Origin of the sequence: Aurantiacibacter zhengii (assembly GCF_003584125.1) — a bacterium.
Classification (GTDB): Bacteria; Pseudomonadota; Alphaproteobacteria; order Sphingomonadales; family Sphingomonadaceae; genus Alteraurantiacibacter; species Alteraurantiacibacter zhengii.
On the sequence record NZ_QXFL01000012.1, the window covers coordinates 1 to 40,648 of the forward strand.

Annotated in this window: 40 protein-coding genes and 2 pseudogenes; 19 read left to right on the forward strand and 23 right to left on the reverse strand. The window is 56.7% G+C overall.

Annotated elements, in window-relative coordinates:
- Positions 1–419 (reverse strand): annotated as a pseudogene (locus D2V07_RS17040) (UDP-glucose/GDP-mannose dehydrogenase family protein); the annotation flags it as partial.
- Between the two features lie 475 nt (positions 420–894).
- Between D2V07_RS17040 and D2V07_RS17045 the strand changes: the two are divergent.
- The 3 genes from D2V07_RS17045 (at position 895) to D2V07_RS19035 (ending at position 4,244) form a co-directional block, all read left to right on the forward strand.
- Positions 895–2,217: an exopolysaccharide biosynthesis polyprenyl glycosylphosphotransferase gene (locus D2V07_RS17045; protein WP_158586877.1), complete on the forward strand. Its 1,323-nt coding sequence runs from the start codon at positions 895–897 to the stop codon at positions 2,215–2,217.
- A 1,526-nt stretch (positions 2,218–3,743) separates the two neighbouring features.
- The gene (locus D2V07_RS18445; protein ID WP_147367055.1) at positions 3,744–4,046 is read left to right on the forward strand and encodes a hypothetical protein; all 303 of its coding nucleotides are present in this window, start codon (positions 3,744–3,746) and stop codon (positions 4,044–4,046) included.
- 72 nt (positions 4,047–4,118) lie between these two features.
- A complete protein-coding gene (locus D2V07_RS19035) occupies positions 4,119–4,244 on the forward strand; it encodes a hypothetical protein (protein ID WP_267899770.1) in 126 nt (41 codons plus the stop codon).
- Between the two features lie 84 nt (positions 4,245–4,328).
- Here the strand turns inward: D2V07_RS19035 and D2V07_RS17050 are convergent, their stop codons facing one another.
- From D2V07_RS17050 to D2V07_RS17060, 3 genes are all read right to left on the reverse strand, one after another.
- Positions 4,329–5,006 (reverse strand): outer membrane protein, encoded by a 678-nt coding sequence (locus D2V07_RS17050; protein WP_119588115.1) that lies wholly within the window; start codon positions 5,004–5,006, stop codon positions 4,329–4,331.
- Positions 5,007–5,130: 124 nt separating this feature from the next.
- The gene (locus D2V07_RS17055) at positions 5,131–5,487 is read right to left on the reverse strand and encodes a thermonuclease family protein (protein ID WP_233548495.1); all 357 of its coding nucleotides are present in this window, start codon (positions 5,485–5,487) and stop codon (positions 5,131–5,133) included.
- A gap of 127 nt (positions 5,488–5,614) precedes the next feature.
- Positions 5,615–6,277: a hypothetical protein gene (locus D2V07_RS17060; RefSeq protein WP_119588116.1), complete on the reverse strand. Its 663-nt coding sequence runs from the start codon at positions 6,275–6,277 to the stop codon at positions 5,615–5,617.
- 393 nt (positions 6,278–6,670) lie between these two features.
- Between D2V07_RS17060 and D2V07_RS17065 the strand changes: the two genes are divergently transcribed.
- Positions 6,671–7,177, forward strand: a complete 507-nt coding sequence (locus tag D2V07_RS17065) for a PilZ domain-containing protein (RefSeq protein WP_119588117.1) — start codon at positions 6,671–6,673, stop codon at positions 7,175–7,177.
- 440 nt (positions 7,178–7,617) lie between these two features.
- Positions 7,618–8,031 (forward strand): transposase, encoded by a 414-nt coding sequence (locus D2V07_RS19240; protein ID WP_422614123.1) that lies wholly within the window; start codon positions 7,618–7,620, stop codon positions 8,029–8,031.
- A 76-nt stretch (positions 8,032–8,107) separates the two neighbouring features.
- Here the strand turns inward: D2V07_RS19240 and D2V07_RS17075 are convergent.
- The 3 genes and pseudogenes from D2V07_RS17075 to gmd form a co-directional block, all read right to left on the reverse strand.
- Positions 8,108–8,577: pseudogene (locus tag D2V07_RS17075) on the reverse strand (nucleotidyltransferase domain-containing protein); the annotation flags it as partial.
- A 328-nt stretch (positions 8,578–8,905) separates the two neighbouring features.
- Positions 8,906–9,844 carry a GDP-L-fucose synthase gene (gene fcl, locus D2V07_RS17080; protein WP_119588118.1) on the reverse strand — a complete coding sequence of 313 codons (939 nt, stop codon included), beginning with the start codon at positions 9,842–9,844 and terminating at the stop codon, positions 8,906–8,908.
- Positions 9,844–10,917, reverse strand: a complete 1,074-nt coding sequence (gmd, locus tag D2V07_RS17085; RefSeq protein ID WP_119588119.1) for a GDP-mannose 4,6-dehydratase — start codon at positions 10,915–10,917, stop codon at positions 9,844–9,846. The genes fcl and gmd overlap by 1 nt, the downstream gene beginning before the upstream one ends.
- A 152-nt stretch (positions 10,918–11,069) precedes the next feature.
- Here gmd and D2V07_RS17090 point away from each other — a divergent pair, with 152 nt between their 5' ends.
- From D2V07_RS17090 to D2V07_RS17110, 5 genes are all read left to right on the forward strand, one after another.
- Positions 11,070–12,335: a nucleotide sugar dehydrogenase gene (locus tag D2V07_RS17090; protein ID WP_119588120.1), complete on the forward strand. Its 1,266-nt coding sequence runs from the start codon at positions 11,070–11,072 to the stop codon at positions 12,333–12,335.
- A complete protein-coding gene (locus tag D2V07_RS17095) occupies positions 12,332–13,585 on the forward strand; it encodes a glycosyltransferase family 4 protein (protein ID WP_233548496.1) in 1,254 nt (417 codons plus the stop codon). Before D2V07_RS17090 ends, D2V07_RS17095 begins: the two co-directional genes overlap by 4 nt.
- 720 nt (positions 13,586–14,305) lie before the next feature.
- Positions 14,306–15,028 carry a polysaccharide biosynthesis/export family protein gene (locus D2V07_RS17100; protein ID WP_158586878.1) on the forward strand — a complete coding sequence of 241 codons (723 nt, stop codon included), beginning with the start codon at positions 14,306–14,308 and terminating at the stop codon, positions 15,026–15,028.
- 11 nt (positions 15,029–15,039) lie between these two features.
- Entirely contained in the window at positions 15,040–17,232 is a 2,193-nt protein-coding gene (locus D2V07_RS17105) for a GumC family protein (RefSeq protein WP_119588122.1), read from the forward strand.
- Positions 17,233–17,297: 65 nt separating this feature from the next.
- Complete coding sequence (locus D2V07_RS17110) at positions 17,298–18,173, forward strand: glycosyltransferase (RefSeq protein WP_119588123.1); 876 nt, start codon at positions 17,298–17,300, stop codon at positions 18,171–18,173.
- A gap of 19 nt (positions 18,174–18,192) precedes the next feature.
- Here D2V07_RS17110 and D2V07_RS17115 read toward each other — a convergent pair whose 3' ends face one another.
- Positions 18,193–19,515, reverse strand: a complete 1,323-nt coding sequence (locus D2V07_RS17115) for an O-antigen ligase family protein (RefSeq protein WP_147367056.1) — start codon at positions 19,513–19,515, stop codon at positions 18,193–18,195.
- Positions 19,516–19,931: 416 nt separating this feature from the next.
- On the opposite strand from D2V07_RS17115, the gene D2V07_RS18450 reads away from it, so the two are divergent.
- The 3 genes from D2V07_RS18450 (at position 19,932) to D2V07_RS17130 (ending at position 21,381) form a co-directional block, all read left to right on the forward strand.
- Positions 19,932–20,219 carry a hypothetical protein gene (locus tag D2V07_RS18450; protein WP_147367057.1) on the forward strand — a complete coding sequence of 96 codons (288 nt, stop codon included), beginning with the start codon at positions 19,932–19,934 and terminating at the stop codon, positions 20,217–20,219.
- Positions 20,220–20,228: 9 nt separating this feature from the next.
- Entirely contained in the window at positions 20,229–20,468 is a 240-nt protein-coding gene (locus D2V07_RS17120) for a hypothetical protein (protein ID WP_119588125.1), read from the forward strand.
- A gap of 502 nt (positions 20,469–20,970) precedes the next feature.
- Positions 20,971–21,381: a hypothetical protein gene (locus tag D2V07_RS17130; protein ID WP_147367058.1), complete on the forward strand. Its 411-nt coding sequence runs from the start codon at positions 20,971–20,973 to the stop codon at positions 21,379–21,381.
- Positions 21,382–21,522: 141 nt separating this feature from the next.
- Here the strand turns inward: D2V07_RS17130 and D2V07_RS17135 are convergent, their stop codons facing one another.
- From D2V07_RS17135 to D2V07_RS18455, 3 genes are read right to left on the reverse strand one after another with little or no spacing between them, the layout of a single operon-like run.
- Positions 21,523–22,098 carry an acyltransferase gene (locus D2V07_RS17135; protein WP_119588128.1) on the reverse strand — a complete coding sequence of 192 codons (576 nt, stop codon included), beginning with the start codon at positions 22,096–22,098 and terminating at the stop codon, positions 21,523–21,525.
- Entirely contained in the window at positions 22,091–23,089 is a 999-nt protein-coding gene (locus D2V07_RS17140; protein WP_233548497.1) for a glycosyltransferase family 2 protein, read from the reverse strand. The genes D2V07_RS17135 and D2V07_RS17140 overlap by 8 nt, the downstream gene beginning before the upstream one ends.
- A 17-nt stretch (positions 23,090–23,106) precedes the next feature.
- Positions 23,107–23,745: a sulfotransferase family protein gene (locus D2V07_RS18455; protein ID WP_147367059.1), complete on the reverse strand. Its 639-nt coding sequence runs from the start codon at positions 23,743–23,745 to the stop codon at positions 23,107–23,109.
- Positions 23,746–23,962: 217 nt separating this feature from the next.
- On the opposite strand from D2V07_RS18455, the gene D2V07_RS17150 reads away from it, so the two are divergent.
- Complete coding sequence (locus D2V07_RS17150; RefSeq protein WP_147367060.1) at positions 23,963–24,943, forward strand: hypothetical protein; 981 nt, start codon at positions 23,963–23,965, stop codon at positions 24,941–24,943.
- A gap of 12 nt (positions 24,944–24,955) precedes the next feature.
- Here the strand turns inward: D2V07_RS17150 and D2V07_RS17155 are convergent, their stop codons facing one another.
- From D2V07_RS17155 to D2V07_RS17170, 4 genes are all read right to left on the reverse strand, one after another.
- Complete coding sequence (locus tag D2V07_RS17155; RefSeq protein WP_119588132.1) at positions 24,956–26,086, reverse strand: polysaccharide pyruvyl transferase family protein; 1,131 nt, start codon at positions 26,084–26,086, stop codon at positions 24,956–24,958.
- Positions 26,083–27,129 carry a nitroreductase family protein gene (locus D2V07_RS17160; RefSeq protein WP_119588133.1) on the reverse strand — a complete coding sequence of 349 codons (1,047 nt, stop codon included), beginning with the start codon at positions 27,127–27,129 and terminating at the stop codon, positions 26,083–26,085. The genes D2V07_RS17155 and D2V07_RS17160 overlap by 4 nt, the downstream gene beginning before the upstream one ends.
- Positions 27,130–27,154: 25 nt before the next feature.
- Positions 27,155–28,594 carry an oligosaccharide flippase family protein gene (locus tag D2V07_RS17165; RefSeq protein ID WP_158586879.1) on the reverse strand — a complete coding sequence of 480 codons (1,440 nt, stop codon included), beginning with the start codon at positions 28,592–28,594 and terminating at the stop codon, positions 27,155–27,157.
- Between the two features lie 198 nt (positions 28,595–28,792).
- Positions 28,793–30,637, reverse strand: coding sequence for an acyltransferase family protein (locus tag D2V07_RS17170; protein WP_119588135.1), 1,845 nt, complete (start codon positions 30,635–30,637; stop codon positions 28,793–28,795).
- Positions 30,638–30,807: 170 nt separating this feature from the next.
- Here D2V07_RS17170 and D2V07_RS17175 point away from each other — a divergent pair, with 170 nt between their 5' ends.
- Positions 30,808–31,686: a glycosyltransferase gene (locus D2V07_RS17175; protein WP_119588136.1), complete on the forward strand. Its 879-nt coding sequence runs from the start codon at positions 30,808–30,810 to the stop codon at positions 31,684–31,686.
- Here the strand turns inward: D2V07_RS17175 and rfbB are convergent.
- From rfbB to D2V07_RS17205, 6 genes are all read right to left on the reverse strand, one after another.
- Positions 31,681–32,736: a dTDP-glucose 4,6-dehydratase gene (gene rfbB, locus D2V07_RS17180; protein ID WP_119588137.1), complete on the reverse strand. Its 1,056-nt coding sequence runs from the start codon at positions 32,734–32,736 to the stop codon at positions 31,681–31,683. The two genes, D2V07_RS17175 and rfbB, sit on opposite strands and share 6 nt — an antisense overlap.
- On the reverse strand, positions 32,729–32,971 hold the full coding sequence (locus D2V07_RS17185) for a sugar nucleotide-binding protein (RefSeq protein ID WP_119588138.1): 243 nt from the start codon (positions 32,969–32,971) through the stop codon (positions 32,729–32,731). The genes rfbB and D2V07_RS17185 overlap by 8 nt, the downstream gene beginning before the upstream one ends.
- 6 nt (positions 32,972–32,977) lie before the next feature.
- Positions 32,978–33,532 (reverse strand): dTDP-4-dehydrorhamnose 3,5-epimerase, encoded by a 555-nt coding sequence (gene rfbC / locus D2V07_RS17190; protein ID WP_199698826.1) that lies wholly within the window; start codon positions 33,530–33,532, stop codon positions 32,978–32,980.
- A complete protein-coding gene (gene rfbA / locus D2V07_RS17195) occupies positions 33,532–34,422 on the reverse strand; it encodes a glucose-1-phosphate thymidylyltransferase RfbA (protein WP_119588140.1) in 891 nt (296 codons plus the stop codon). The genes rfbC and rfbA overlap by 1 nt, the downstream gene beginning before the upstream one ends.
- Before the next feature lie 94 nt (positions 34,423–34,516).
- Complete coding sequence (locus D2V07_RS17200; RefSeq protein ID WP_325049042.1) at positions 34,517–35,497, reverse strand: UDP-glucuronic acid decarboxylase family protein; 981 nt, start codon at positions 35,495–35,497, stop codon at positions 34,517–34,519.
- Between the two features lie 247 nt (positions 35,498–35,744).
- Positions 35,745–36,095: a hypothetical protein gene (locus D2V07_RS17205; RefSeq protein ID WP_119588141.1), complete on the reverse strand. Its 351-nt coding sequence runs from the start codon at positions 36,093–36,095 to the stop codon at positions 35,745–35,747.
- A 428-nt stretch (positions 36,096–36,523) separates the two neighbouring features.
- Here D2V07_RS17205 and D2V07_RS17210 point away from each other — a divergent pair, with 428 nt between their 5' ends.
- The 4 genes from D2V07_RS17210 (at position 36,524) to D2V07_RS17225 (ending at position 39,322) form a co-directional block, all read left to right on the forward strand.
- Positions 36,524–36,763 (forward strand): lasso peptide biosynthesis B2 protein, encoded by a 240-nt coding sequence (locus D2V07_RS17210; protein WP_119588142.1) that lies wholly within the window; start codon positions 36,524–36,526, stop codon positions 36,761–36,763.
- A gap of 123 nt (positions 36,764–36,886) precedes the next feature.
- Entirely contained in the window at positions 36,887–37,159 is a 273-nt protein-coding gene (locus D2V07_RS17215) for a hypothetical protein (RefSeq protein WP_119588143.1), read from the forward strand.
- Positions 37,160–37,379: 220 nt separating this feature from the next.
- A complete protein-coding gene (locus tag D2V07_RS17220; protein WP_158586881.1) occupies positions 37,380–38,618 on the forward strand; it encodes an O-antigen ligase family protein in 1,239 nt (412 codons plus the stop codon).
- Positions 38,615–39,322, forward strand: a complete 708-nt coding sequence (locus D2V07_RS17225; RefSeq protein WP_119588145.1) for a hypothetical protein — start codon at positions 38,615–38,617, stop codon at positions 39,320–39,322. Before D2V07_RS17220 ends, D2V07_RS17225 begins: the two co-directional genes overlap by 4 nt.
- A 41-nt stretch (positions 39,323–39,363) precedes the next feature.
- Here D2V07_RS17225 and D2V07_RS17230 read toward each other — a convergent pair whose 3' ends face one another.
- Entirely contained in the window at positions 39,364–39,948 is a 585-nt protein-coding gene (locus D2V07_RS17230) for an LptA/OstA family protein (RefSeq protein WP_233548498.1), read from the reverse strand.
- Positions 39,948–40,601 carry an LPS export ABC transporter periplasmic protein LptC gene (locus D2V07_RS17235; protein ID WP_119587768.1) on the reverse strand — a complete coding sequence of 218 codons (654 nt, stop codon included), beginning with the start codon at positions 40,599–40,601 and terminating at the stop codon, positions 39,948–39,950. The genes D2V07_RS17230 and D2V07_RS17235 overlap by 1 nt, the downstream gene beginning before the upstream one ends.
- Positions 40,602–40,648: the final 47 nt, after the last annotated feature.

Below are 40,648 nucleotides of genomic sequence, written 5' to 3' on the forward strand. Positions count from 1 at the left end.
GGCGCGGTCTCGCGGATGATCCGCTCCACCTCGTCGCCCGTGCCCACCGGCACCGTCGACTTGTCGACCACCACCACGCCTTTGGGCAGCAGCGGGGCCATCTCCTCTGCCGCGGCATAGACGTACGACAGGTCCGCATGGCCATCGCCGCGGCGGCTGGGCGTGCCCACCGCGATGAACACCGCATCCGTCCCCGGCAGCGCCTCGGCCAGGTCCAGCGTGAAGGCCAGTCGCCCGGCCTCGACGTTGCGCGCCACCAGCTCGTCCAGACCCGGCTCGAAAATGGGGATCTCCCCCGCCAGCAGCGCGTCGATCTTCGACTGGTCCTTGTCCACGCAGACAACCTCGTGACCGAAGTCTGCAAAACAGGCGCCAGATACCAGGCCAACATAGCCAGTGCCGATCATCACGATACGCATGAAGGTTTATCCTTTTTCTTTCTTCGGGAAGGTCCTAATCGAACCGCGGTTTTGCATCTCGGGTGCCTGAGCCAGACCTTGTCGTGTCATCAAGTTCTCTCAAATAGTCAACAGGCGCGAGGGCCCTGTTTTCAACCTTGTCTGCACTATCAACCGAATTGGAATTCTCCCAAGGCCAGAGCGGCTAGAGCGGCTAGAGCGCAATTTGCGGTTTCGCCGTTATCTTTCAAAGGGATCGAATAATGCTGAATATCGAATCGCAGTTTGCTTCGACCACAAGATCACTGCATTGATAGTAGATCGGTGCATCAGTAATACAGTCGAACCCCTTGCCACACCGACAAGGATGATTAAAGGATTTAGCTGGGGACAATCAGTTTCGGTCGAGCACGATCAGCGCAGGGGATGTAGTTTGAACGCTCCGCAAACAAGATCGGATTTCGGGTCCCGAGCTGCATCGGCTAGCGTGCCGTCAATGAAACACAAGCGTCTGCAATTCTCCCTCTATCTGATGATAGTGGATGCCTTCGCCATTCTGACGGCATTCGTCGCGACAGAGATCGTGTACCTAGGTTTGCCAATCAATAATCTGGGCGTGGCTGCAAGACTGATCATTCCTCTCTATCTTGTCGTAGCGATTTACCAGGGCGCTTTTTCGACGAATGCTCTTACCAGTTGGTGGAGAGCTTCCCGAAGGGCTTGTACAGCGCTAATCCTGACAGCAGCGATACTCCTATTCGTGCTTTTCTTCGCAAAGGCGACAGCGGAATTTTCGAGAGTGGCCTCGAGTCTTGGTCTGCTGGTGTCCTGCATGCTTCTGGCCGCGCACCGGGTGTTGGCGCTCCGTATGGCCGAGGCTTACTGGGGACCCGGCTTCCACAACATTCTTGTCATCCAGGATGACGGTCCCGAGCTGCGTTTCCAGAATGCCTATCGTATCAATGCGGTGGAACTCGAGTTGACGCCGGAGATGAACAATCCAGAAGCCCTCGACCGGGTCGGCAAATTGGTCAGCAACATGGACCGCGTTATCGTCTCGTGTTCGATGGATCGACGTCAGAATTGGGCAAAGATCCTTCGCGCGGCCGGTGTCCACGGTGAGGTTGTTTCGGAAGCGCTTTTCGAAATGGGGGCCTTGAGCCTCAAAAGGGAGCCAGAATTTACGACACTGGTGATTTCCACGGGACCGCTTGGTGCGCGCGCCCGGGTCATCAAACGCCTGATGGACCTTGCATTCGGTTTTACCGCGCTCGTAGCATTTCTCCCGCTCTTTCTGCTCATTGCTGCTGCCATCAAGGTAGAAGACGGGGGGCCTGTATTCTTCCTGCAAAGGCGGGTTGGCCGCGCCAACCGTTTCTTCGAAATCTACAAGTTCCGTTCGATGACGCCCAACAAGGCGGGTATGGACGGGAACCAGTCAACGTCCCGGGACGACCAGCGTATAACGAAGGTCGGCAAGTTTCTTCGCCGGACCAGTCTCGACGAGTTGCCGCAATTGCTCAATGTAATCGCCGGCGAGATGAGCATCGTCGGGCCTCGTCCGCACGCGATCAGATCCCAGGTAGGAGACCTGCTTTTCTGGCATGTCGACAGGCGATACTGGGACAGGCACTCGCTGAAGCCGGGTTTGACCGGCCTTGCCCAGATAAAGGGCTTTCGCGGAGCAACAAACGAAACCAGAGACCTGACAGAACGCGTGCGTCACGATCTAGAATACATAAGTACGTGGTCACCTTGGCTCGACTTGAAAATTATACTTAAGACATTTCGCGTTCTCATGCATTCGAATGCGTACTGATCCTTCGAGTTCGCAGCCCCCCCCCCATGAACACTACGGCTGCAAACCGGCTAGATTCGAGCCCGCAGTTCGCGATAAGGAAGGCGAAGTTTTCCACGAGATGCAAGTCTTACTAGAGGCTGCAGAGCGCCCCGTCTCTGCCGGTATTCAAATCGGATCAAGAGTGCCGTTGGTTGCGCTGTTCTCGAAGCTTTAGCTCCGGAAGGACGCAATTGGGGCCAGCGGTCATGTTACGACCGGTATGATATAACCATCATAAAGCGCTACCCCGAGCTCCCGCACCGTCCCTTCAATGAGGTTGAAGACGCGCCTAACGGGTCCTGTAAAAAACGCGCCTTCCCACCAAGGCTACAGCCGAAGTTTCCAGTTCGCAACTATCGTCCATATAGTGCAAGAGCCGTCGAAAATCGCTCCTGCATGATGGGTTATGACAGGATTGCTCTGCCACCTTAACACCGGACCATTTCTGTTTGAATTATTCGCCTTATGCATTTCTGGCTGCGAAAGGAGTTGCCGCATGAGCCCAAGGCAGCACACAATCGTCTAGTACGGAGCTTGAGCGGGTAATCCTTTGGGGGGCAGGCGAGGGTGAAGATCGCTGCGGCTACACTCTTGTTACGATCCTTAGCCATCGCGGATCGACATCCGATCAATTCGTGTAGAATGGACTTGCGCCCACTTGGAGAGGAGACAGAGAGCCTTGGTACCAATGACCGCCTTGAACACCGAGGATACGCAAAAAGGTCCGGTTATGGCTGAAGCATCTGCACCTCGGCACGACCGGCGAGAAGATGCTTGTGATCACCATGGACGCCGAAGAGGCATTGACTCGATACCGAGAGCGCCTTGAGGCCACTTGAGTCACTCTCCGCAAGGACGCGCGGTCTTTGGTGCGCTACTGCTTCTAGTGTTCTTGGCTGACGTGATCGTCATTTTGGCGAAAACTCAATGAAGCTATTGCTCGAACAACGATAATAACGCGCGACAAGCTGAATTCGGGCACGGCCCTGTGGGCCAAGAAACACCACGGCGGTGGTGGTCATGAGTTCATCGCAGCTCGGATCGCAGAGTTTTCACACTTCTGGGAGACGAGGGTGCGGAGATTAAGCAGCAGGCGGCAAATCGCCTTGGAAAGCTTAGAACCGGGCCGATCCCATTTCACAGCCAAGATGAAACGCTCGCGAACTAGCGACTTTCCTATCTGGGATGATTGGCGAACAAATCGTGTCTCACCTGATTCGGAGGCTCCATGTTCAATCTTGATTCTGCCGCGGTAAATGCGCTTGCAAAGCTCGTCACAGCGCTTTCCGCCCTTGTATGGTCGGTCGGGTGGAAACCTGATCAGACGAAGCACTCCGAGAGCCGTCATGAACCTCGGTCTTCAATTCGGATAGTATTCGTCGCTTTTGTTCGGGGCGCCACCGCTGGCCTCGTTCGGGTGCACGCATCGTTGCGCCTACAGATCGGCAAGGTGCGCTCTACCTATCCATAAAAATTGCGCCGACGGGTGCTCGATCATGCCGCCGATGATCGATCCGATGACGGCATGGCTGAAATCTGAGACGCCGAGCGTAATCAGGAAAGTTCTTGAGACGGCAGGTATTAAAAGAAGCTTCTGCCGAATTGACCGTGCAGATCGTCGTGCGAAGTTCGCCGACCTGCATCAGAAGGTCCGACGTGACCACCGGTCACCATCCACCGCCCCGGACGCTATCAAGAAACCCACTGATGAATACGAGCGTTCTAAACAATCGCGGATCTTGGAAGCGCGGCCAGCGACCGAACAAGATTGCTTTGTAAATATAGAAGATCCGATAGCAGCGAGATAGAATTCCAAGCGCGCCATCGACTAGCTCGCCGCTGTATCTACTTTGCCACCTGTCGAATGCGACGTCGACACAATGCTCTATATCGATGGCCTGCGTATTATCTTCGGTCCCCGTGCACACATTGCCGTCACCGACACCGCCAAAGTCGCGATCGCTGCGAGTTCGAGAACAGACATTGCCACCTTCGGGGTGCCGTGAGACGCAATGGGTTCGCAATTAGCACCGCGCAGCGCGTTGCTAAAGATGCTGGCCGTATCGGACGACACGGCCAGCTCCATAAACCTAGAAGCGATAGCCTAGGCCAACGGCGATCTGATGACGATTGACGTCAATCACATCGAAGACTTCGTCGATATCTTGGGAGACACCATCGTATTCACCGGAGATGCCGCAATAGGCGGAGTAGCGATATTCGAGCTTTCCATAAAAGTTGCCCGAGATATTGCCCTCCAGGCCCGCACCGACGCGGAAGCCCTCGAGGTCAGCATCAATTACTTCGTTATAGGCGGTGCCATCGACCGATCCGACAGCGGACAACTCGGCGTTCGCCATCGTGTAACCGCCTTTAGCGTAGACTTGTGCCCAGCGGTTGATCCGCATACCCAGGCGCGCTCCGACGTAAGTATCTTTCGAAGCGTCGAGTGCGAGCGTGCCGTCGACGTCGTAGCCATCGAGGTCGCCAACGTAAGATTCGGATACGCCGGTCGTAGCTTCTGCGATTTCAGCCTCGACACCCACGGTATATCCACCCAGATCGAAATCGTAACCTACGCCAACACCGTAAATCAGTCCGTCATCATTCTGGTCAAAGTCCGAAGTTTCGTCCGCTCCGGTAGACACGCGGTCTAGGCCGGAAATAACTTCCACTCGGAAACCCGAGATATCTGCGTTGTCTTGAGCGAAAGCAGGCATCGCTACGCAGGTCGCCGCAGTAGCGAGATAGAAAAACTTAAACCTCATTAGTATTACCTTTTTAATCAGCCTTTTAGCGGGCGATGCGCGGTTATTCGAATGAGGTTCAAAAGCAAATAGAATTAGTGTGTCGCAGGTTCAGTTATCCACAAGCCGCGAGGAGTACACCCACTCAACACCAAGTTTCTCTCCGTCCGCTCCAAGTCCGGGCTAGCCCTTCACGTACGAGCTGATCGCCGACTGATCCCCTACGATTTACAACAATTGCAAGTGTGCGTCCGTATCGATCCTCTCCTTGACGCCATATCTCGAACGAATCCCCGTTGAGCAGGTGCATCAGCCTATCGCGCGCGCGAACGGCGAGAGCGCTTTCGTAGGAGCACTGCCCATCCAACTCAGGCGTATCGATATCGGCAACGCGTATGCGTTCGCGATCAACAATGAATGTATCGCCGTCATGTACGCATGTGATGCGAACGCCATCGGCAGGGCAGACTGCGAAGGTGAGCGAGAGGGCAACGAGGATCACACGAGCATGCCTATAAGCGAAGGCAAGAGGATAATCGCCAAAGCGACAGCACAGAGGCCGAGCGCGTCTTTGACCAGACTTGGCCCTTCGGGGCTACGGTCACTTGGCTCTCTAAGCATCGCCGGGATTACTCTGGCGGAGCCATCTTAGCCGCGGCTCCAACTGTTGTTACCGGCGTGGCCTCCACGATCGAAGCGGAAGGGCCGCGCGGGGCAATCGGTGCAACGCCCACCGGTTCACGGCGAACAGCGCTCGCAGGGATGGAAAGTTCGAGATTGTTTTCCGTGGTGGCTGCGAGCTCACGATCTGCCGGAATTACGGCGCTACGACCTGTAATAAAACCACCGAAGACGCCTGCGAGAACAACACCGCCGACTGTAGCCAGAGTGTTTCCTTCGCCTTCTTGGCGGTAGGTTACGTTGACTGGAATCTGGCGACCAACGACTTCTACGTATTCGAGTTCGATATCCATCTTGCCCGATTTACCGAACATGCCCCGACTGGTCAGCCACGTGATACGGCCAACGCCCTTGCTGCCTTCGGGAATGACGACGTAATCTCCAAGCATCACGTCGTCCGAAACGGTCAGATTGAAGGTGTCACCTTCATTCCACGAATTTCCGCGAGTTGAAACGTCCTGGTTCATCCGCAACCAAATCTCGGTGTTGGCCGGCAGGTAGGCGTTACCCTCGTTCTGGCGCTGAACCTGGAGAGGCGCAGCCGCGTCTTGAGCGAGTACAGGCGTGGTGACTGTCGCCGCGAGTGCGACGACCAAAGCAATCCTTTTCATGAAATCCCCCCTTAGAGAAGCGGCCCCCGCAGCCGTGACAAGGATGGTCTGCCCCATAACTACTTCAGAATCCGTATGGAAAATGGTTTACGCGCGGTGTCCGGCAGAAGATGCCACTTCGCCTTTCAGGATTTCACTGGATCGGTGGGACAGGAGCGGGCAATGTGGTCCATAGCTTGCAGCTGGTAACGCGCCGCGTATATATTAGATGCTCATCAAATTTCTGCTAACTCCGGCGACTGCGCACCATTGACGACTTAGACAAGTGTCCCAAAGCGGTTGCACTCGTTGGGGTTTTCCAGCACTGCCCGCGCTTGGTGCTGACCGGTAACAGGGTCAATCCCAGTAGTGGGCCGGGAAAGTTGAATTCAAAGCCAAGATGACATCATCCTGATGAATGACGACCCTTTCTTTGTATCGCGAGGCGGAGAAGTTTGGGCCTGCTGGCTTAACGGAAAGCCTGCAATAAATCTTGGGTCTGAACAGAACTTCTGGGCTGCTGCAGAGAAGCTTTTTAATGAGCTTAACCCTTCTCATGCGCAGGTAGATAAGCCTGCAGTCAACCCCAAGACGGCCAACACCAACGTCCAGACCGAACCCGCCGATAGAGCGCAGAAAGAGCGGGACGAGCTCAGGTATGACGTCACTGTAATAGGCAAGCTCTACGGATCACGGGGAAGTCGAGAGGTCACCATCTTTGATCTATCAACACGTGGATGCCGGATCGAGGATTATTCGGGCGCCCCGCCCGGCTCGCTGGTGACTATCAAGATTGGCGCTGTCGGCCCAATTGCGGCCGTGGTTAGATGGCGGCGAGATCATTCCATGGGGTTGAAATTCGAGGATCCTCTCTATCCCGCGGTGCTCGAGAACATTCGGAAGCAATATAGCTTGCGCTAGAGGCGCTCCCAATCAGTGCGCGCGATCAAGGCGACGGGACCGTGCTTGTCCGGCAAAAGCTCCGGCGAGAAGAGGTAATCGATTTCTTCACTGACCTTCTAAGTGCCTTGTCGGCATTGAAGCATGTGAATCGGTGCATCATTGGGCTCTTGAGGTAATAAAGCTAGGACACGACGTTCGACTGATGCCACCCGCCTATGTGAAGCCCCATGTTAAGCGCGGGATGACAACACAGCAGACGCAGAAGCGATCTGCGAGGTGGTGGCGTGTCCGACGATGCGGTTCGTCGCATTGGAGAGCGTTGAATAGCAGGCAGTGTTGATGCTTCGCACGACTTGCGACCTGATGGCGCGTCAGCGGACCATGCTCACAAATGCATTGCGAGGGCCTTGGCTGAGTACTGTATTGTGAACGGCATAGGTGCCGACAGGCTGACTGCGATGCTCAAAACGTTGCATGAGCGGCATGGAGAGCTGCCTGTTTATACTCGGTCAGCGCTATACAGCTTGTTTGCCCAACTTAGGGCGCTAGCCCACGAGGTCGAGCGGTTCGAGGCGCAGGTACTCGCTTGGCACCGCACCGATGAGACGAGCCGACGGCTCCCCACGATCCCGGGCAACGGTCCGATCACCGCGTCGGCCAAATCAGCGGCGGTGCCAGATGCGTCTTTGCTCCGATTCTTGCGTCAGTTCGCAGCATGGCTTGGGCTCACGCCTCGAGCGAAGAGCTCCGGCGACAAGAAACGGCTGGATGGGATCACCAAGAAGGGCGATGGCTGCTTACGACGGCTGCTCGTGGTCGGCGCGACGGCAATAATGCGGATGACTCGCGAGAATGCTGCTTGGCAGGCGTGAATGGCTGAATTTCTCGAACGGAAATCTGCGAAGATGGCGACAGCCGCGTTCGCAAAAAAAGCAGCACGCATGCGGCCGTTTTAGGCTTGGGCGTGTGCAATTCAGTGTCGTCGGACTGGTAGAGGGCTATCCCGTCCCGCTTCTCGTTCATAAAGAAGTAGCGCCCGTGAGCAAGGCCGTCGTTCACTTCCTGCAATGTGTGAACGATGAAATTGACGGGTGTGTTGAGCGTCCCTGTCACGCCATATTCGCGCATGAGTCGGTCATCGAGCTTCACCCAGTATTTGACCCGGTCGGTCAGCCGCTTGTCGTTGACTATGATAAGCAGATCATAGTCCGACCTGTAGCCTTTGGCGGTATGAGCTCGTCGATCCAGGTACCGCGCGCATAGCTCCCGTAGAGGATCACCTGAAGGATGCGTCCGGCTTTTTTCCACTCGTGCTTGGCAAGCGCGAAGGCGTCGTCGAATTCCTCGAATACCAGCTGCACCACCCGCTCGAGTTCGCGCTGCTTATGCGGGGGCAAATGATCGAGATCGGTATGCATTGCAAATAACCCTTAGCAAGCAGTTGGGACGGTTGCATCTCTCCAGTCCGGATCATGAAACATCATCTACTTCAGTCTCAGCCGCTCGCGGCGCTGTCTGGTTATATTCGATCCGGACAATTTCCTCGTCAGCAGGCGGCCCGCCTTAATCCGCCGGGAAACGCTTCGTCGGAGAAGAAAGCGTTACTTGACCTCGGCGCGCCTTTCTGCGGTCTCATGTGACAATTTCCCGGAGCGGTTACCTCCATTTCTATCAGCCGGCGAAGCCGTAATCGTGCCCGGTCGCATGTTCTGAACCGCTGCTACGAAAGGCGGACCCCTGCTCGCCTCAGTTACTGCGTTCCCCTTCAAGAAAAGCGCGGTAGGCATCCTTTATGCCTTCGCGCAAACCGATCCGGGGTTGCCATCCCATTGCCGCGATCTTGTCTCCGCTCATCAGCTTGCGTGGCGTGCCATCGGGCTTCGACGTATCCTTCGTAATCGCCCCGTCAAAGCCGACGACTTCGCACACCAGGTGGGCGAGATCGATGATCCGGATATCGGTGCCCGAACCCAGGTTCACGTGCTCGTCGCCCGAATACCCTTTCAGCAGGAAAACGCAGCCATCCGCTAGGTCGTCCACGTGCAGGAATTCCCGGCACGGTGAGCCGGTGCCCCAGATTTCGATGGATGCCACGCCCGCTTCCTTCGCCTCGTGGGCCTTGCGGATGAGTGCGGGCAGGACGTGGCTGCTGTCGAGATCGAAATTGTCGCCCGGACCATAGAGGTTCGTGGGCATGGCACTGATGTAGTCGCAGCCATGCTGGCGCCGATAGGCCTGGCACAGCTTGATACCCGCGATCTTGGCGACGGCATACCATTCGTTGGTGGGTTCGAGCGGGCCGGTCAGCAGCGCGTCTTCCGGGATCGGCTGCGGCGCCATCTTCGGGTAGATGCAGGAGGAACCGAGGAAAAGCAGCTTTTCGACACCGTTGCGGTAGGCTGCCTCGATCAGGTTCGCCTCGATCATCAGGTTGTCGTACAGGAAATCCGCCGGGTAGGTGTCGTTGGCAAGGATGCCGCCAACCTTTGCGGCGGCCACCACCACGGCATCGGGACGATTGGCGGTGTACCAGTCGCGCACTGCGAACTGTTCGCGCAGGTCCACAGAGCGATCGGCGGTGAGGACCTCGCAGCCTTCATCCGCCAGCCGCCGTACGATGGCCGAACCGACCATGCCCCTGTGCCCTGCGACATAGACGCGTTTGCCGGAGAGGTCGTAAGACATCAGTCGAACCCGGCGATGGGTTCGTCGCGCATGATCCTCAGGTCTGCCTCGACCATTTCACGGGCCAGTTCTCGCGGCGACGTTTCGTGCCGCCAACCCAGCTTCTGGTGCGCCTTGCCCGGATCGCCCAGCAGCAGTTCCACCTCGGTCGGGCGGAAATAGCGGGGATCGACTTCGACCCGGCAGCGCCCGTCGCTCTGGGCGTATCCTTTTTCCTCGACGCCTTCACCGCGGAATTCGATGGGCACGCCGGCATCCTCGAAAGCCCAGAGCACGAAGTCGCGCACATGGGTGGTTTCGCCCGTCGCCAGCACGTAGTCGTCGGCTTCGTCCTGCTGCATCATCATCCACATGCCGCGCACGTATTCGCGCGCGTGCCCCCAGTCGCGCTGGGCATCGAGATTGCCGAGGTAGAGCTTCTCCTGGCGGCCAAGAGCAATCGCCGCAGCAGCGCGGGTGATCTTGCGGGTTACGAAAGTCTCGCCGCGCAGCGGGCTTTCGTGGTTGAACAGTATGCCGTTGCTGGCGTGAATCCCGTAAGCCTCGCGGTAGTTCACCGTGATCCAGTAGGCATAGAGCTTGGCCGCGGCATAGGGGCTGCGCGGATAGAACGGCGTGGTCTCGCGCTGCGGGACCTCTTGCACCAGTCCGTACAGTTCGGAAGTGGATGCCTGATAGAACCGGGTCTTCTTTTCCAAGCCGAGGATGCGGATCGCCTCGAGCAGGCGCAGCGTGCCCACGGCATCGGCATTCGCGGTGTATTCGGGGGTTTCGAAACTCACCGCGACGTGGCTTTGCGCGGCCAGGTTGTAAATCTCGTCCGGCTGAACTTCCTGGACGATGCGGATCAGGTTCGTGCTGTCCGTCAGGTCGCCATAGTGCAGGTGGAAGCTCTGGTTGTCGACATGGGGATCCTGGTAGATATCCTCGATCCGGCCCGTGTTGAAGCTGGAAGACCGCCGCTTCACGCCATGGACTTCATAGCCCTTCTCGAGCAGCAGGTGCGAAAGGTAAGCACCGTCCTGCCCGGTCACCCCGGTGATGAGGGCTGTCTTCTTGATTGAACTGGCCATTTGTATCCCTTGTAACGTCTTGCGCTCCAAGCGCATCGGACAGCAAGTTGCAAGCCGCGCTTATTGTGCGGTGCAATAAATTCTTGCCGAAGGGGGTACTGTCGCCTTAGGACTGCCTCAGAGAAATTACTTATTCGACGGGGCGGGCGAACGTGAAAATTGCTATTTTTGGTCTGGGTTACGTCGGCTGTACGGCTGCTGGATGTATCGCATCGCAGGGCCACACCGTAGTCGGGATCGATGTCAGCGAAGCCAAGGTCGCGACGATCAACGCTGGCAAGACACCGGTGCGCGAACCCGGTCTCGATGACCTGATCGCGACCGCCCATGCCGATGGCCGGTTGTGGGCCGTGCGCGACATCGGCCGCGAGCTTGACGATTGCGACATTGCCATCGTCTGTGTCGGCACGCCCAGCGGCGTGGATGGTGCCCACAACATGAGCTACATCGCGCAGGTCACCCGCAATATTGCCGAGGCTATCGATCCCGCGCGGGACAGGCCGCTGACGGTTGCCTATCGCTCCACCATGCGCCCCGGTTCGACCGACCAGATAATACTGCCGATCTTCCGGTCCAAGCTGGGAGACAGGACGCAGGATCTGGTGGAACTGGTCTACAACCCGGAGTTCCTGCGCGAGGCGACGGCGATCAAGGACTATTTCGAGCCACCCAAGATCGTGCTGGGTACGATCGACGGCCAGCCTTCGCAGATGATGGAAAAGCTGCACGACGGCATCGATGCGCCGGTATTCCATGTCGGTATCCGCGAGGCCGAGATTACCAAGTTCGTCGACAACACGTGGCATGCGGTGAAGGTCGCCTTTGCCAACGAGATTGGCCGCGTCTGCCAGAACCTCGATATCTCGGCCAGTCAGGTGCACGAGATCTTCGTCTCCGACACCAAGCTGAACATATCGCCGTACTACACGCGGCCAGGTGGAGCCTTTGGCGGCTCGTGCCTGCCCAAGGACGTTCGCGCCCTACAGCACATCGCGGCCGATATCGGCGCGAACACCCACCTCGTGGATTCGCTCATCCGTACCAATGAAGCGCACAAGCACCACCAGTTCCTGCAAGTGACCGAAGGGCTGGAGCCGGGCGCGAAGGTGCTGCTGGTTGGGCTCGCCTTCAAGAAGGACACCGATGACCTGCGCGAAAGCCCCGCCGTCGATCTGGTCCGCAAGCTGCTGGATGCAGGCTACGCTGTCGATGTTTACGATCCGGCGCTGAAGCCCGAACACCTGGTGGGGCAGAACCTTGGCTATGCCTTCGCATTCCTTCCGACCATCGAGACGCTGCTGGTGGACAGGCAGGCTGCCGAAGAAGGAACCTATGACCGGGTGGTCGCCACCAACCGCCTCGTCGACGAGCTCGGGATCGATCGCTCGAACGTGATGGACGTGAGCACGATATCGTGAACAGGGCCACTACCGACGACTTCGCCTTCCCGGCCGAGATCGAAGGCCAGCCGCTCGCGGGCAAGAGTGTGCTGCTCGTCGTCGAGAACCTGCCGCTGCCGTTCGACCGGCGCGTGTGGCAGGAGGCGCGGACGCTGAAAGCCGCAGGGGCCACGGTCTCGGTTATCTGCCCGACCGGTAAAGGCTTCGAAAAGCGTTACGAGGTCATCGAAGGGGTTCACATCCACCGCCACCCGCTTCCCCTCGAGGCCAAGGGTGCCCTCGGTTTCCTGCTGGAATACGGCGCCGCGCTGTTCTGGGAAACCGTGCTGGCATGGCGCATCTACTTCAAGCGCGGGATCGACGTGATCCAGGGCTGCAATCCGCCCGATCTCATTTTCCTGGTGGCGCTGCCGTTCAAGCTGCTGGGCGTGAAGTACATCTTCGATCACCACGACATCAATCCCGAGCTATACGAAGCGAAGTTCGACAAGCGCGGCTTCTTCTGGAAGCTGATGGTGCTGTTCGAGAAGCTGACCTTCAAGGCAGCCGACGTTTCGATGGCGACGAACGAAAGCTACAAGGCGATTGCCATCGAACGCGGTGGGATGGACCCGGAAAAGGTCTTCGTCGTCCGTTCCGGCCCGGACCTGTCCCGCCTCAAGGCGGTCGAGCCCGTGCCGCATTGGAAAGACGGCAAGACGTACATGGTCGGCTATGTCGGGGTGATGGGAGAGCAGGAAGGTATCGACCTGCTGATCGACGCAGTGGATCACCTGGTGAACCGCATGGACCGGCGCGATATCCGCTTCGTCCTTGTCGGCGGCGGCCCCGCGCTTGCGGATCTGCAGGTAATGGTGGCCAAACGCGGGCTGGACGAATGGATCCATTTCACCGGTCGCGCGCCAGATCAGGAATTGTTCGAAGTGCTGTCCACAATGGATATCGGCGTGAACCCCGACCGGGTGAACCCGATGAACGACAAGTCGACCATGAACAAAATCATGGAATACATGTCGCTGGGCAAGGCGATGGTACAGTTCGACGTTACCGAAGGGCGGTTCTCGGCGCAGGAGGCCTCGCTCTATGCGAAGCCCAACGATCCGGTGGACATGGCGGAAAGAATTGTCGAACTGATCGATGATCCCGCTCGCAGGGAAGAGATGGGGCAATTCGGTCGCAGGCGCGTGGAGATCGACCTTAACTGGAACAGGCAGGTCGAGCCACTTCTCAGCGCCTACCGCAAGACATTGTTTCTCGACGGGTCGTAGGCCCCTTTCGCTTGCGAGTCCCCCATCCGGCACAGGCGCCAGCTAGGAATGTCAGGCCGGAATCGACGACCCAGTTAAGATGCAGGCTTCCTGAATACAAAAGCGCATCCAGTGAGTGCAACGACGCAAGACGCACGGCGAACAAAGGTACGAAACCAGCGATTGCAATCGCCGCCCAAAAAGCCATCGGGGACAATTGCCTGAAGCTGCCATTCGAACGAAGCCACCAGACGGTCATAATTGCGGCGGGAATCAAAAGTATGATGGCAGCGACAACGGGACCCTGCATCCCGATTCTCTCTTCGTATATTTCGCTTTTTCGCAAAGCTCCGCGCAGGGTTCTCCTCGCCAATTCTTCGATGCCTAGTATCCTGACGCACGACATGAAAACAAAGAAAGCCACGCCGAATCGCCAGACATATTGCGTCGCAGCATTGCCGGGGCCCGTTGATGTACGGACTGCTGCGAGTGCGAACACAGCTGCCACTACGAGGTAGACTAGGCATGATATAACTGTAAGAGCGGACATACTCGCTTATCTCGCCGGAGCGCTGACGAATTGCAAGCGACACGTACGATGGCTAAGCGTCTGGATTTTGTTGCAATGCGGCGAAGTTTGCGAAATACGAATAAAACCAAAATGTTTTGACCTGGTCAAGAGCAAGAGCGTCAGGCATCACAAATTCGAGAATCTGTTTTACAATGCGTAAGGGGAATACTGTGAGACAGCGCAGAACAATCAGTCCAACACTGAACTGCGGCGCAATCCTGACGCTCGTCTTCGCGCTGTCAGGCTGCAATACCTATCCGATTGCTGAGGCGGGTCCCGTTGTTGCCCAAGCTATTCCTGAAATGGGGCAGCAATCATTTAATCACGCGACAGATTTCAATAATTACATCCTGAGACCTGCTGATGTCATCAGCGTCACGGTCTTCAGGGAAGAAAGCCTCTCTCTTGATCGTGTCCCGATTTCTGCGGACGGGCTCATTGCCTTGCCGTTGCTCGGTGAGATCCGTGCGTCTGGGGTGACTGCGGCGGAACTGTCCGACCAGCTCGAGACGATACTGGGTGAGCGTTATCTGCGCGAACCCAATGTCTCCATCAATGTTCTGGGGTATGGCTCGCATCAGCTTACCATCGAAGGTGCGGTCCGTAATCCCGGCATCTACGAATTCCGGCCTGGCACTAGACTTTCAGGCAGCGTAGCACTTGCCAATGGACTAACGCGAGTTAGTGATTATCGTAATGTCGCCATCTTCCGGCAGATGGAAGGTGGCATGTACGTCGCAAAGTTTGACTATGCTGCCGTCCGCGACGGTACGATGCTCGATCCGGTTATCCAACCGGGCGACAGGGTCGTTGTCGGCTCTAGCGGTTTGTCGCAGGCGTGGCAGGACTTCATCACCGCCTTGCCGGTCTTCACTCTGTTTACGCGAATCTGAGGGGCGTCAGCATGGAGAACGGAACTCACCTAGGAGCGGGCGAAGGACCCTTGGAGCGTTACATGCCTGCTGCGGGCGGAAACACACGCCCCTATTCGCCCGCGATGTTCAGCCTTACAGATATACGTGGCGTCATCTGGCGACAGCGCTTTATTCTGGTCGGCGTTGTTCTTTTTGCGCTTGCAGTCGGCCTTACTCTGACCTTGTTGGCCACGCCGAAGTACGAAGCGTCGGCCAGCGTGCGGGTGACCTCGTCGGGTCCGGACATAGTCGAAGGCCAGGAATATCTCGTTTCGGCAGGTGGGCTGACTCGTGAACGCGAAACGATGTCGCGTGTAATTCAGAGCCGGTCGATGGCCCGTCAGGTGGTGGAGCGGCTTGAACTGCACGATAATGCTGATTTCATGGGCAGCGATTCACTTCCTGAAGATGAACGCAGTGTAGAAGCACGGAAGTTTTCCGCAGCCCAGAAACTGCAAGATGGCCTTTCAGCGCAATTGCCCCCGAACACACAAATCATCATGATGAGCTATACATCATCCGATCCTGCTCTGGCTGCAGCGGTGGTAAATGGATACGCTGAGACATTCGTGACGCTGAACGTACAGGAAGCGGTTGAGGCCAACTCCTATGCGCGTGCATATCTCGAGGAACAGATTGCCAAAACCCGCAATGAGCTTCGCGATGCCGAGATAGAGGCAATCCAGTATGCCCGCGCCAATAATATCGTAGGTCGCCCTATGGGCGTAGGCTCCGGCACCGAAGGTGAGGGTGCAGATGCCGGGACGGCAACCACGCTTGCGGCTTCTACCCTTACCGGAATCACGCAGACTTATACGGAAGCGCGCACGCGCCTCATCAATTCCGAAGCTCGCTGGCGCATGGTGGCCAACCGTCCGGCTGCCGAATTGCCTGAGGTCCAGCGCAATTCAGCTGTGCAGTCTTTGCAGACGCGCCGGGGCGAAATGAGGTCGCAGCTTGCAGATCTCCGACAACGCTATCAGGATGATTATCCAGCTGTTCGTGAACTAATTTCCAATATGGAAGAGCTCGACCGGCAAATCGCGGAAACCGAAAACGATATCAAGGAAGGTATTCGCAGCGAGTACGAAATTGCCCGCCAGCAGGCTGCGGCACTGGCGGCAGAACTCGCCAGTGTGTCGAGTGCTACGCTCGATGAACAGGATCGCCGAGTCCAGTACAATATGCTGGACCGCGACGTTGACGCCTTGCGATCACAACTTGACGATCTGTTGCAGCGCTACAACCAGATTACTGCAGCCACCAACCTGCAGCCTTCAAACCTGACGATCCTCGATACTGCCCTGGTTCCTAGCGCGCCATCGTCTCCTAGTCTGTTCCGCAACATGCTTGTTGCACTGATCGTTGGTCTCGGCGTGGCCGGTGGCTTGGCTGTCTTGCGCGAAACACTCGAGGATCGCATACGCTCAATCGAGGATATCCAGTCCAAACTGCGCCTACATGCTGTCGGTCAGGTTCCATTGGTCGCGGATGGTGATGTCATCGACGATGTAAAGAACAGTTTTAGCGTTGTGAGCGAAGCCTATGCGTCGATCCGGGCCTCGATCGACTATGTTACGCGCGATCTTGAGAAGAAGGTCCTGCAGTTTACCAGTACTGAGGCGGCTGAAGGGAAAACAACATCCTCGCTCGCTATAGCTCGCAGCTATGCGGCTGTCGGACGGCGCGTGCTGCTGATCGATCTCGATCTTCGTCGCCCTGCTCTGCACCGCGCCTTGCTACAAAACCGACCGAAGCAAGGTATCGTAGAAGCTATCTACGGCCATACGGCTTTGCAGAATGTCGTTATCAAGGCTGAAGACGGATATGACTTTCTGCCAATCGGGAGTGCGACCCCAATCAACCCAGTCGAAATCCTGTCTTCTGGTTTGGTGGGCGAATTCCTCAACAAGGCCCGCGCCAGTTATGACGTTATCCTAGTGGACGGATCTCCAGTTCTCGGCATCGCAGACGCGCCGTTGCTATCTCGGTTTGTCGATGGAGTTATTTTCATCGCAGAAGCCAATCGATCTCCTGCTCGGCAGACTCGCACTGCTTTGAGTCGTCTGACCGGAGTCGGTGCGAACGTCATTGGTGTAATTGTGACCAAATTCCAACCGCTCGAGGCGGGTGAGAACTACAAATACGAGTACTCCTACTATTCGTATTCTGAGCGAGACTGACACCTGGATCAGGTGGGGGTCGTGTCACTGCTGGCCCGCCTCCGACGGCTGAAACGGAACTACACATGAATGAGCCACCTTTCAGCGTCATAATACCCGCGCATAACGAGGCGGCAGTGATCGGTCGCTGCCTATCGAAACTGCTTGAAGGTGCTTCTGCGGAAGCTCTTCCAGAAGTGATCATCGCTGCGAACGGCTGCTCGGATGAGACGGTGGCGATCGCGCGCGAAGTCGCGCCTTTCGCAACTGTCCTTGATCTGCCTGCCGGCTCTAAGGTCATCGCTATGAACGAAGGGAATCGCCTAGCCGAGGCTGTTCCCCGATTCTTCCTTGATGCAGATATCTTATGCAGTTACGCTTCGCTTGCAGCGACGGCCAGGGTCCTGCGCCGACCGGGCGTGATGGCGGCATCTCCGGAGTTGCGCATGGACCTATCGAAGTGCGACCAATGGGTGAAATCCTATTACAAGGTTTGGCTGACGCAGCCATACGTTCGGGATCGGCTCGTCGGCTCGGGGGTCTATGGGCTATCGGCAGAGGGATTGTCGAAAATCGGTGAAATCCCGGCAACTTTCGCAGATGATACTTGGGTAAGGACGCGCTTCAGCTACGATCAGCGTCGCAACGTTTCTTACGATGAAGACGGTAATTCGGTTTATTTTACCGTTTCCCCTCCTCGCACCGCCAGCGATCTTGTGAAGATTGAGGCGCGGCGCCGGGTGGGGAGCGAGCAGGTCGCCTTGCTCGGCTGGGGCGCCGATGGCGAGCAGAAGAGATTAAACAGCTTTTCAGATCTTAGGACTGCCCGGGCTGAGGGCGCGAGTGTCGTTGACTTGGGAACTTATTTGACCCTGAAGGCGACGGCCTTGGTCAAATACCGTTGGAGGAAGCTGCGCGGTAAAGCACCAGTCTGGACCAGGGATCTAGCTGCCCGGTCATAAAGTTGGCTTGTGCTTGCCCTTAGGTGACGCGAGTGTGCTTGTCCCAAGGTACTGCTCTCGCTTTCAGAAGCGAGACAGCGACCCCAAGGACGATATAGAACCACAGTAGCACCCCGCCGAAGAATGACACTGTGAAGCCAATCACAACGAGCACGACCAAGGTAATGGCAACACCAATCATGAAGTGCCTATCTGTTTCGCTGGTTGCTGCTGCGGATTGCCGGCCCAATGCAAACAGCGCCCAAAGAGTGGCGACGAGGAAGCACAGAGGTACGATTAAGCCGTGCCTGATCGCGTCAGCGAGCCAGTAGGCATCGACACTAGCATTCATCCACGACAGCCTTTCGTATTCGGCAAAGGCAATTCCGAACAGCGGATTCGCCGCCACATTCTCCGTCCCGTACTGCCATATCAATCGTCGGTAGTATCCGGTTTGTGGGTTTAGCGTGAACCTTAGGAGAAAGCGGATCAGGCCATTGTCCGAGGCGAATTGGATGAAGAGCATACCGATTGCCGCGCCAACCATGAAAATCGGCCAACCGAGAAAAGTGAAAAAACGCGACACCTTATCGTAGCCGATGAGTCCGACGCCAAGTAAAATTGCGAGGAATGCAGCGGAACTCACGGTGAACACGGACAGCAACATACAAGAGACACCGAGCCACATCGGCCACTTTCGAAGTCCAGAGGTCGCGAAGAGGCAGCCAGCGCTCGCCAAAATGAGCCCGGCCAGAATTGGATGCGCAAACGGCCCTTCCGACCTCCGCAAGCCGAGGCGAATCTCAGCCGAGCCCGAAGAACTTTCGACAAACCCGGCACGTGCAGAAAAGATGGATCGCACCAAAGGCTTGATTATCGGCTGATGGGTAACCGCCTCCACCATGATGATGACACCCGCAGCGAAAATTCCTGGCGCGTATATGATCAGAAGCTTTCGCATATCCGCCACATTGTGGATCGTGACGCGTGCCACGAAATAAGGAACGAGCACATCGATGGCCAGACCGGCACCGCTGACGAAGCCCTGCAGATCGCCGCTGACCATCACGAATGACAGTACCATCCAAGTTCCGCCAATCGCGATGACTGCATCGATTGGATGCATTCGAAGGGCGCCTCGGAATACGCGTGCCGCAATCCAGGGCAATAGTGCGAAGCATACCAGGCGGTAGGCGTAGAGCGTTACCCCAGATACTTCCACACGAACTTCCTGCGGGATCAGGATGGCATAGAGAAGCAGAACCGCCGGGAGGAGATGGCCAGCCTCGGTCAAAAGTGTGCCGCGCCTTGGAAACCCACGTCCAATATCAAGTTCAGAGGCGGGAAATGCCGAGACGCTCATTGCAGTGCATAACTCCTTCTGCGCAGCGATGACAAAAAGTCGTTCGACCCGCAATCCCAAGATGCGCTATTCTTTTCGCTTTCCTACCCATCCGAACCGAAATTCAAGGGCCTCTAATGCTTACAAACTGGAGGACAGCATATGCCCCACGCCGACCGGCATCATTCCGACGGCCCGATTGCGCCCGAACAGCAGTGCTTCATCGTATTGCTCGGTGACGAAGCGGAACTGCAGCGCGGCACGGAAGGGTCTGTACCTCGAAATAGGGTATGTTATTATCTGTAAGCGCTGCGCTCATAATCCGGCCTGATTTTTCGCAACGTGCCTGCCGGTTATATCCTCGATGTACGCTTGGTCGCCATCCAGGAAAGTGGCGCGATTGCCGCCGAAATGTTAGCTCTGGCATGGCGGCATGATTGGCATTCCCCCAACGTCGTCCGCAAGAAAGTGTTCATGAATACGATGTGGAAGTTGCTCCAAGCCCACAGAAAGTGGCTGGAGTTTCGTTCGCCTCAATCAGTTCGGCTTTCACTTGGCTTGCCGCGCAGAAGGCGGTGACGCCCCGCATTCGCATGTTCGAGAGTGGAACCTACGATATTTCGCCTCTCACTTCACTATATCGAATTGGTACGATGGCAAGGTGCACCATCGAAGCGGACGTGCCGATCACGATAGCTAAGAATAATGCCGCCAAGCAGCTTTAAGACCGCGCTATGCTGACCTGTATTTCAAGGGGGCGTACCTTCGACACGCTCAACATCCATGAGATGTGGCTTCACGAAGGTGGCTGGCTGCCATGCTTCGAGGGTGTCAACTTCGTCGATTCCGGCGGGCGGGGCGCGCTGTGGGCGAAGGGGCCGAAGCCGATAGGATGGATGATGCGCGACCCTGTATGGTTCACCGAATGTCATTTCGATGGGATCTTCAACCCTTGCAATTTAAAGAACTCGTGAAGGGGATGCAAATTTGAAAGAACGGTAGGAAACCTTCTTTCCGCCAGCCGCTGCGTGATAGATTGCATTACGCATCATCACGAGGCGGCAGACTTCAACACTGAGATCGATATTCTGACGATCTCGTATACGGGAACTGGGCGGGGCACTATTGCGCTTAGCAACGGAGTTGATGACTCTTCGCGAACCATGACGGCGAAGGTGGATGGCGGGCCAGTCGGGACCCTCATCTCGTCACGATCTGGCGGCAATTGAGAGGTGTCGGATATGGTCGATTGGCTCAACGGTGCCAGCGAAGGTGCGACTGGAGGATATCTGGCGGATTAGTCGGCAACGCTTCTGGATGACACTCGCCGCGCGGTTGCGCTCGTCTTGCCGGAAAGCACCGGTCAGGCGTCCATCGATGCCGACGCGACGACCGGCCCCCTCACTCTCGTCACCCAATTCGACTTGCATAACAGCTGGTGGCAGGCTCGGCCTAATCACATCAACATTGGGGCAATTGACCATGGAAAATCTATGGATCGTGACGCTTCACCAATGCGGACGCGACAATGACTATCTCATCGCGAACAATGCCTGGGCGGTCGACGCACCCGGCCAATTCACGCAAGTAAAGCAGTCGCAGGGTCACATCGTCTTCGCGCAAAACACCTGGGTTGGTCAGGATGTCTTGCTTGACGGCGACTGGGATGCCTATTCGCTCATCGCAAACAATCTCTTTTGCGATACCATTAACGGCGCGGCATCGGCTGTTACGTTCGGCAACCACTACGTTGCCGGAGTGGATGGTGCAGATAGCCGTGCAACCTATAGCGGAACGCCGCGAACTTTGTTCGCGGATGCGACCGGCGGCAATTTCTCGCCGAGAGGCCTCGATCCTAGAAGCTTTGCCGAGCCAATTCTCACCTAAGATCTGCAAGGAAAGTCACGCGCATCTATCTGCGGCAAGGGTGCGATTGTATGATCGCCTTTCTGCCGGACCGGAGCGATCCAGAGAGCCTCTCATTTAGCCGGGACATTCTGCCGAATCGCGAACGGGAGTTCGAAACTCCTATCCGCTGCGCGGGAGTTCGCGCGATCCAATTCTCTTCGCCGGCGAGCCCGCCATGATACTCATTGGCTCGACATCACCGCGGACAACCGCGCCGGCGGCAATTATGGCGTGGTCGCCAATTGAAGCACCTGCGAGGACAATCGCCCTAGTTCCAAGCCAGACGTCGTTGCCTATACAAATGTCTGCCTCCTTCATCGGCTGCTCCGTGACTGGTGTACCTGCATTGTACAGGTAGCTCGCTGCAGTCAGCATGACTTCCGGCCCGAACAGGACATCATCACCAATGATAATACGCCCAGTGGATGGGCCAGCCCAGAAATAGCAACGCGATCCTATTCGCACGCGGTTGCCAATCTCGATGCGATCCGCGTTAGTGAACACCGTATCGGGGCTGACATTGGGGCTTTCGCCAAAGCGCACCTGCCTTCGCGGCGCTACGTGCGAATAATTGTAGTAGTTTACGATCCGGAAAAGATGCAGCCATGCGCGCGGGTCGAAAGAAGAACCGACAAGTCGAAAAAGCCTGCGTAGCCGGCTAGGGCTGTCCTTTCGTGCAAGTGAGACCTCATCCATCAGGATATCCCCGCAATATTTCGCGACGCTCTTTCCAGACTCGTCTCCATGTTTCGGCGGCCGAGCTATCCCCTCCAATCCTTTGCTTCACGCCATAACCGAACCTGCGGCTTGCCATCTGCGTCCACAACAGTGCAATTCCAATCGGCGCGGCAAGCTGCGACCAATGATCTTTGATCAGAGTGGCCTTGCCGCGGTAGAGCTTCAACAGCTTGTCGGCCCTGGTTGTACTTGATGCGCCCACAAGATGCATGATTTGCGCATCCGGCGTTATCATCGGCCTATAGCCGGCCCTTCTCGCCCTAAGGCAGAGATCGGCATCCTCGCCGTACATTGTGTACTTCTCGCTGAAACCGCCGAGTTCGCGCCAGAGGCGGGTGCGGATAGCGAGAAAACATCCAACAATTACGTCAGCATGCCGGATCTCGTCACGCCGAAAACTGCCCATCCCTTCGGGATTGAAAAAATTCGAATTCTTGAAAATCGCCGAAAGCCCTGTGGCCGAGCACAGCATCGACCATATCGTCATGCGGTTCCAGCACGACGCAACATTGAGTGATCCATCGGGAAAAACGGTACGCCCGCCGACAATACCTGCCTGCGGGTTTTCGCGTCCGAAACTAACGAGCCTTTCGATTGCGCCGTGGTGCGTTTCGGTGTCCGGATTGAGCAACACAATCCAATCGGTATTGACGGTTTCGGCTACTCTGTTGTTAGAAATCGCAAATCCCAGATTCTCTTGACTTGCAATCAGATCGACTTGCGGAAAACGTGTGCGGATAGCCTCAGCCGACTCGTCATGCGATGCGTTGTCCCAAATAACGATACGCATGCTGATATCACCGGCATTGCGCAGCAATGTTTCGACGGCCTTGATCGTCAAATCTTTAGTGTTGAAACTGACGATGATCACGGTGACATCGGCAGTTTGGCGGTCAATCCTGTTTTTCGACATCTGCAGCTCTCGCAACAACTGGTCAGGATGGCGCAAGGTGAATCACCCCACGCCTAGACGGAGGACGATAGCCGGGGTTTTACTCTATGAACAAACTTTCGCGTACGCGTGAGGATGCTCGAACGCTGACTTGCCGTGTTGGTTCGAACAAACTCGCCTTCCGGTACGTCGGTACGACCGATGAACGCGCCCAGCTTGCGCCAACCATCGCCGGCTTCAAGAGACATTTCCAGAAAATCGTCTGGACGATCAACGAAATAGGATCGGACGTCGGCGTTGTGCGCATCGTAAACAGCCGTGTAGCGAGCTTCATTGCCGACAGGACTTCCAGCGTCATCGCCATAGGTCAGCTGCTGAATTCTGTCATTCGCCGGGCCAAAATGATCTCTAATTGAGCGATACCATTTGTCCGTATCACGCACCGTCAGAATGAATTTTGCGCCAGGAAAAGCTGTATCAAGTTCGCGATAAATCAAGGGCCATGGCATATCGGATACGACATCGACGCCTTGCGCAATCCCGATGCCGATATCGACGAGATTCGCCCGCAGTTCAGGCAGCGGTCTGTCCCGTCCGAATACAGTGATGGTTGAATAGCCAAGCTGCTGCAAGGCCAGATCGAGGGACGTTGTCCCAGTTTTTTGAAACCCGATACAGAAGATCTTGGGTGACGCGGTTTCAATTGTGCTCATAAGTTCCTTCGCAGGTAGTCCTACCCGGCACTGGGACGAGCCGCAGCGCAAGCGGCAAGAAGCAATTCGATAGCCTTTTCTGCGCTGCACCGCAACATTAGAGTGTTGTACGCCAGTCTGTAAAGTGACCAGTTGCGAAAGAAATGACAAGGGTCTACATCCATGTTGCTTCGCAGCATTTCGCACGGCGAGCTCCCGATTTTCGAGGAAGAGTAGATTGCACGAACCATCAATTGAGGTGTCGATCGCAGCACACTACGTACCCGGACGGGTACAATACCTCGCCAAGGTCTTGGATGCGATACAGGGCTGGGACTACCCTAACATCCGCGTAACTCTCGTCACGCAGGACCTTTCGCTGAATGACGAGCCGCAGTTGTTGGAATGCAGGCAAAAGCTTGAGGACCGCGGCATCGGGCTGCAGCTCGACAAGGTGCACGATCTTGCGCACCCGTGGCACCTGACTTGGTGGCACAAGGATCATCTGCGCGCTTGGGCCTGGAAAGATGGTTCGGCGGGAGATTTTTTCGTCTACATTGAGGACGATATCGTCTTCACAAACGAGAACCTGCAGTATTTCGTTCGCACGTTGCCCAGAATGAAGTCTGTTGGCTGTATCCCGGGATTCCTGCGATATGAAAGCGCGCTTCCGGACAAAGTGATCGCCCCTGATTACCGCGGCCACCAGATCGTTCGCGAGGCAGATATCGTTTCGCTGGATGGGCGTGAATACGTCAATCCGGATTACCCGTACTGGGCCGGGTTCATAATGGACCGGGAATTGGCGACAGAATACCTTGCCTCGCCCTACAGCGATCTCGAGCGTGGTTCGGATATGCCGCATACCCTTGCGAACATGTGCCGGGAGCGATCTGCTTTCGCGCTTACCTATTGGAACGTGCCGGCAGGAATGGCTTCTCGCAATCTCGTGCCGATAGACAAGAATCGTCAACCACTGGGCGAATGCCTTGTGTGGCATTCAGCCGAGAACTACTCGGTGTCCAAGTACCATAGCTTTGGCACCGTCGGCATTGACGAGATCTTCTTGGCGCCGACGCTGTCGGCCTATTTTCGCAATCCGGTATGGCACGTCAAAGCGTTCGCTCGGCGTGTGAACGACAAGATCAGGCGCGAACTAGCCGCCCTGCGCGGCATTCAGAACGAAAATCAGCCCCAACGCCGTGTCTTCCGGCGTTGATCTCTAACCTGATCAGGTTTTGATTAGGTCATGAACATCATCCCACATCGCCCGACTTTTTGCCTTCTCCGCTTGCGCGTGCTCGACAATGTTCTCACGCAGCAAGGGATCGCCTATCTGTTCCAGGAACTCTCCGAGCTTGAACCTGTGCGATTTCTGATACCCGAGTTCGACAAGCAGTTGCGGGCAGCCGTAGTCTGCCATAAGTTCGCGATATTTGTGGCTCCAGCCGCACGCAAGGGCCGGCACTCCTGCTGATAAAGCGCTGACAAGTCCGTGAAAGCGCGAGGAGACAATTAATTCGGCTCGTCCAATTAGCGCTTTAGTTACCAGTGCGTCTGGTTCGTCGATAACTGGTACCTCAGAGGTGAGGATTGAATTCAATTCTCTGGCGAGAGCTAAATCTTTCTGGCCTTCGTGCAACAGGATCGCTGGCTCTCTGCCGGTCTTACGAATGGCTTCCACTGCATCGACAAGAAAAGAAAGATATTGAGCGCGTATTGCATTACCTTTCCCATGCACCATTTTTTCGTTAGGAATTACGAATGCAGTTCCTATAAGATGTTCGAGTCTTGCCGGCAGGTCCGGAGCGAGTAGATTGGTGAAGTCCGGAGCTTTCCTGATTTTCGCCTCTTGCGGCAGGACATCGATTACATGTTGCATCGAGACCTCGTCGCGTACGTAGACTAAATCAAGTTTGTCGACCGCCTTGGCGAATGCCGCAGCCATTCCGTCTTCTGCAAATGGACCGAGCGCTTGGGGTAGGAGAATCGCTTTTTTTGACGAGTCTTTCCAATTCTCTAATCGTCCAGACAATCGCCGCTCAAGCTTCCTCAGCCCCCAGAAATCACCATAGCCAAAGCCCGAAGCATCAAGCAGCACATCGATATCTTCGCTGCGGATGTAGCCGGCACGCTCCCGTAGAGCTTGTGGACAAATCTCGAGAAGTTTCAGCGTCCAGTCGCTTGGCATATCACCCTGGGTGCTCCAGACGCCACGTTGCAGTCGCTCGCTCGTCGGCCAGCGAAGAGGAACTGAAATGCGACAATTAGGCAATGACTTCTTAAGTTGTTGCTTGACGGCTTCAAGCATTAGCAGTGCGCCCCTGTTTGCCGGGAAGACGCCGGATATCTCGATATTCATTGGTATTCTCTCAGTTGGGCATGTTCGCGCTTCGCTGAATAGGGAACGAGGCCTTCTGCGTCCGGCCAGCCATAGGCAATCAGCATGATGACTCGTTCGTCGGGCTCTAGGCCGATGGCATTCTTCATCAGCGATTCTTGGGGCTCAATGTCAGGCCAGTTTATTGGGCAAGACGAGAGGCCCAGAGTCTCGAGTGCGTACATGAACGACATAGCCGACAAAGCACCGTCGATGTATATCGCGTGCCTGTCGCGGACCTGCGGATAGGCACGCAACCTCCCGACCAATACCACGACGCCCGTCAACTTTTCGGCGAAACCCTTTGTCCCGAGTGGGATGGCGGCAAGTTCGCGAGCCCGGGCTGGCTCATCGAAAATTCGGTATACAAACGGTTGTCTGTTGCATGCACTGGGAGCTTGGGCAGCGGCCTCTAGGGCCTTATCAACAAGTTCACGCGGTACTGGCTTATCTAGGTACCAACGTACCGAACGTCGACGAATTGAAAGCTTCATGAAATCGTCAAAATCGACAGGAGATTGTCCATTCAGCGCGCGCTTGTAGGGGGCCATCTTCGTAGAGCCTGTCATTTCCTTCTGCTTAGGAGCAGCCGCCTCGAAACGCTCTTTTTCACGGCTGATGACAGGATGGGTGCCGTCAACAGCGTTGAAATACTCATGGAGCACATCGATCGCCCATCGATGCTCTTCATTGCGATCTGCAGACTCTATCGCGCGAATGAACACGTCGATTGTTTCAGGCAGGTATTCCACGGCAAAGACCGGGCGCCGGGGCCGCATGATTAGGCCCTTCTCGAGCCGGTGAACATTGCGCCGCAAGAGGTAATAGCTGGTCTGGGGTGAATAGGTATCTTTTTTATAGCGGGCGCGGCCCGCTGCAACGGCGGCAGCTTCTCGCGAAAGACCATCATCTAAAGTCGCAAAATAGGCTCTTGCAACTCTCGGTGAGCGGGCGACAACGGGCTGCAATTGCGAATCAATGGCACGCCACTTGGCGCGAACCCAGTTTCTGATGCGATGATACATATCCGTCTTTCAAATTCTCAGTTGCCTAGATTTTTCTTTCGCGGAATCGACGCAGCAGTTTGGGCAGTAGGTCAGGGAACGCCCGTGGAAGTTCGTATGAACCGTAAATGAGGAATGCCACCACAATAAACGGAAGCTGGAGATACCACTCTGTGATCCCTAGCATCGTGCTTGCGGCCCATGCGAGCACTACAGGTGTCTGCAGAAGGGCCTGAAAAAGCGATGCTAGTATTGCACCCGAGGCGGCGCCGGGAACTAGCTTTCGCAACGCGAATAGTCTTATCGCGACAGCCAGGACCTTGACGACGAAGGTTGCAATTGCCGCGCCTTCCAATCCGTAGATTTGCGCTGCGACGTAAACTCCCGGGAAAAGCAGCCCTGCAGTAGTGACCACGGCAAACGTCAGGTCAAGACCGGGACGCCCCATGCTCTTGTACAAATTGGATGTAGTGCCGCCAGATGTGCCAACGATCACCGTGAGTGACAGCCAAAATAATAGCGAACCGAGCGCACTCCACTCCTCTCCCATAAATTGCGGCGCCCAGCTCGGTCCGAAGAGCATCATAGCAGTGAGTGGAGGGAAAAGTGCGCGACAATTCCATCGTACCGTCGAAATGAATTTCTTTCGCAGAAAACCTTGATCATGCTTATTACGTGAGAAATGCACAAACGTTACGCGGTTCAGAATCGACATGACGATTTTGCGCGCTGTGTTTGTCAAATATGTTGCTAAGGCGAAATAGCCGACACTTGCCGTGGAAAGCACGAGGCCAAGAATGAAGACGCCAGCATTCGACTGCGCAAACGATAGTAAATCGCTCAACAAGATGAACGTGCTAAACCCGAAAACCGATCCTAGGTGCTCCTTGCTGAGGCGAAGTCGATACCTATGGGGATTTGCAATCTGCAGCATGACTGCAGCAGCCAAGGATGAAGCAAGCACTTGAGCAACGATCACCCAGGGTGAAGGGTTGATCATCACCAGTACAATCGCTGTCATCATGCCAAGCAAGTTTGCTATAACCTTGATAACTGCGTTGGCTCTGAAACGGCCCCTCCTGAACATCAGGGCAGAAACCACGGTTGAGAAGGGGGATGGTAACAGGGTAAGACCCAAGACAAGGATCAAGGGCTGAAGCGAGGGTTCACCATACGCGGAAGCGGCGAAGGGGGCTATCAGCGCCGCCGTCGCAAGGGCCAGTAGAACCGTTATGATCAGCGAAGCTGTAAACGTTGTGTCAATGAGAGAGGCGGTTACCTCTTCCTCATCCTTCTGAATCAGCGCTGCGGTCAGGCCAAAGTCGTTAACCGCCTGAAGCAAACCAATTACTGTCACGGCGATCATCGCGATCCCGAAATCTTCCGGTGCTAGCAACCGGGCGACGATAAGGCGAAGCCCGAAAGCCAAACCTGACGTTATGAGCGTATCAGTTGCGCTCCAGAAAGCATCACGGCGTATAGACATCGTAATCCTAACGCTGCTCCTGCGCATCTTGTCGCCACCAACGCAAGTTTCCTTGGTGAGACATCATTGGAGATCAAGACCTACGGCCAGCTAACCTTCATTCGGCCGAATACCCTGCTTTATGCTGCGTCGCAACGAACAACGTCCCGCGAGACTGCCAACTCATGTGAAATGCTGGCATCGCACATCAACCGTCGCTCAAAGCTGATCAATCTGCGCCAGCATTTCTTGTGCAGCGGGGTAGGTTAGGTGTCCGTAATCAAAGTGGTAGGGAGCACCGTCATCGGTCACCTGACGACACCTTCCTTGCGGGCATTCGAGCGCATAGAGCGAAATGTAGTCGGCCCCTGAGGCTTGCACGAGGTTGCCCATATCTCGGTCAAGTTGGTCAAGCGCCAGGACGCGCAGCCGCTCGACCATCCTGCTGTCTCCACGGATCATTGCCATGGCGAGAATGCGAGGGAAATCACCATCGTATTCGACGCCCGGACCAATAACGGTCACGGCGATACTCTGATCCTGCAGGTAGGCGATGGTATCCCACAATTTCTCCATATGCCTGCCCCGCCAGCGTGCGGCCAACACAATCCTGTCAATCTGACCAGACGTGGCCAGCATTTCAAGGCCATGGCGCATCAGGGCCGTGCAGCGAGGTTCACCTTCGGGTTGCACGAGAGGCTTGCAGCCCGATGCGTTCAATTGCATAACGTTGAGGTGCGGGAATTGCTCTGCCAGTGCGCGCCAGATATGAGCTCCGAAGCTGTCGCCAAGCACCAGCACGTTCTCGCGCTTCGGATCAATCTGAATGCACCCTGCAATATCGACGGCCTGTAATCGATCGGTCGCGAAGCATTCGCCAGGCCGGAACTGGTAACGGTGCTCCTCGCCTTGGTACTTTAGGTAGCGTGAAATACTAGCAATTTCGCCGCGTGGATGGCCGACTGCTGTTGCGACGGCGGGCAGCGTGAGCGTACCGCCAACCATCGCGGCCAGCGCGCTCGCACCCACGGCAAGAACGGGTTTGGAACGTTTCCTACGGAATTTCGACAGGAACGGTTGTTCGATAAGGTAATAGGAAGTCGCGGCGACCAGAATCGAGGCAATGGTGAGCGCTGCTGCCTCTCTAATTGATAAGGTCAGACCGGTGTTGAACCTGTATAGGGTGATGATCGGCCAGTGCCACAGATACAGTGAATAGGAGATCGCTCCTATCCAGCGCACTGGACGAAGGCTTAGCAGGCGGCCGGCCAGCGTTCTTTCGCCATAGCAGATGACCATGCACGCACCCAAACACGGAACAAGGGCCATCGGCGCCGGGAAGCGGAAATCTCCTGCAAGGACCAGCACAGCGCCTGCAATGAGAACTAGACCAGTAAAAGCGGCGCACTGAAGGAATGCGTAGTTCCGCACCTTGGGAAAGCCGCCTAGCGCCACGACCCCGCCCAGACCCAATTCCCAGGCTCGACTTGGCAAGGTGTAGAATCCTGCTGCTGGCGCGCGGATGGTAAGCGCCAGACTGATCGCGAAGGATATGGCCACGATCGCGAAAAGTACCCGTAGAACGGTGCGCGGCGATCGACGGCGCAATGCCAGAAGTAGCAATGGGTAGAAGATGTAAAATTGCTCTTCCACCCCCAGTGACCAAGTGTGGAGTAGGGGCTCTGCTTCGCCAGCGCGAGCAAAGTAATCGGTGTTCCACCAGAAATATATATTCGAAATGAAACCGGCGGCAGCGGCAGCGCTGCGCGTTATTCCCGGCAGATCAAAGGGAACGAATATCCATGTCGCTAGCAGGAGTGCCGCCATCATGGCAAATAGTGCAGGCAAGATACGGACGACGCGCCGCTTGTAGAATTCTAGCAATGAAAACTGACCTTCGTCAATTTCTCGCATAATTATGTTGGTAATCAAAAAGCCCGAAATCACGAAGAAAATATCGACACCGATGAAGCCGCCCTTCAGCTGGGATACTCCAGCGTGAAACAGGACAATGGGGAGCACGGCAACGGCACGTAATCCGTCGATTTCGGTGCGATATCGCATGGGTTCCCAATCACAGAATGCCAGCCTGCGCTCTTGAATACCGCACTGCACAAATTTAACAATGCTCTGGTGGCATTTTGCGTTTATCTAGGTTATCGTGTTGCATCTGCGAACTCAGGGCGGCCTCTCCTACGAGCGGTGAATGTGAGCGCTGCCGAATCGGAGTGGAAATGAGCCAGACACCTAAAATTTCGGTCGTCATCCCTGTCTGGAATGGCGAACGATACATGCGCAAGCTGCTTGATGCACTAACTAGGCAAACAGCCATGGCTGAGTCCTTCGAGGTGATCGTAGTAGACAACGGATCGACCGATAGGACTTCGGAGATTGTTAGCGGATATACTTTCGTCACACTGTTGTCGGAAGCGAAGCCTGGATCTTACCGTGCCCGTAACAGGGCACTGGAGATAGCACGAGGCGAATATGTCCTTTTCACGGATGCCGATTGCGTACCCGACCCGAATTGGTTGGAAGAAGCGCTGCGGATTTCGGAAAAGAGCGCCGACAACGAAATCCACGCCGGGCGCATCACGCTCTTCCAGGAAGAGAAGTGCGGCAAGTACGCGACGCTGTTCGAAAGCCTCCAGGCTTTCAATCAAGAATCAAACGTCGCCAAACAGCATTGCGTTACCGCGAATTGGCTCTGCAAGAAAGACTTGCTGGTTTCCAACGGTGGGTTCCGCGCTGACTTACTCTCCGGTGGCGATTTCGAATGCTCTCGTCGTTTGATTGGCTGCGGCGCGAGAATCGTTTACGCACCCAATCTTGTCGTCGCTCATCCAACGCGGGCCGACCTCGCCAGTCTGGTTCACAAGCGCCGTCGCGTCTTGGGTGGATCGTGGACGCTGGAAAAAGACAAGGGTACCAGCCCGCTAAAGTTGCTGGCTTCACCCGTTCAGATGTTTCTAGGCCAATCGAAAATGATCCTGCGAAGCGACATTGGTTGGCGCGACCGTCCGGGTGTGCTTGCAATTGCGGGTTCGGTTGCAGTGGCGGGGGTCTTCGAGGTGCTTCGCCTCATTACGGGTCAACCACCGCACCGCTCATGACTCGATGAGCGGGCGCCACCAATCCTCGTTATCTAGATACCATTGCAGTGTGAGCGCCAAACCATTGTCGAAAGTGTGTAACGGCATATAATTAAGCTCGGCACGGGCTTTGCGCTCGTCGATCGCATAGCGGCGATCGTGGCCAAGGCGATCGGTGACGAACGTTTTGAGTTCGGCGGTAGGTTCGCCGACGGCCGCTGGTGCATCCGGGAATCTGGCTGCCAAGCCGGGAAACGATGCGAACGCCAAGTCTACATGCATGCAGATATTGTCGATCACCGCACTGTTGGGCAATTCGGCACCGCCGCCGATGTTGTAGGTCTCTCCCGGTTTACCTTTCAGCAGGCAGGCCTCGATCCCGCGGCAATGGTCTTCGACGTGCAGCCAGTCGCGCACATTCATGCCGTCGCCGTAGATCGGCAGATCGCGGCCGTGCAGCGCGTTCAGCAGGAATAGCGGGATAAGCTTTTCGGGATACTGGTAAGGCCCGTAATTGTTCGAGCAGTTGCTGGTCGTCACTTCCAGCCCGAAAGTGTGATGATAGGCGCGCACAAGATGATCGGACGAAGCTTTGGATGCCGAGTAGGGTGAATTCGGCTGGTACGGCGTCGTCTCGCTGAAAGCGGGGTCTTCTGGGTCAAGCGAACCATATACCTCGTCGGTAGAGATGTGGTGGAAGCGGTGTGGCTTTCCGTTCCCTTCGTCCAGCCAGACTGTGCGCGTCGCCTTCAGCAGCGAATTCGTGCCCAGGATGTTCGTCTCGATAAAAGCGTCCGGCCCGGTGATAGATCTGTCCACATGGCTTTCTGCGGCAAAGTGAACCACCGTGTCGATCGAGCGATCGCGCAGGAGCTCCTCCACTAATGCCGTATCGCGAATGTCGCCAACGACGAGTTCCGCCTGCTCGACGCCGGCAATGGTCGACGCGTTGCCGGCATAAGTCAGCGAATCCAGCACGATCATTGCATCGCTGGGATGGTTGTCCGCCCAGTAATGGACGAAATTGCCGCCGATAAAGCCGGCACCGCCAGTGACAAGCAGATTAGCCAAGGTATGCTTCCTCGTTAAGCATGGTGCGCAGGTTGGTGCACCAATGGGTGTGGCCATCGCCAAGCAGTTCGCGCGTCTTGCTGCAATCCAGTAGCGAGAAGGTTGGCCGCGCCGCAAGTGTAATGTAGGCGCTGGTCGGAATGGGCGCTATCGGGATGGCCCGGTTGAGCAGGCCAATCGATAGTGCCTCTTCCTGAATGGCGACAGCGAAATCGTACCAGCTGGCGTTTCCCACCGGTAATCAGGACTTCCACACAAAAGCCTCCACTTCGGACAGCGACTTACCCTCCCGGTCTTTTGTGGAAAGCTGGATTTGCAGACCTTGGGTCGGCCATTCGATGCCAACTTCGGGATCGTCCCAAGCTAGCGAATGCTCGTTCGAAGGAGTGTAAGCCGCATCGCATTTGTAAAGGAGGTCGGTGTCGTTCTCCAGCGTGAGAAAGCCGTGCGCGAAACCCTGTGGAACCCAGAATATGCGTTTGTTTGCTGCCGACAGTTCCACGCCCTTCCATTTACCGAACGTGGGCGAGGACCGGCGCAAATCAACGGCGACATCGTAAACCGCCCCGTTCACCACGCGCACCAGCTTTGCCTGGGGGCCCGGGTTCTGGAAATGCATGCCGCGAAGCACGCCTTCCTGCGAGCGGGAATGGTTATCCTGCACGAACGCCATATTCAGGCCCGCGGCGGCGAACTTTTCCGCATTCCAGCTTTCCATGAAAAAGCCGCGCTCATCTCCGAACACCTCCGGCTCTAATATAAGCGGACCCTCTATATCGCACCGCACGATGTTCATCAGTCGCGGCCTTCGGCCAGCAAGGCCATCAGGTATTCGCCATAGCCGGATTTCTTCAGCGGGGCAGCGATGGCCTCAAGCTTGGCATCGTCTATGAAGCCAGTGCGCCACGCGATTTCTTCCGGACAGCAGATTTTCAAACCCTGGCGTTCTTCGGTAATGCGCACATAACTGGCAGCGTCCAGCAGTGATCCGTGCGTGCCGGTATCCAGCCAGGCGTAGCCGCGCCCCATGATCTCTACCGACAGGTTGCCATCGTCGAGATACATCCGGTTGAGATCGGTGATTTCCAGCTCGCCGCGGGCCGACGGTTGCAAATCGCGGGCCCGCTCCACCACGGTGTCGTCGTAAAAGTAGAGGCCGGTAACGGCGTAGTTAGATTTGGGCTGTGCAGGCTTTTCTTCCAGCGAAGACGCCGTACCGTTCGCGTCGAAATCGACCACACCGTAATCATGTGGGTTATTGACCCTGTAGGCGAAGACACTGGCGCCGCTATCGCGCCCTGCGGCGCTCGCTAGCAGTTCGGGCAGGCCATGACCGTAGAAGATGTTGTCTCCCAAAACCAGCACGCTAGCATCGCCAGCGATAAAGTCGGCACCGATATGAAATGCCTGCCCCAGCCCGTCAGGGCTTGGCTGAATAGCGTAGCTGAGGACAACGCCGAAATCCGAACCATCTCCTAGCACGCGCTGGAACTGTGCTTGTTCTTCCGGCGTGGTGATGAGGAGGATATCGCGAATGCCCGCCATCATCAGAGTGGAGAGCGGGTAGTAGATCATCGGCTTGTCGAAGACTGGCATCAGTTGCTTCGACACGCCACGAGTGAGCGGATAGAGGCGCGTGCCCGATCCACCAGCCAAAATGATGCCCTTGCGCCTCGTTGCAGCCATTCTCGAACTTTCTTGGCGGTGCTGCCCGCGTCATCCATGCCCCCCCGGTGCGGCCTGTGCTTCTTGCCCATGCCTGGCTGATCGGGAATCCGGGTTAATTGATTTGGCCGCTCTTCAGCAGACCGTCGAAATAGTCGATAGTCTTTGCCAGACCTTCGCGCAGCGGAGTCTTCGGCTCCCAGCCACCCAGCTTCGATTGCGCGAGAGAGATATCGGGGCGGCGCTGCTTGGGGTCGTCCTGCGGCAATGGCTCACGCGTAAGCTCGGATCTGGAATTGGTCAGCTCGATCACGGCCTCGGCCAGCTCAATCATCGAGAATTCCCCTGGGTTGCCAAGATTCAGCGGGCCGGTGAAATCGGCTGATGTCGCCATGAACCGCACGAACCCGTCGATCAGATCGTCGACGTAACAGAACGAGCGGGTCTGCTGGCCATCGCCATAGATCGTGATGGGGTCGCCGCGAAGCGCTTGCATGATAAAATTGGAAACCACGCGCCCGTCCTGCGGGTGCATGCGCGGGCCATAGGTGTTGAAGATGCGCACGACCTTGATCTCGAGGTCGTGCTGGCGATGATAGTCGAAGAACAGTGTTTCCGCGCAACGTTTACCTTCGTCATAGCAAGAGCGGATACCGATCGGATTGACATTGCCCCAGTAAGATTCGGGTTGCGGGTGGATCGAAGGGTCGCCGTAGACCTCGGAGGTCGAGGCCTGGAGGATGCGGGCGTTGGTGCGTTTTGCCAAGCCGAGCATGTTGATCGCGCCGTGCACGCTGGTCTTCGTGGTCTGTACTGGATCGTGTTGGTAGTAGATGGGCGAGGCCGGGCACGCGAGGTTGTAAATGTGGCCGACTTCCACATAGAGCGGGAAGGTTACGTCGTGACGGATTAGCTCGAATTGCGGATGACCATGCAAGTGCTCGATATTGGCACGATTACCTGTGAAGAAGTTGTCAATGCACAGGACATGAGCACCTTCGGCAATCAGACGATCACAAAGGTGCGAGCCGAGGAAACCCGCCCCCCCTGTCACAAGCACACTCTGCCGACCGTAAACCATGAACTTGAACCCCACTAGGTATTACCTAAAGCCGATGCTACCGAGGCGCAATGCAAGATTCAATGCTTATTTCGCACCTGCACAAAAACGATGTGCTGACTGCTCTTTCGTGCGATGACAGGTATTATTTGTAAGCCTTTATGATGACCATGGTTGAACGGGTGCAGGAGTGTTCGGGCAAGACACCCGCTGCTATGGATACGCTAATTGCCGGTTGGTTGCGGCCGGTGTCCAAAGTGAGCGCCACCTCAGCTCAGACCACCTATTCGATGATATTGAAGATGATGCCGGCACATGCATGGAGAATTCGCGCTTCTGATTTGGGATTCGCGGAGGTTGCTAACGGTAGCTTGGGATCATCAAGGCCTGCCCGAAAATGAGTTCGACAAGGTCGGGGTCGGAAAGACCGGAGATCACGTGGACGCTCGATTGCTTTGGCCAGTTCCTCGCGATTGACGAGGTAGCCATCGAACAGGATCTTGAATTCTTCTGCGTTTCCCATCGTATCGCGACGGGGGTCGTCGCCAATATGGGATTTGCCCTTGGTGGCAAAGCCCACGCATCCCGAATGCCAGGTCTGCACACCCCCAGCACCGTCGAGTTGGTCGGCCATGCGGCTTATCAACTCACGGGACACCGGCTAGCCATCAAGGTTCAGAATAGCCGCTATCGAATTCATTGCCGCGTTCAGCGCCATCCGGAAGGCGGGTTGGCCCGCATTTTTGCAGTGCGAACGCGGCGCGTGCGCAATCGGCAACACCTCTATTACGCGTAGACAGCAAAGGGTAACAGGCATGCATGAGCGAAACGAATCGCCATTCTCGTGTTGGTGACCCACGATTGTCGATACGCTTTGCCGGGCGTTGCATTGCCGCAATGGCATGGCTGGCGGTTGCAAGGATCGCGCTTTTCCGCTTGAAACCGACGCAAACACAGTCGCGCAACCGAGCGGCAGCACAATGCGGTAAGAAAACGATCTCCAGCGCGGCGCGCGAAAGAGCTAGGGGGACCGGCTCGTACGTGACCCAAGTTCCTTACTAGATGCTGTGGCGCTCGGACTGCCTTGTACAAGCGATGGCTGCACAGAATTGGCTGAAACGAAAAGGAATTCCCACCTCGATTGTGATCGGGGTGGACAAGTCGGGCGATGAAGGATCTGATGCCTATGCTTGGCTGCGCGCGGGCGATCTGATTGTCACGGACGGCAATATCGATAATTTCACGGTAATTCTAGACGATCATGCAGAGTTTAGAGGAAAAATCCGGAACCCTTCGCCCTGATAGGACGTATCGATACTGCGAATTAAGTATTTTCACACATTAGACGTTGCGCAGCATTGTGCGCTGCGGTATACCGAAGCCAAGTCATTTAGAAAACCGGCCACCCCTTGAAGGAGCCCGACTATGCTGAAGAAAATCCTTGCCGCGACTGCTGCAGCCTCGCTGACGGTCGCTCCCATCGCTGCCCAGGCCAATACGCGCGCTGCCGACGCCGGCGTCTCGATCGAGATGTCTGAGCGCATGGCTGCTCGGATTGGCGAGTCGGAAGAAGCCGGTCTGAAGATTCCGCTTGCCCTGATCATCCTGCTGTTTGGTGCAGGTGCGGCAGCAATCATTGCCCTTATCGAAGATAACGGTGGCGAAGTGGTCGGTCCCCCGGTGTCACCCGGTGCCTGATCGCATTGCTCATTTCGATTAACATTCCGCCCGCGTTTCGCGGGCGGTTTGCTTTCTGGACGATCTAATGAAGGGGAATTCGCGCCAGCCGCGCCCGGTGTCGTCTTCGTGGGGTGTTCGATCGGCCCCACCCTCCGCACTGCTAACCTCACCCTTGGTGCATCTTCAAGTTCTCCTTGGTCTTTCCGTGCTACTGGGCGGAGGGGGGTCTGCCTATGGATTGCGCAACCTGCTTGTCCAGCTTTTCGCCTTGGCGCTGCTGGCTTGGCACGCAGACCGCATTCCCAGATTTACACGCACTGCCTCGAAAGCGCTGATCGCGCTTGTTGTGTTGAGCATCATCTTTCCGGTGCTGCAGTCGCTGCCCCTACCTCTAGGAATTTGGCAGGCGCTCCCCGGTCGCGCGCTAGCGGTCGAGAGTTTCGCCATCGCGGGTGTGAACGCAGATCATTGGTTTTCAGTCAGCGTCAGTCCAGTGCGAACGATGGTTGCCTTTGCGGCGACGCTCGTTCCCGCAGCGGTAATCATCATCGGCTGCACACTTCCAGCCGAACAACGCATCACGCTCGCGTGGACTGTGCCCGCGGCAGCGGTGGCGGCATTACTGTTGGGAACTGTGCAACTTTCCACCGGCAACACCGTGGCGCTGCTGTATGACGAGGCCTTCCGCCAAGGTATCGTTCTCTCCGCAACATTTGCAAACCGCAACTCGACAGCAATTTTCTTCGTGATTGCTCTATGTCTGCTGGCCAGCCTGCCGCAACCGCGAAACTGGGCATTCCTTTTTGGGGTCATTGCCGCCGCCTCCCTATTGATAGTGGGCACTTTCCTTACGCAGTCACGCACGGGGATGGTTCTCCTTTTCATCCCGGTAGGGCTTATGGTTTTGCGCGGGGCTGGAGCACTTTTCGGTCACCTGCCCAAACAGGGTCGGAAGTCAGTCGGCCTATGGATCGGCCTGGGCCTCGCCGCTGTTGTCGGGATGGCCATCGTCATCTCTGCCCTTTCGGGCGGGCGGATCGAGACCAGCATCGCGCGTTTTTCCGACACGCAGACCGACCGTCCTGAAATGTGGGAAGACGGCTTGTACGCAGCTAGCCAATATTGGCCGGCAGGCTCCGGCATGGGCACCACTGACGACGTATTCCAGATCCACGAATCGCTGGAATACGTATCCCCCCGAAGGGCTGTTCGCGTTCACAACGACTACATCGAAATCGCGATCGAAGGGGGTATGGCAAGTCTCGCGCTAGCGGCACTGTGGTTAGGCTGGATTGCCTGGGCAACTATGGCTCCCGGCGTGACGAAAGCACGATGGCCGAGGCTGGGAGCTGGCGCGGGGATCGCCGCCATCGTCCTTCAATCGCTGCTCGATTATCCGCTACGCAACCTCACCATCCTGTGCGTTGCAGCTGTGCTCGTGGTCTTGCTTGCAGGCGGGAGGAGAGCGCGGCGATGAAGACGAAGCTCATCGCCGGTATTTTGCTGTTGCCTGTGGCTGCGCTCGTCACCGTGGTTCAACTGGACCAGCAATCACGCATTTCGCCGTCTTACGCCGCAGTGGTGCCAGCGGGCTTCAGTGGCAGCGCTGCGCGTGAACGCAGCAAGATGGCTTTGCAGGCGGGCCAGCCGGAGATCGCTGTGGCGCAGGCGCGCCAGCAGATCGAACTGCGGCCGATGCCTGCCGAATCGCTGACTGTTCTCGCGCTGGCATCCCTCCAGAACGGCGATGCGGAAACCGCGCGCGCCGCACTCGAAGCATCCAGCCGTCGCGGCTGGCGCGAGCCGATTTCGCAACTGGCCAGCGGCCAGGGCGCGCTGGAGCAGCAACAGTACGAAATAGCCTCGCAGCGTGTAGTCGCGCTACTGTCAACCGACAATCTTACCGAATCGGCGCTCGCCTTGCTGGGAGAACTCGTGACCGTTCCCGAAGGTCGGCAAGCGATGGCAAACCGGATGGCAAGCTTCGGTCGCTGGCAGGATAAAACCTTGGTCCCCGCTTCGGGTGTCGCGGCTCCTGATGACTGGGTCGCCACAATAGTGCTGGCGGTAGATCAGGGCGCCGATTTGGCATGCAGCAGGATGGAACGGCTCGCAAGCCGGTATGAAAGGATCGACGAAGGCGCAGCGGCAGAGAAAATCTCCGCGACGGCGTGCACTTAGGCGCGATACGCTAGCATGCTCGATATCTCCGGTAGAGTGTTCTAGTCGCCGTCCGGCACCGCGAAAGTTCCCGACACGCGACCGGGTTGTCCGCTGCCTGACTGTGCGCCTGCACCGTCTACGCTGGACAGCCCGGAATTGAGATCGATCACCAGGCGTCCGCCGTCCAGCGTATCGCTGCCGCGGCGCAGGGCGACGTTCCCCGACAGGACGATGACCCGCCGGTTGAAATCGTAGACGGCGGCATTGCCGCTGGCGCGCTCATTGCCGCGCGTAACCGTCACACCGCCAGTCGCATCGATGCGCTGGATTCGCAGACTGCCGGCATCGCTATAGGCTACCGTCGTCCGCGCCGCGGTCAGTTGCAGGTCGCCCTGCCGGATCTGGACATCGCCAGACAGGACAACCCGGTTCTGCCGATCCTGCAACTCGATGCGATCGGCAGCATAGTTGACCGGCTGGTTTGAATTGAAACCGGCAATCGTCTGCGCCCCGGCAACCGAACCGAACGACAGCGCCGCGATCCCGCCGGCGATGAGACCGCCAGCCAGGCCGCGCACGACAAGGTGGCGAAGCGCAGGACGCGAGGATGGGGTTTCGGTATTCATGCTGTCAGGCTCCATCATCACATTTCCTCGGGCAGTCGCAAGCGGCCGGGCACCATGCGCAACCTGGCGTTACCGTTGAGGGAGAAAGTACGCTCTTCCATGTCCGCGCGCATGGCATCGGCCGAGAAGGCACCGGCCGGGATCGCGCCGCTTACCTGCCCATCGCCAGTCAGGGTGCGGGAGGGGAGGTCGATCGTCACGTTGCGAGCGATGAAATTGTAACCATCGGCAGCGTCGAACCGGACCGTGCCGGGAATGCGCACCTGCTCATCGTCGATATCATAGACGCCGCGCGGGGCGGTAAGGACAGCCGGACCTTCGGCCAGCGCGAGCCGCGCTGTCATATCCTGCATCTCCACAAGTGGTATGGAATTACTGCGCTGTACCGCCTCGCCGGCGACCAGGCTGAACGGACGCGCCCTGTTGTCCTGACCGCGGTACATCGCGTTGTCGACGCGGAGCCGGTCGTCCGCGATGGCGACCTTGTTGCGGTCGAGCAGGAAGCTGATCTCCCCGCGCGGCGACAGCGGGGTAATCAGCATCATCGCCGCGACCACGCCCACCAGGGCAGGAAGCCCCACGGCCAGCACGCGCACGATCCGATCCAGCGAACCTCCCGGTGTCGCGAACTGCTGGCGCCTGTTGCGCATCCTGTCTGCGGCTCTGGTCATGCCATGCTCTAACGCCCGAGATCATTACTCGTGGCTGAAAATATCCT

Coding starts and splice junctions, on each gene's coding strand:
- D2V07_RS17175 (WP_119588136.1), top strand. CDS start 30,808: ATGAGCCAGACACCTAAAATTTCGGTCGTCATCCCTGTCTGGAATGGC.
- D2V07_RS17045 (WP_158586877.1), top strand. CDS start 895: ATGAAACACAAGCGTCTGCAATTCTCCCTCTATCTGATGATAGTGGAT.
- D2V07_RS17065 (WP_119588117.1), top strand. CDS start 6,671: ATGAATGACGACCCTTTCTTTGTATCGCGAGGCGGAGAAGTTTGGGCC.
- D2V07_RS17165 (WP_158586879.1), bottom strand. CDS start 28,594: ATGTCTATACGCCGTGATGCTTTCTGGAGCGCAACTGATACGCTCATA.
- D2V07_RS18445 (WP_147367055.1), top strand. CDS start 3,744: ATGATCGATCCGATGACGGCATGGCTGAAATCTGAGACGCCGAGCGTA.
- D2V07_RS19240 (WP_422614123.1), top strand. CDS start 7,618: ATGCTCAAAACGTTGCATGAGCGGCATGGAGAGCTGCCTGTTTATACT.
- D2V07_RS17170 (WP_119588135.1), bottom strand. CDS start 30,637: ATGCGATATCGCACCGAAATCGACGGATTACGTGCCGTTGCCGTGCTC.
- D2V07_RS17160 (WP_119588133.1), bottom strand. CDS start 27,129: ATGTATCATCGCATCAGAAACTGGGTTCGCGCCAAGTGGCGTGCCATT.
- D2V07_RS17115 (WP_147367056.1), bottom strand. CDS start 19,515: ATGAGCGTCTCGGCATTTCCCGCCTCTGAACTTGATATTGGACGTGGG.
- D2V07_RS17205 (WP_119588141.1), bottom strand. CDS start 36,095: ATGGCCGACCAACTCGACGGTGCTGGGGGTGTGCAGACCTGGCATTCG.
- D2V07_RS19035 (WP_267899770.1), top strand. CDS start 4,119: ATGCTCTATATCGATGGCCTGCGTATTATCTTCGGTCCCCGTGCACAC.
- D2V07_RS17225 (WP_119588145.1), top strand. CDS start 38,615: ATGAAGACGAAGCTCATCGCCGGTATTTTGCTGTTGCCTGTGGCTGCG.
- D2V07_RS17215 (WP_119588143.1), top strand. CDS start 36,887: ATGCTGAAGAAAATCCTTGCCGCGACTGCTGCAGCCTCGCTGACGGTC.
- rfbC (WP_199698826.1), bottom strand. CDS start 33,532: ATGAACATCGTGCGGTGCGATATAGAGGGTCCGCTTATATTAGAGCCG.
- gmd (WP_119588119.1), bottom strand. CDS start 10,917: ATGGCCAGTTCAATCAAGAAGACAGCCCTCATCACCGGGGTGACCGGG.
- D2V07_RS17210 (WP_119588142.1), top strand. CDS start 36,524: ATGCTGTGGCGCTCGGACTGCCTTGTACAAGCGATGGCTGCACAGAAT.
- D2V07_RS17120 (WP_119588125.1), top strand. CDS start 20,229: ATGCTGACCTGTATTTCAAGGGGGCGTACCTTCGACACGCTCAACATC.
- fcl (WP_119588118.1), bottom strand. CDS start 9,844: ATGTCTTACGACCTCTCCGGCAAACGCGTCTATGTCGCAGGGCACAGG.
- D2V07_RS17230 (WP_233548498.1), bottom strand. CDS start 39,948: ATGATGGAGCCTGACAGCATGAATACCGAAACCCCATCCTCGCGTCCT.
- D2V07_RS17110 (WP_119588123.1), top strand. CDS start 17,298: ATGAATGAGCCACCTTTCAGCGTCATAATACCCGCGCATAACGAGGCG.
- D2V07_RS18455 (WP_147367059.1), bottom strand. CDS start 23,745: ATGAGCACAATTGAAACCGCGTCACCCAAGATCTTCTGTATCGGGTTT.
- D2V07_RS17050 (WP_119588115.1), bottom strand. CDS start 5,006: ATGAGGTTTAAGTTTTTCTATCTCGCTACTGCGGCGACCTGCGTAGCG.
- D2V07_RS17155 (WP_119588132.1), bottom strand. CDS start 26,086: ATGAATATCGAGATATCCGGCGTCTTCCCGGCAAACAGGGGCGCACTG.
- D2V07_RS17105 (WP_119588122.1), top strand. CDS start 15,040: ATGGAGAACGGAACTCACCTAGGAGCGGGCGAAGGACCCTTGGAGCGT.
- D2V07_RS17060 (WP_119588116.1), bottom strand. CDS start 6,277: ATGAAAAGGATTGCTTTGGTCGTCGCACTCGCGGCGACAGTCACCACG.
- rfbA (WP_119588140.1), bottom strand. CDS start 34,422: ATGGCTGCAACGAGGCGCAAGGGCATCATTTTGGCTGGTGGATCGGGC.
- D2V07_RS17235 (WP_119587768.1), bottom strand. CDS start 40,601: ATGACCAGAGCCGCAGACAGGATGCGCAACAGGCGCCAGCAGTTCGCG.
- D2V07_RS17135 (WP_119588128.1), bottom strand. CDS start 22,098: ATGGATGAGGTCTCACTTGCACGAAAGGACAGCCCTAGCCGGCTACGC.